General features: G+C 50.7%; 53 protein-coding genes (2 of these 53 running past the window's edge). 36 read left to right on the top strand and 17 right to left on the bottom strand.

Translation table 11 applies throughout. The features are described 5' to 3' along the window. Together ACJJIB_RS14165 and ACJJIB_RS14160 are read left to right on the top strand one after the other, a co-directional pair. Window positions 1-264 carry the 3' portion of a DUF4225 domain-containing protein gene (locus tag ACJJIB_RS14165; protein WP_444886553.1) on the top strand. Its footprint begins 6,498 nt before the window's first position, so the window shows 264 of its 6,762 coding nt (coding positions 6,499-6,762); its start codon lies beyond the left edge, outside the window; the stop codon is at window positions 262-264. 313 nt (window positions 265-577) lie between these two features. Then, on the top strand, window positions 578-952 hold the full coding sequence (locus ACJJIB_RS14160) for a DUF5992 family protein (protein WP_444886552.1): 375 nt from the start codon (window positions 578-580) through the stop codon (window positions 950-952). A gap of 82 nt (window positions 953-1,034) precedes the next feature. On the opposite strand, the gene ACJJIB_RS14155 is transcribed toward ACJJIB_RS14160, so the two are convergent. Beyond that, window positions 1,035-1,370, bottom strand: a complete 336-nt coding sequence (locus ACJJIB_RS14155) for a hypothetical protein (protein WP_444886551.1) — start codon at window positions 1,368-1,370, stop codon at window positions 1,035-1,037. Window positions 1,371-1,928: 558 nt separating this feature from the next. On the opposite strand from ACJJIB_RS14155, the gene ACJJIB_RS14150 reads away from it, so the two are divergent. The 3 genes from ACJJIB_RS14150 to ACJJIB_RS14140 all read left to right on the top strand — a co-directional run bounded on the left by ACJJIB_RS14150 (window position 1,929) and on the right by ACJJIB_RS14140 (window position 3,559). Continuing rightward, entirely contained in the window at window positions 1,929-2,324 is a 396-nt protein-coding gene (locus tag ACJJIB_RS14150; protein ID WP_444886550.1) for a hypothetical protein, read from the top strand. A gap of 212 nt (window positions 2,325-2,536) precedes the next feature. Then, on the top strand, window positions 2,537-2,869 hold the full coding sequence (locus ACJJIB_RS14145; protein ID WP_444886549.1) for a hypothetical protein: 333 nt from the start codon (window positions 2,537-2,539) through the stop codon (window positions 2,867-2,869). Window positions 2,870-3,361: 492 nt separating this feature from the next. Further along, a complete protein-coding gene (locus tag ACJJIB_RS14140; protein ID WP_444886548.1) occupies window positions 3,362-3,559 on the top strand; it encodes a hypothetical protein in 198 nt (65 codons plus the stop codon). A gap of 627 nt (window positions 3,560-4,186) precedes the next feature. Here the strand turns inward: ACJJIB_RS14140 and ACJJIB_RS14135 are convergent. Further along, window positions 4,187-6,253: a S9 family peptidase gene (locus tag ACJJIB_RS14135; RefSeq protein WP_444886547.1), complete on the bottom strand. Its 2,067-nt coding sequence runs from the start codon at window positions 6,251-6,253 to the stop codon at window positions 4,187-4,189. A 139-nt stretch (window positions 6,254-6,392) separates the two neighbouring features. On the opposite strand from ACJJIB_RS14135, the gene ACJJIB_RS14130 reads away from it, so the two are divergent. The 5 genes from ACJJIB_RS14130 (at window position 6,393) to ACJJIB_RS14110 (ending at window position 10,187) form a co-directional block, all read left to right on the top strand. Beyond that, window positions 6,393-6,902, top strand: a complete 510-nt coding sequence (locus ACJJIB_RS14130; RefSeq protein WP_444886546.1) for a hypothetical protein — start codon at window positions 6,393-6,395, stop codon at window positions 6,900-6,902. 1 nt (window position 6,903) lies between these two features. Further along, window positions 6,904-7,113 carry a helix-turn-helix domain-containing protein gene (locus ACJJIB_RS14125; protein ID WP_252082131.1) on the top strand — a complete coding sequence of 70 codons (210 nt, stop codon included), beginning with the start codon at window positions 6,904-6,906 and terminating at the stop codon, window positions 7,111-7,113. Between the two features lie 310 nt (window positions 7,114-7,423). Further along, window positions 7,424-8,509: a fibronectin type III domain-containing protein gene (locus tag ACJJIB_RS14120; protein WP_444886545.1), complete on the top strand. Its 1,086-nt coding sequence runs from the start codon at window positions 7,424-7,426 to the stop codon at window positions 8,507-8,509. Continuing rightward, window positions 8,506-8,769, top strand: coding sequence for a DUF7660 family protein (locus ACJJIB_RS14115; protein ID WP_444886544.1), 264 nt, complete (start codon window positions 8,506-8,508; stop codon window positions 8,767-8,769). Before ACJJIB_RS14120 ends, ACJJIB_RS14115 begins: the two co-directional genes overlap by 4 nt. A 293-nt stretch (window positions 8,770-9,062) precedes the next feature. Beyond that, window positions 9,063-10,187: a hypothetical protein gene (locus ACJJIB_RS14110; RefSeq protein ID WP_444886543.1), complete on the top strand. Its 1,125-nt coding sequence runs from the start codon at window positions 9,063-9,065 to the stop codon at window positions 10,185-10,187. Window positions 10,188-10,397: 210 nt separating this feature from the next. Here ACJJIB_RS14110 and ACJJIB_RS14105 read toward each other — a convergent pair whose 3' ends face one another. After that, on the bottom strand, window positions 10,398-11,144 hold the full coding sequence (locus ACJJIB_RS14105; protein ID WP_444886542.1) for a sulfite exporter TauE/SafE family protein: 747 nt from the start codon (window positions 11,142-11,144) through the stop codon (window positions 10,398-10,400). 211 nt (window positions 11,145-11,355) lie between these two features. On the opposite strand from ACJJIB_RS14105, the gene ACJJIB_RS14100 reads away from it, so the two are divergent. Together ACJJIB_RS14100 and ACJJIB_RS14095 are read left to right on the top strand one after the other, a co-directional pair. After that, on the top strand, window positions 11,356-12,738 hold the full coding sequence (locus ACJJIB_RS14100; RefSeq protein ID WP_444886541.1) for an MFS transporter: 1,383 nt from the start codon (window positions 11,356-11,358) through the stop codon (window positions 12,736-12,738). A gap of 516 nt (window positions 12,739-13,254) precedes the next feature. After that, window positions 13,255-14,592 carry an MFS transporter gene (locus ACJJIB_RS14095; protein ID WP_444886540.1) on the top strand — a complete coding sequence of 446 codons (1,338 nt, stop codon included), beginning with the start codon at window positions 13,255-13,257 and terminating at the stop codon, window positions 14,590-14,592. Window positions 14,593-14,779: 187 nt separating this feature from the next. Here the strand turns inward: ACJJIB_RS14095 and acnB are convergent, their stop codons facing one another. Next, entirely contained in the window at window positions 14,780-17,395 is a 2,616-nt protein-coding gene (gene acnB, locus ACJJIB_RS14090; protein WP_444886539.1) for a bifunctional aconitate hydratase 2/2-methylisocitrate dehydratase, read from the bottom strand. A gap of 306 nt (window positions 17,396-17,701) precedes the next feature. Between acnB and ACJJIB_RS14085 the strand changes: the two genes are divergently transcribed. The 3 genes from ACJJIB_RS14085 (at window position 17,702) to ACJJIB_RS14075 (ending at window position 19,628) form a co-directional block, all read left to right on the top strand. Beyond that, a complete protein-coding gene (locus tag ACJJIB_RS14085; RefSeq protein ID WP_444884455.1) occupies window positions 17,702-18,157 on the top strand; it encodes a DUF1289 domain-containing protein in 456 nt (151 codons plus the stop codon). A gap of 143 nt (window positions 18,158-18,300) precedes the next feature. Beyond that, window positions 18,301-19,191, top strand: coding sequence for a lipid kinase (locus ACJJIB_RS14080; RefSeq protein ID WP_444886538.1), 891 nt, complete (start codon window positions 18,301-18,303; stop codon window positions 19,189-19,191). Then, the gene (locus tag ACJJIB_RS14075) at window positions 19,188-19,628 is read left to right on the top strand and encodes a hypothetical protein (RefSeq protein WP_444886537.1); all 441 of its coding nucleotides are present in this window, start codon (window positions 19,188-19,190) and stop codon (window positions 19,626-19,628) included. The genes ACJJIB_RS14080 and ACJJIB_RS14075 overlap by 4 nt, the downstream gene beginning before the upstream one ends. Window positions 19,629-19,655: 27 nt before the next feature. On the opposite strand, the gene ACJJIB_RS14070 is transcribed toward ACJJIB_RS14075, so the two are convergent. After that, on the bottom strand, window positions 19,656-20,591 hold the full coding sequence (locus ACJJIB_RS14070; RefSeq protein ID WP_444886536.1) for a hypothetical protein: 936 nt from the start codon (window positions 20,589-20,591) through the stop codon (window positions 19,656-19,658). 289 nt (window positions 20,592-20,880) lie between these two features. Here ACJJIB_RS14070 and ACJJIB_RS14065 point away from each other — a divergent pair, with 289 nt between their 5' ends. Continuing rightward, window positions 20,881-21,507, top strand: coding sequence for a MiaE family protein (locus tag ACJJIB_RS14065; protein ID WP_444886535.1), 627 nt, complete (start codon window positions 20,881-20,883; stop codon window positions 21,505-21,507). A 198-nt stretch (window positions 21,508-21,705) separates the two neighbouring features. Here ACJJIB_RS14065 and ACJJIB_RS14060 read toward each other — a convergent pair whose 3' ends face one another. Further along, window positions 21,706-21,966 carry a DUF3081 family protein gene (locus ACJJIB_RS14060; RefSeq protein WP_444886534.1) on the bottom strand — a complete coding sequence of 87 codons (261 nt, stop codon included), beginning with the start codon at window positions 21,964-21,966 and terminating at the stop codon, window positions 21,706-21,708. 67 nt (window positions 21,967-22,033) lie between these two features. Here ACJJIB_RS14060 and ACJJIB_RS14055 point away from each other — a divergent pair, with 67 nt between their 5' ends. The 3 genes from ACJJIB_RS14055 (at window position 22,034) to ACJJIB_RS14045 (ending at window position 24,231) form a co-directional block, all read left to right on the top strand. After that, window positions 22,034-22,495, top strand: coding sequence for a DUF3429 domain-containing protein (locus ACJJIB_RS14055; RefSeq protein ID WP_252082116.1), 462 nt, complete (start codon window positions 22,034-22,036; stop codon window positions 22,493-22,495). 73 nt (window positions 22,496-22,568) lie between these two features. Then, entirely contained in the window at window positions 22,569-23,195 is a 627-nt protein-coding gene (locus ACJJIB_RS14050; RefSeq protein WP_444886533.1) for a malonic semialdehyde reductase, read from the top strand. Window positions 23,196-23,253: 58 nt separating this feature from the next. After that, window positions 23,254-24,231, top strand: a complete 978-nt coding sequence (locus ACJJIB_RS14045) for a hypothetical protein (protein WP_444886532.1) — start codon at window positions 23,254-23,256, stop codon at window positions 24,229-24,231. Window positions 24,232-24,277: 46 nt separating this feature from the next. On the opposite strand, the gene ACJJIB_RS14040 is transcribed toward ACJJIB_RS14045, so the two are convergent. Beyond that, window positions 24,278-24,733 (bottom strand): DUF2269 family protein, encoded by a 456-nt coding sequence (locus tag ACJJIB_RS14040; protein ID WP_444886531.1) that lies wholly within the window; start codon window positions 24,731-24,733, stop codon window positions 24,278-24,280. Between the two features lie 79 nt (window positions 24,734-24,812). Here ACJJIB_RS14040 and ACJJIB_RS14035 point away from each other — a divergent pair, with 79 nt between their 5' ends. After that, window positions 24,813-25,280 carry a YpsA SLOG family protein gene (locus tag ACJJIB_RS14035; RefSeq protein WP_444884463.1) on the top strand — a complete coding sequence of 156 codons (468 nt, stop codon included), beginning with the start codon at window positions 24,813-24,815 and terminating at the stop codon, window positions 25,278-25,280. Here the strand turns inward: ACJJIB_RS14035 and adiC are convergent. From adiC to ACJJIB_RS14015, 4 genes are read right to left on the bottom strand one after another with little or no spacing between them, the layout of a single operon-like run. Beyond that, complete coding sequence (gene adiC / locus ACJJIB_RS14030) at window positions 25,270-26,727, bottom strand: arginine/agmatine antiporter (RefSeq protein WP_444886530.1); 1,458 nt, start codon at window positions 26,725-26,727, stop codon at window positions 25,270-25,272. The genes ACJJIB_RS14035 and adiC overlap by 11 nt on opposite strands. 35 nt (window positions 26,728-26,762) lie before the next feature. Continuing rightward, on the bottom strand, window positions 26,763-29,069 hold the full coding sequence (locus ACJJIB_RS14025) for an Orn/Lys/Arg family decarboxylase (RefSeq protein WP_444886529.1): 2,307 nt from the start codon (window positions 29,067-29,069) through the stop codon (window positions 26,763-26,765). A 48-nt stretch (window positions 29,070-29,117) separates the two neighbouring features. Further along, on the bottom strand, window positions 29,118-30,830 hold the full coding sequence (locus ACJJIB_RS14020) for a thiamine pyrophosphate-dependent enzyme (RefSeq protein WP_444886528.1): 1,713 nt from the start codon (window positions 30,828-30,830) through the stop codon (window positions 29,118-29,120). A 27-nt stretch (window positions 30,831-30,857) separates the two neighbouring features. Beyond that, a complete protein-coding gene (locus ACJJIB_RS14015; protein WP_444886527.1) occupies window positions 30,858-32,555 on the bottom strand; it encodes an FMN-binding glutamate synthase family protein in 1,698 nt (565 codons plus the stop codon). Between the two features lie 363 nt (window positions 32,556-32,918). Between ACJJIB_RS14015 and ACJJIB_RS14010 the strand changes: the two genes are divergently transcribed. Then, entirely contained in the window at window positions 32,919-34,202 is a 1,284-nt protein-coding gene (locus tag ACJJIB_RS14010) for a condensation domain-containing protein (protein ID WP_444886526.1), read from the top strand. 101 nt (window positions 34,203-34,303) lie between these two features. On the opposite strand, the gene ACJJIB_RS14005 is transcribed toward ACJJIB_RS14010, so the two are convergent. Further along, window positions 34,304-35,455: a saccharopine dehydrogenase family protein gene (locus tag ACJJIB_RS14005; RefSeq protein WP_444886525.1), complete on the bottom strand. Its 1,152-nt coding sequence runs from the start codon at window positions 35,453-35,455 to the stop codon at window positions 34,304-34,306. Between the two features lie 402 nt (window positions 35,456-35,857). Between ACJJIB_RS14005 and ACJJIB_RS14000 the strand changes: the two genes are divergently transcribed. The 4 genes from ACJJIB_RS14000 to ACJJIB_RS13985 all read left to right on the top strand — a co-directional run bounded on the left by ACJJIB_RS14000 (window position 35,858) and on the right by ACJJIB_RS13985 (window position 40,283). Next, on the top strand, window positions 35,858-37,132 hold the full coding sequence (locus ACJJIB_RS14000; RefSeq protein ID WP_444886524.1) for an NAD-dependent epimerase/dehydratase family protein: 1,275 nt from the start codon (window positions 35,858-35,860) through the stop codon (window positions 37,130-37,132). A gap of 18 nt (window positions 37,133-37,150) precedes the next feature. After that, window positions 37,151-38,455: a condensation domain-containing protein gene (locus ACJJIB_RS13995; RefSeq protein ID WP_444886523.1), complete on the top strand. Its 1,305-nt coding sequence runs from the start codon at window positions 37,151-37,153 to the stop codon at window positions 38,453-38,455. Between the two features lie 74 nt (window positions 38,456-38,529). Continuing rightward, on the top strand, window positions 38,530-39,357 hold the full coding sequence (locus tag ACJJIB_RS13990; protein ID WP_444886522.1) for a glycosyltransferase: 828 nt from the start codon (window positions 38,530-38,532) through the stop codon (window positions 39,355-39,357). Then, entirely contained in the window at window positions 39,354-40,283 is a 930-nt protein-coding gene (locus tag ACJJIB_RS13985; protein ID WP_444886521.1) for an NAD-dependent epimerase/dehydratase family protein, read from the top strand. Before ACJJIB_RS13990 ends, ACJJIB_RS13985 begins: the two co-directional genes overlap by 4 nt. 32 nt (window positions 40,284-40,315) lie before the next feature. Here ACJJIB_RS13985 and ACJJIB_RS13980 read toward each other — a convergent pair whose 3' ends face one another. Together ACJJIB_RS13980 and ACJJIB_RS13975 are read right to left on the bottom strand one after the other, a co-directional pair. After that, window positions 40,316-41,041 (bottom strand): UDP-2,3-diacylglucosamine diphosphatase, encoded by a 726-nt coding sequence (locus tag ACJJIB_RS13980; RefSeq protein ID WP_444886520.1) that lies wholly within the window; start codon window positions 41,039-41,041, stop codon window positions 40,316-40,318. A 35-nt stretch (window positions 41,042-41,076) separates the two neighbouring features. Then, on the bottom strand, window positions 41,077-41,586 hold the full coding sequence (locus ACJJIB_RS13975) for a peptidylprolyl isomerase (RefSeq protein WP_444886519.1): 510 nt from the start codon (window positions 41,584-41,586) through the stop codon (window positions 41,077-41,079). Window positions 41,587-41,798: 212 nt separating this feature from the next. Here ACJJIB_RS13975 and ACJJIB_RS13970 point away from each other — a divergent pair, with 212 nt between their 5' ends. From ACJJIB_RS13970 to ACJJIB_RS13920, 11 genes are all read left to right on the top strand, one after another. After that, complete coding sequence (locus ACJJIB_RS13970; protein WP_444886518.1) at window positions 41,799-43,472, top strand: glutamine--tRNA ligase/YqeY domain fusion protein; 1,674 nt, start codon at window positions 41,799-41,801, stop codon at window positions 43,470-43,472. A gap of 87 nt (window positions 43,473-43,559) precedes the next feature. After that, a complete protein-coding gene (gene cysS, locus ACJJIB_RS13965) occupies window positions 43,560-44,936 on the top strand; it encodes a cysteine--tRNA ligase (RefSeq protein ID WP_444886517.1) in 1,377 nt (458 codons plus the stop codon). Between the two features lie 110 nt (window positions 44,937-45,046). Beyond that, on the top strand, window positions 45,047-45,235 hold the full coding sequence (locus tag ACJJIB_RS13960) for a DUF3012 domain-containing protein (protein WP_252082097.1): 189 nt from the start codon (window positions 45,047-45,049) through the stop codon (window positions 45,233-45,235). 15 nt (window positions 45,236-45,250) lie between these two features. Beyond that, window positions 45,251-46,678 carry a Wadjet anti-phage system protein JetA family protein gene (locus tag ACJJIB_RS13955; protein ID WP_444886516.1) on the top strand — a complete coding sequence of 476 codons (1,428 nt, stop codon included), beginning with the start codon at window positions 45,251-45,253 and terminating at the stop codon, window positions 46,676-46,678. After that, entirely contained in the window at window positions 46,671-47,435 is a 765-nt protein-coding gene (locus tag ACJJIB_RS13950) for a DUF4194 domain-containing protein (protein ID WP_444886515.1), read from the top strand. The genes ACJJIB_RS13955 and ACJJIB_RS13950 overlap by 8 nt, the downstream gene beginning before the upstream one ends. Before the next feature lie 155 nt (window positions 47,436-47,590). Then, on the top strand, window positions 47,591-51,238 hold the full coding sequence (locus tag ACJJIB_RS13945; protein ID WP_444886514.1) for an ATP-binding protein: 3,648 nt from the start codon (window positions 47,591-47,593) through the stop codon (window positions 51,236-51,238). Between the two features lie 42 nt (window positions 51,239-51,280). Then, the gene (locus ACJJIB_RS13940; RefSeq protein WP_444886513.1) at window positions 51,281-52,483 is read left to right on the top strand and encodes a Wadjet anti-phage system protein JetD domain-containing protein; all 1,203 of its coding nucleotides are present in this window, start codon (window positions 51,281-51,283) and stop codon (window positions 52,481-52,483) included. A 178-nt stretch (window positions 52,484-52,661) separates the two neighbouring features. Beyond that, window positions 52,662-53,117, top strand: a complete 456-nt coding sequence (locus ACJJIB_RS13935; protein WP_444886512.1) for a hypothetical protein — start codon at window positions 52,662-52,664, stop codon at window positions 53,115-53,117. Between the two features lie 140 nt (window positions 53,118-53,257). Next, window positions 53,258-53,731, top strand: a complete 474-nt coding sequence (gene msrC, locus ACJJIB_RS13930) for a free L-methionine (R)-S-oxide reductase MsrC (protein WP_444886511.1) — start codon at window positions 53,258-53,260, stop codon at window positions 53,729-53,731. After that, a complete protein-coding gene (locus tag ACJJIB_RS13925; protein WP_444886510.1) occupies window positions 53,731-54,477 on the top strand; it encodes a methyltransferase domain-containing protein in 747 nt (248 codons plus the stop codon). Before msrC ends, ACJJIB_RS13925 begins: the two co-directional genes overlap by 1 nt. Before the next feature lie 140 nt (window positions 54,478-54,617). Next, window positions 54,618-55,073 carry a hypothetical protein gene (locus ACJJIB_RS13920; protein WP_152453116.1) on the top strand — a complete coding sequence of 152 codons (456 nt, stop codon included), beginning with the start codon at window positions 54,618-54,620 and terminating at the stop codon, window positions 55,071-55,073. An 87-nt stretch (window positions 55,074-55,160) separates the two neighbouring features. On the opposite strand, the gene ACJJIB_RS13915 is transcribed toward ACJJIB_RS13920, so the two are convergent. The 3 genes in view from ACJJIB_RS13915 to folD are tightly spaced (at most 38 nt apart) and all read right to left on the bottom strand, a layout consistent with a single transcriptional unit that may run on beyond the window. Further along, a complete protein-coding gene (locus ACJJIB_RS13915) occupies window positions 55,161-56,141 on the bottom strand; it encodes a class I SAM-dependent methyltransferase (RefSeq protein WP_444886509.1) in 981 nt (326 codons plus the stop codon). A 38-nt stretch (window positions 56,142-56,179) separates the two neighbouring features. Then, window positions 56,180-56,845, bottom strand: a complete 666-nt coding sequence (gene rsuA / locus ACJJIB_RS13910; RefSeq protein ID WP_444886508.1) for a 16S rRNA pseudouridine(516) synthase RsuA — start codon at window positions 56,843-56,845, stop codon at window positions 56,180-56,182. 31 nt (window positions 56,846-56,876) lie between these two features. Beyond that, window positions 56,877-57,671, bottom strand: partial view of a bifunctional methylenetetrahydrofolate dehydrogenase/methenyltetrahydrofolate cyclohydrolase FolD gene (gene folD / locus ACJJIB_RS13905; protein WP_152453122.1) — the 3' portion only. 51 nt of this gene lie beyond the right edge of the window; 795 of the gene's 846 nt are visible here — the last part of the coding sequence; its start codon lies beyond the right edge, outside the window; the stop codon is at window positions 56,877-56,879.

Raw genomic sequence — 57,671 nt, 5'->3', positions numbered from 1 at the left:
AGAAAGGGGTATCAATGGGCATCGGAAAGCTTATCTGGTGACTCAGAGTATGGTGATCTTGCTTTTGGTTTTGTTGATGTCGGAATGTCTATTGGCGGGGCTACCCGACTGGTGCTAAAGCCTAATTCATGGAAATTATTCCGAAATATACGGTCAGACTATGTGCGTTCTTATAGTCAATCGTCTTCATCTGGTCTAGTTATGAACGCAGCTTATGATGCAAATACAACCTACGATACCTATAACAGGGTTTTAGGAGAATGATTTATTTTTTTTTGTACTTATTGGTTTCTTGCTCCGTTTTTGGAGGGTTACTTTTGTTAGGTAGATTGTTATCCTCTAGGAAAAGCAGCTCAGCTCTCGTTTTTTTATATGTCCTGCTTGTTGTTGGTGCTGCGGCGGTTCAGTATAGGATTTTTTCTACTGGCGGGCTGATGGGGGTTAAATTTGTTGAGGGTATGTGGCCCGAAATGTTGGTGTTCTTTATTTTTATTATATTTTGTTTTGTACCAATCAGAACTTTAAAAATAAACTAAAGAGCTATTGTATAAGCTGTGTTTTTGCTTTAAGGCAATCTATGAATGATCTGGGTCATTTGAAGGGCGGGGGCGTGAGAATAAAGTTGTTAATTGCTGGAGCTTTAGTTTCCATGAATGTAATGGCTTCGCCAGGTTATATTGCCAAGAATGTTAAAATTGTTTCTGTAGCAAATACCGGCGCAAACGCAATGACCTTTACCGTAAGGACAGCTAATGGCACTGGCATATGTAGTGGCGAATCCATTACATTTCCTTTATCGATTGCTGGTAATGCGGGAAATAATGAGGGTATTCATAACCGCGCCTATAGCGCGGCGTTAATGGCCTTGGCTTCAGAAAAGAAAGTCTCTATTTATAGCTATGAAGACTCCTCTATTTGTAGTAAGGCTGCCTATATTGAAGTTTTCAAATAAAGTATAAATGTGTTTTTTACTTAGTTTGAGCTCCTCCCTGATGGGAGGAGCCAGCATAGAAATTTAGACTAGTTGCGACCTATTACTCAGCAGAGTCTATGCTTACATATCGGATAAGGACATAATTGTGGTCGTCGCTGCAGCTAATATTGTTGTCTTCAAATTCAAGCTTCACTTTCTTTCCTGACATCTGGGCGGACAACAACATACTGAATTGCCTGTCATGCAGTTTAGAATAAGAATCACCACCAAAGCCAAGCTTGGCGCTTCCATTCATACCGCTGATATTCACTTGGGTTCCTTCTCCTGTAGCCCTGGTTACTAAACGAGTAACTTCACCGGTACAGGTATGGAAGCCTGCTGCAAGGCTAGACTGAGAGATAAGTGCCAAACCAATTATGGCGAAATGTTTTATCATATTTTGGACTCTGAAGGTTGGTAGTGGAGATTTTCTATCAGATATGAATCGTTGATTGTATAATAAGTGTTTGGTGTGATTTCAGGCAAATAGGTTCATTATTTACCTTAAAGTGCAGATCTACAAATCGCGCGTTGTTTCCTTGGTGGTCTGTCATTTAAGAGCCGAATAAATGGTCTTGAAGTCGAGTGTACTTAGGCGGTTAAAAATATAGAGTTTCAACTTTGCTGCTTAATACTGGGGCTATCTTTGCCACGCGTACCAACTAATTTAATCATTTCGCACTGGTTTTATACATTGGAGCGGCCACTCCTTAAAAAGTAAATATGTAACTCTTTCGTAGAGTTGGAGTGTTGGGCTTCTGCAGATGCCTGAAACAATTTTCTTACTAGGCTCTATCTAATCAGCCGACTCTTGCCGAACTGAAAACTCAAATATGATATTATTTCCCAAGGGTGCGCACCTTTTGATTTTTACCCTTTAGTGACGGGGAGTTAATAAAGTGTGCCGTATTTAAAAGTCCCTTAACTCAAAATTTAAATGTAGCGCGAAGTAGATATGAATAGTAAATTAAGACAACATATTTTAAAGGCCGGGAGAGTGATTCTGCCGGGGCTTCTTTTTGCCTCAGGTGCCGCCTACTCTGGCACCGAATGTACCGGTAAAGTAACTACGGTAGAAATTGCGTTAAACGGAAATGTTAACGCCAGTATAAAAGACAGTGGTAGCGGCACTAATTTTCATAGTGTCGCACTTTGCAGGATCACAGAGGATTTAGACGGCGGGTTCAAACAAGAATCCTGTAAGGCAGCTTTTTCTCTTTTAACTACTGCACATGCAACTGGTAAGAGTGTGACCTTGTGGTTTAATGAGGAAAAATTTTCTTCTTGCTCGCAGTCATGGGGGGAGATTTGGTCGCAAGGATTTTACCATCTTCGCCTTAAAGAAAGTTAAAGGCTGCGGCATATACCACTTAATCATAATCAGTAAAAACTTTAAATGCCTATCCAATTACTAGAAAATGAGGCGGTAATCAAAGTGGGCACTTATTAATGGCTAAGTTATCACAGTCATACCGACTAGCGATAGTATGTATATTTATATTGGTAGCCTGGGTGATGAAGCTGCTCAAATAAATGCTAAAAAAATGGTAAGCTGAGTAATAAATGAAGAAAATATTGGCAGCGATTGTTGGAATAGTGCTTAACTCCAAGGTGTTAGCATTATCTTTAACTAATATAGGGGAAATCAAGGAAATTAATTCATATACTGATTATGGTAATGGTGATGTGCTTATCTATTTTGATACTGGATTAAATGCGTGCCCCAGCGGCGGCTATATCAGTCCAAGTATGCCGGGATATAAAACTGCACTTTCTATAGCCCTCACTGGCTATACGGCACAAAGAAATGTGAGGATGGAGGTTTTTACGAGCAACTTATGGCCTGGAACTTCATCAAAACAATTCTGCGCCATTCGTAGAATTGATCTAAAGTAGGCTCTGTAAAAGAATTATTTTAAGGTTTTAGTAAGGTTTGATTTCTAGTGGTCAGGTCTTACTAGGGCCAATAACTTTATTTTTTATGTTCAATGTATGTGTATTGCAGGTCGATATAAAAGGAAAATTTTGCTCCGGCTAATAAATACATAGTCTTGTTACGGTATATCTCATAAGTTGCTGGTCAATCCAGGATTTTTTGCTTCAGATTGATACTTATCTGTAACCAACGAATGTTTTCGTTATTGACGTCTGATTTTCTGGGGTGTTTTAGATGTGTCAAACCATTTGAGTTTTTGTAGATGGTACGTTAAATACTCGGTTATAGTGCCTAGTGATTAACGGCTGTTTAAATGTGCTATTAATATACACCTATTTCTATAACGTGCCCAATAAAGATCATATAACGGTTGAAAATACCTCGGCTGAGCTTATCCAGGAATTCATATTTTCTCCGCAGATACTAGCTATGATCCTACTAGGCGCTGTACTTTGAGAGGTAAATATACCTACCGCCTACTCGATTTGCCCGACGTGCAGGATAGCAAGAGTGGTACGCTGATCGGCCTGTACCACTATATCGATGATCACTTGAAGTGGGGGCACAGCTTCACCGATTTTTCCGATGATCTCACCTTGCTGAATTACGAAAGCCAGGGGATGTTTTTGAATATTTTTGGCAAGTTGTGATTTTAGGAATTTGAGGGGTGGCCAGAAATCTGAATAAACTGGTAGTTAAGTTGATGTTGGATTTAGTAATTAAGTTGTTACATCAGGTTCTTTTAACTTGAGGATTTGTTTTTACTCACAGCACGAAAAATGAAGGCCCGGTGGAGTATTTGTACTTAGCTAGATCTTTTATTGTGGAATTATCCGATCAGTTTCATTAACTTATTATCACTAAGGCGTAGAGAAGTGAGACTTCTAATCGCTGCTAAGTAGTGTACTTATCTCTGTCTAGAAAATAGAGGCGTAGCTGTACTCAATTCGGTTTTTTAGGCTTTTTAGATTCAAGCTTTGAACGAATATTCCAAGTGAGTGGTGGCTTATTAGCTAACTCATGATTTCTATTAGCTGGTTGTGTATATGGATCATAATTCTATCTAAATAGAAAATGAAATGACCGTGGGGTATTTTCTACTATTGAGGTTGGAATACTAAGGGGCTAGGGGTGATGGAGTTTCTGCGATGTTCGTTAGAAGCTGAAATGACTTAATTTTAAAGTAGCCTGTCTTTGGCCGATATTGATTAATATCGGTCAAAGACAGACATGCTATGTTGGCAATCAAATTAAGATCGCAAGAAATCAACTTGAGATTATTGCTTGGCTAATTTTGATATATCAACTTCAAGCCCTGCCAAGTGAGTAGTAAGCTCCTCAGGGATTTCAGAATACACTTCACCACCAAGGTACTCAGCAAGAAACTCTTCCATCTTTATTAAATAAGCCATCAGGTTATTGCGCTTGCTAAATCCATGCCCCTCATCTTTAGCTAAAATATACTCGACAGCCAAATCTTTTTGATACATTTTTATAGCAATTTGATCAGACTCAAGCTGAGTAACACGAGGATCATTTGCACCTTGCACCAACAGTAAAGGAGCTTTAATTTGATCAGTAAAGTTTATAGGTGATCTGTTTTGCATATCTTCTCGATCAGCTTGTACCAATGGATCACCGATTGCTTTTAATCTGTGAGAAAGAAATTCTCGTTCATACTCCGGGAATGATTCTATCAATGTGATTAAACTTGATGGGCCTACAAAAGATATGGCGGCTGCATATACATCTGGGGTGAAAGTCAACCCAGAAAGTGCCGCATAGCCGCCATAAGAGCCACCCATGATGGCCACTCTATTTTTGTCTGCAATACCTTGTTCTACTAAATACTCAACACCATCCGTCAGATCGTGTTGCATCCCACCGGTTCCCCACTGGCGATTGCCCAAAGCAATAAAGGTTTCCCCGAAGCCTGCAGATGCGCGAAAGTTGGGTTGCAACACGGCATAGCCACGATTTGCTAACAGTTGAGACACACGGTTGAAAAAGTCAGCACCAAGTCTCCAGTAATCTCTATACCAAGGGCCACCATGCGGCAATACTACTAGCGGTAACTGACTACTCTTGCCTTTAGGTAGCGTTAAATAGGCCTGGATGGCGATGCCATCACGGGCTTCATAGGTAATAGAACGTCTTTCTGCCAGAGATTCAGGGTCTAACTTTGTATCTTTATCAATCAAGCGCGTTAGCGACTGGTCTGTTTGATTGTAGGTATAAAAAGCTCCCAGATCGACATCGCTAGCAATGTCCAACAACCAAATGCCAGACTCTTCATTTATAGAGATAACATCGATCTCTACTCTGCGAGTAAACTGAGTAGTGATAAATTGCCAGTGTTTTTGGAATTCCTTACTAATCGGATAATCTTCTCGGTATCCATAGTAGTAAGAAACCAGCTGAAGCTCACCATCTTTATTGAAAAGACTCTTGTAAACATCAGCACGTTTATTGGGGTCTGTATGCACATCAGTAATTTCTCTTGAGGCCAGGTTCAATTGCTTTAACCCCGATGTGTCTGCCTCACCGTAACTAGACTCGAAATAGACTCTCTCGAGATCTGAATTATAACTGGACAGGTGTAAGATTTCTCCCGGCTCAGTTTTCAGAGACTTTTGCCAGGATTTATTCTTGTGAATAAATAATTCCATGGATGAATCCGGGTTGGACCTTACACCGGCAACAGGAATTCCCTCTTTGTCTATCAGCACATCATGGAAGTGCTGATTATTCGACATTATTGATGTCAACTTACCAGTTTGGGTGTTCAACTGATAAAAACTTAACAGCTTTGGATCGTCGTGATTAGCGAAGAGGGTTAGACTGTTGGGCTTTTCTGAAGCTTGCCCTAAAATTATGTATCTCGCGCTGTCTTTTGAGGTTAATTTTTGGGTGTCGAGCAAACTTAGATCTTTATCTTTTACCTCCAGATCCAATCTGTAGATCTGGTGCAGTTCATTCCCTTTCGAGTCTTTAGAGACATACATACCGAGCTGATGCTTATCCCAATAAAAGCTATCTGCGCCGTCGGCAAAAGCGGTCAATGGGAAGGCATCTTCAACACTTCCGTTACTCGGCATTACATAGATATTCGGTGCTCCATTGTATTGCTGGAGCCAAGCTAGCCATTGCCCATCAGATGATAGTTTGACCCCACTAATTGCAGAGTCATTAAAGAAGCTCTCAACAGGGAGTAGCTTCTGCTGAATTTCTGCCGATGCTGAATCCTCCACGAGGAGGTTCACACTACAGCCACTAAATGCGGCTGCAAGACTCAGCCAACAGATGGCTTTGCGTACTGACCAGCGATGATTTTGTAATTCCATGAGTTTTACTCCTTATCAACAATGACTACACGGCATACTGTAGATAAGTAGTAAATTATTGTAAAGCAATAATTTATTACTTAATTGCGAAAATATTATATTGTTGTATAATGCCTGTCTATCCAGTGGGAGCAAAATTGTGAACTACAAGATCCAGGTTTTAAGTACACGTCTACGTTGGGCAATCGTGGTAATTAGCCTTATTGCTGTTACTAGCTTACCAATCATTTATTTTTTCTATGATATAAATGGCTTCAATAGTAGTAATCCAGTTTTTCAAGAGTTGTGGGGGTTAGGTGATCAGTTCAGACCGATGCTAATCTTCGGCCAATTGCCAACTTTTGTGCTTTCCGGTTTGTTTATCTACTGGCTTTGGCGACTTTTTGGGCAGTATGCCAAGGGTGATTATTTTGGTAAGGAGAGTGACCGATGCTATCTATGGCTAGTTTGGCTATATGGAGTTTCAATCCCATTAGGTATGTTGGAGTCGCTGTGGCTTAGTTATCTATCGTATGTGCATAATAATGAGTTTACTTTATTCTTTGCACTCGATATTGGCAGGCTATTTACATTGTTCGTGCTAGTGAGCGTCCTCTATATTTTGCGTGCAGCAAAACAAATCGACCAAGAAAACAAAGAGTTTGTTTAGCATGGCTATCATTGTCAATCTAGATGTAATGCTGGCCAAGCGAAAAGTCAGTTCAAAGTCGTTGGCAGCAGAGATAGGAATTACTGAGGCTAATCTTTCCCTACTGAAGCGTGGTAAAGTGAAGGGCGTTAGGTTTGACACCCTATCGGCAATATGTGAGGCACTAGAGTGTCAGCCAGGTGATATTTTAGAGTTCAGGCGGGATGAGTGACTTGTTCACTGGATTTTTTATAGGTAAAGCTTAAGGGGCTAGGTTATAGCCAATTAAAATTTCGCCAGAATCTAACATTAGTGTACGGAGTTACCTTTATGAATTAACTCATAGACTCCGTATATCTGCATACATTGTATTACTTTCCTAAACATTTTTTCCGTAGTGGTTCATTAACTTCCCACACTTAAAGCTGACCAGTAATTCAGCAGCTATCTTCTTTTATGGCTAAGCTATACCCTATAATTGTTAGCCGCAATATGGCAATTGGTAGTTTCCACTCATCAATATAAGTTTTCGGGTGATAGTAGTGGCCTTTAAACTGCATATCATTGCATATTTATATTTACTTTCTTTTTCCCTTATAGCTTTTGCTAATAACTTTTCTGGTCAGTCAACCCTTGTGGTGGCACCGCCCTCTGAAGTTGAAATGGCTGTCTCGGAAATGAAAAGTCGAACTGGGGATATAACGTTAACTTGGCATCCTCCCCCAGAGACGGTAGACAGCTATGAGCTTGTAAAGCAAAAAAATAATGGAGTTTGGTCTAAGCCCATAAAAATTGCTGGGCATTCTTATCGGGTTAAAAAGCTATCTACAGGATCTTGGGGGTTTAAGGTCCGGGCTTGTAATAGTAGTGGATGTGGCGCTTACTCCAATGAAAAGTGGGTAAATGTAGCTATCCCACCTTCTTCGCCAAGAAATGTTACCGCTTCTGGTGCCGAGGGAGAGGGAGTTCAGCAGGTACAGCCTCCTGTACAGTCAGCCCCCTTATCAGTGATTACAGCTTCAGACAATCCAGAATCTCATGGAACGGTCAAAGTTCAATGGGAAGCTCCAGATACTGGAGCAAAAGTATCAGGGTATGAAATTGAACAGTGTAAAGATGATTGCGCAACATGGTCCTCAGTCTATATAGGAGCAAAAGTTGTTTCAGTAACCCTCCCGATTGAAAAAAATAATCGATTAAAGAGTGGTTCTTACAAGTTTCGGGTACGGTCTTATGCTACCGGAGGTCGTTTTACGTCCTACAGTGAATGGGCAACATCCCCAAGGGTTGCTGTGATCCGAAAGGGGCTGATAAATCCCAAAGAAGTTAGATTTACCCAGGATAGTATTAAGCCGACGTTTTCAAATGGTCGTAAAATTGAAGATTTAATTCAAAACCTTAAAGAGGGTAAAGTAACTGCGTATGATGTCCCTCCTATTCGGGTCTTTGGTCGTGACGGAAAGATTTACTCGCTAGATAATAGAAGGCTCAAAGCTTTTCAAGAGGCGAATAAGCCGATAAGAATAATTCCCGCCACATCAGAGGAGTTATCTACCAGATCATTTAAGTTTACCAGTCGTAACGATGGTACATCTATTCGTATCCGTGAAGAAGGTGAAGATCGATGAAATCACTAGATCTGCCAAATAAGCTGGGTGAAATTAAAACAAGGGCTGATTTTTCCAGTTTCATCTTGGATGTACTTGAGGATTTCAAAAATAACGCATCAACCTGGGAAAATACTGATTTAGCCAATTTTCTCGAAGCAATGGCTGCATGGACAGAAGATATGGATGGATTTTATGCAAATCAAGGGAAGGGTATGCCTGAAAATATTCAGTGGAAAGTCTTTGCTGAAATTATTTATGCGGCAAGGATTTATGAATGATTTGCCAGGGATTCCTGTTTATCTCCTAGGATAATATGTATAGAAATTAATAAGCGGTTATCCTGGAGCTTGCCAAATGCTTTCCATTGGTAATCAGGTAGGCAAGATGACACTCCCTGATAATGGTCTAAATGATGTTGGGTGAAATCCATATTTACATCTTCAAAGTCATTTAAGTGATATAGTAATTCTGGGTCATCTTATTCTGACTCTTGTCGCGGGTTACCTTAAAGTATCCATTTTTTACTGTCCAGATATAAACTGTGAGTAAACGTTTCTATTGGGGTCGATACATGAGTAGCCGCTCAATTTTATGTTATTTGACTCTTTATAATGTCATTTATTTAGTATGTGGCTTATTGGTACCTTTAAAGGTTGATTCTGCGACACTGGCTCAGTCCTGCTTTTCAAGGCCTAATCCGTTCTGGCAGGAATCTAGTGCCATTAAAGGCAGTTGCGTTATTGATTCTAGATGTTATGTCATTAATTTATTTGTTGGGAGCTCAAAGAAAAATAAAAATTGGTTGCCTGTTGGGATTGAGTCTCATCAGTATGCACCAAATGAGGCTTCAAAAAGCGATCAGTCATCGTTCCACTCAGAGAAGATCGAAGGCTTTGATGAGTTATATGCAAAAGCTCCCGCAGCGAAGAAAGAAATTGACCTTCTGGCCGATAAAATAGCGGCTATGAATGAGGGGAGCGTTGCTAAAGTGCCGATAAAGTCATTAGAAAGATCTAAGGAAAAAGTTATTAATGATTACGGCGGTGACCCAACTCGAATCAAAGATCTTGCAAGGAATACCATTGTTGTACCGCAGGATAAAATCCCTATAGTGGTTGGAATGCTTAGGGAAAAAGGGGCAATGGTAAAAGTTATCGATGGATCTGTGGATCCGTTAGGTTATAGCGGAGTAAACTCTAAAATTAAAACGAGTAGTGGTTTGGTTGCAGAAATACAGGTGAACTCCCCTGAGATGATATATGCAAAAGAATCTCCTGAGTCTGCAATAGCTCTGCTGGGTAAGGACGCATATGCATCTATTGCAAATAGAGCCACAATTGAAGGTGGAAAAGGACATGAGTTATACGAGAAATGGCGCTCTTTGAAAGAAGATGATCCACGAAGAAAGAAGATTGAAGTTGAAAGTAAAAATTACTATACGTCTTTGAGGTCTGAGCTGATGCCGATTAAAACAGGTGAATATTTAAATCTAAGGCATATTTTTATTGACTATCCTTTTGAGTCAGTAATGTTTAGGAGGGATCATCAGACTAAAAATATATATAGAAAATTTTATGGTGAAGAGGAAGGTCAAGCTCCAATTCCCAATAATAATCGGCTGTTTAATGATGCTCTCCGGTATGGGCAAGAAATATCTCAGGAAGAATACCTTAAAGGGAAAGAAAATGAGGGTTAATGTCTAATTATGAGTATATCCAAAGAGTTAAAGATAATAGCCTCTTGGTCTTTATGGTGGTGTGGGGCTTATAAGATATTTTGAATTTTTTATGGCTGGTTTTGTTGAAGGGGGTGTTCTTTTGTGCCAGGTGAAATCATAAGATCTTAAGGTTTTCAAAGGCTTCAAAATTGAATTGTTGCTTGTCAGTTTTAATTGTAATTTTGTGGATCATGAAACTGCCTCCCAAAGCTGCACGCTAACTCGAAAAATTAAAATCAACCCAGATACAAACATGATCGAAAGTGCGTAGCTGTTGAATTTTTGTATGCTTATTATCTTTAGGAAATGTTTTGCTATAAACATGCCTGTCATAATTCCCAGTCCAATGGTCAGGCCGTAAGTGATCAATTCAGTGTTAAGCGCGCCAAAATGGAAGTAAGCGACAAGTTTCGTCGAGTGCATCATTAAAGAACTTACCCCCCTGGTTGCGACTAGCTCCTCTTTGTTAAGTCCGTAATTTAAGAAAAAAGGATTTTGTACAGGGCCTACAGCGCCAATAATTGAAGAGAAGAGTGTGGTGACAAAGCCGAGCATGGGAAAGTACGGCAGGTACATAACAAATGAACGTTTCTTATGCCCGAATCCAAACTGAAATATGGTCGAAACTAAGAATAAGCCGACAGTAAATTCTATTAATAGCGGGTGCATCTGGGTGTAAACGTAGGCGCCAATAATTGCTCCAGGTATGATGCCTGGGATTAGCCATAATGCCACCTTCCAATCTATGTGCTTCCAAAATAAATAAACGCCGAATGGAGATGCAATCGCATTTCCTGTTGTTAATACCGGGGCGACTAAATGGGGGCCAACTAGAAATCCTACTAGGGGGACCAGCAGCAGTGCGCCACCACCTGCAGCCATAATAGAAATGTAGCCAGTAACCAGGCCGAGAATTAGAAGGAGGGTAATGATCATGTGTCAGAGGATTTTCGTGCCTACAATAGGGATTTTTATTTCTTAAAGGTAAGCATAAAAATATTTTAAGGCTAGTGATTGTGGTAAAGGATATCTATTTTGGAGTAAGTCGAATTATATGAAAATGTCTACAGTTTCCTCACATTATTTCACGTCAAATCTGCCTTGTTAGGCTGGTAAATAATAGAATGTTATCACTCAATAGTTTTTTATGATGGCAGATAAAAGTACGCTCACATCACTTCACTATTGGGGCTTATCTGTTCTCTCTCTTGCCGTCTTCTTGGTTGCAGGGGACTTTACAGCTTTCTCTCCTGCATTGCCGGCGATTGCTGCCAATTTTTCCTCAAATTTTACTTCAGTCCACTGGGTAATAAATGCTTACTCTCTTACTTATGGAGTGATCATTGTGACTGGTGGTCGACTGGCAGATGTTTACGGCCGTAGGCGCTTATTTATATTTGGCGTTATTGTCTTTGCGTTGTCCTCGCTTGTGGGTGGTTTGGCACAAGATCTATGGGTACTTCTCTTATGTCGGGCATTAATGGGGTTTGCTGGAGCGTTGATCTGGTCCGCGATTCTTGGGATGGCTTATAACCTGTTACCTCCAGAGAGAGCCGGTTTGGCGGGAGGGTTAATACTGGCTGCCCTTGGTTTGTCGACATCCCTAGGGCCCATATTGGGTGGTTTTTTTAGTGAGTACCTAACCTGGAGGTGGGTCCTTTTTGTCAACATACCATTGGCATTTATAATAATTTTTTTGTGTTGTAGGAAGTACCCAGCTGATGAAGTAGTGAGAATTGAGGAGGATGTTGATTATCTGGGTGCATTATTGCTTTCAGTGTCACTATTTTGTTTCTTGCTGGCTATGGAAGTGCTGGCTCAAAAGCATGTTTTTGGATTATTTTCCACTTTGTTGTTGTGTTCTTCAATGGTATTTCTTGTGGGGTTTGGTTGTAGAGAGATCAGTAAGGGATCTGCTGCGCTAATACCCATTGAGTTGATAAAAGATGCCAGTTTTCTATCTATAGTGTTTAGTGTTTTGTTGGTTGCGACAGCCTTCTTTGCTGTCCTTGTTTATATACCTCTACTTTTTATTAAGGTTCATAAATATAGTGCCCTTATGGCAGGGGTTGCACTTTTGCCAATGATGATAAGCTCCAGTATTTTTTCTTTTATATCTGGATTGATACACGAAAAGTGTGGTGCAAGGCTGTTAATTTGCAGCGGAGCCCTTGGCATGAGTGTCGGGCTCTATTGGCTGTCAGTACTCAATGAAGCCACAAGTTATGTTTTTTTTATCCCTGGGTTGGCATTGGTCGGGGCAAGTTTAGGAGTCTATTCACCAGCCGCGGTTACTGCTGCCGTTGCTTTGGTTGATCCCAGTAAGTCAAGTCTCGTGGGGGGGATTGTTTATATGTTCCGTTTTTTGGGTGGTGCGCTTGCTCTTGGGTTCAACGCAATAATCCTAGCCTATTATGATGATATTGCTGAAGGTGTCTACAGGATTTTTGAGGTGGATGCTTTTATAACTTTTCTTGGTTTTTTATTGCCGCTTTATTTTTTGAGGGGTGTTGATGCACGTTTTTCTTGAGGTTCGTTTTGACGCTTTATATATCTTGTCTGCTGGGTAAAATTTTAAGATCAATTTTGATGATCTGTTTGAGGAGCAATTCAATTTAACAGTACTTTGCAGGGTGTTAGATCTTACTCTTTTTACCGAATGGAAGATTGAAGGCTTTGTGTATGGGTAAACATCAGCTTCTTTTTCAGTATTTTTCTATTGTGCTTGGCTAATGAATGATTCACTTCATGATTTACAGTTGTGGAAGGGGGCTAAGGATTATTTTTAAGCGATGGTCACTAATGAATGTTCTAATGAAATAGTGAGAGGGGGATGCTGTTTTAGTGTGATTTTTGACTTGGCAGGTAAAATTTAACGACTTATAGAAAGGGCTTTAATAATGCTTGGAGTGCAAAGTAGCGGAGTTTTAAAGTTGCTGTATTTGTTGGGGGGCAGAAAATGGAGTAGTCGATAAAACGTGTTTTATGGCTAGGTGAGCAAAAAATAATGAATTTAAAGGGGTTAACGGTTTCTGAAACCCGCAGTTTGGGGCTGGCGGCGTTAATTTTCTCTATTTTCCTTATTGGGTATGACTATACGGCCTTTTCTGTAGCCCTACCTGCGATCCAAAAAACCTTTAATATCGATCTTACTACAACGATGTGGCTGGTTAATGCTTATGCCCTGGCTTTTGGTGTTTCTGTAATATCGTGTGGGCGTTTAGCCGATATGCTGGGTAGGCGCCGAACTTTCTTCATAGGCGCCTCACTTTTTTCGATGTTCTCATTACTGGGGGGCTTTTCCATTAACATCTGGATGTTGATGGGGTGCCGCGTAATGTTAAGTATTGGTGGTGCTTTGATGTGGCCCGCCGTGATTGGAATGACATACCACCTTTTGGATAGTAAACGCGCAGGAGTGGCTGGTGGGTTATTAATGCTTGGCTGTGCTGTCGCTAATGCACTTGGTCCAATTATTGGCGGTATTGTGACGGATTCTTTAGGTTGGCGGTGGATTCTCTTTCTTAATCTCCCGATAACTTTGGTAGCAATGTTGGTTTGTTGGCGACTGATTGGTAGTGACTTGCCTGAGGCTCCCTCTGAGCGCGTGGACTTAATGGGGCTACTCTTCCTCTCAGTGGCATTACTTGCGCTATTGGTAGGATTGGACCTGTCGGTAGATATGGGATTTACCAACTATCGAACCATACTTTTATTTTTGGCGTTTGCGATTTTCTTTACAGTTTTTATCTGTTTGGATTATCACTCCTCAGAAGAGCCGCTAATTCCCATCGATGTGGTGAAGAATAAGAAGTTCTTAGCGGAGGGAGTAGCGACCCTGCTGGTCTCTGTGGCATTTATTGCTGCACTTATGTTTATCCCCCAATTTCTAAGCAAGATTTGGAGTTTTTCTGCGATCCAATGTGGTATTGCATTGCTTCCCATGATGCTTGCTTTTGGTGCTACTTCTTTTCTGGCTGGACATCTCTATGGGCGGTATGGGGCCAAGCGCCTTTCCAGTCTAGGGGCCTTATTTATGTGGGCCGGTATGTTGGTACTTTCGAGGCTCAGTGCTCAAATTGATCCAACTACTTTTGTCCCGGGCCTGATATTGATGGGGGTTGGTATGGGCTTGTTCTATCCAACTGTGACGACGGCAGCGATATTGATCCTTCGTTTCAACCGTGCAAGCCTCGCAGCAGCCATTATTTATATGTTTCAGATTATTGGCGGTGCTATTGGCCTGGGCTTGAATACGACAATCGTTGCACTGGCTCCAGATCTAGCAACAGGTATGAGTAGGGCCTTTTTGATGAATGCACACTTGGCTTTGTTAGGTATGGTGGTGAGTGTGTTTTTTATTAATGGAAGAGGTAAGGCTTGATTTGAATGGGTTTACTGCGTTAAGTGTCTCGTTCTGAACAAAGGCAAAGCTCACTTTAACTCAGTTTTACGCTTTATTTTTATAGTTTTACTTCTTAGATAGCACTAGATTAAGACTGCGCAAAGTATTCGGGCAATAAAAAAGCCCCGCCAAATGGCGGGGCTTTTTAGTGAGGTAGGGCGGTTAGTTATACACTAACTTCCTGGATCTCAGTCGCGGCGATGCGCTTGCCTTCTTCGGCAGACTTCTGGAAGTCTTCAATCTGATCGAAGTTCAGGTAGCGGTAGATCTCGCTGGACATGGAATCCAGGTTCTGTGCGTATTCCTGGTACTCAGCCGGAGTCGGCAGTTTACCCAGGATGGCGCCTACAGAAGCCAGCTCAGCGGAGGTCAGGTACACGTTGGCACCATCGCCCAGACGGTTGGGGAAGTTGCGGGTAGAGGTAGATAGTACGGTGCTGTTCGGAGCCACACGCGCCTGGTTACCCATACACAGGGAACATCCGGGCATTTCGGTGCGGGCACCGGCAGAACCGTAGATGTTGTAGTAACCCTCTTCCATCAACTGGTGCTCGTCCATCTTGGTGGGCGGGGAGATCCACATGCGCGTGGAGATGCCACCTTTGTGTTCTTGCAGCAGTTTACCGGCAGCGCGGAAGTGGCCGATGTTGGTCATACAGGAGCCGATAAACACCTCGTCTACCTTATCGCCAGCAACGTCGGACAGCAGGCGAGCGTCGTCTGGATCGTTAGGAGCACAGACGATCGGCTCTTTGATCTCGGCCAGATCGATTTCGATGACTTCCAGGTACTCGGCGTCGGCGTCCGCTTCCATCAGTTTCGGGTTGGCCAGCCACTCTTCCATGGCGCGCGCGCGGCGCTCCAGGGTGCGCTTGGAGCCGTAACCTTCAGCGATCATCCAGCGCAACAGGGTTACGTTGGAGCGCAGGTACTCGGCCATGGTGTCTTCGGATAGCTTGATGGTACAGCCAGCAGCGGAGCGCTCGGCGGAGGCGTCGGACAGCTCGAATGCCTGCTCTACAGTCAGGTCTTCCAGGCCTTCGATCTCGAGGATGCGGCCGGAGAAGATGTTCTTCTTGCCTTTCTTCTCAACGGTCAGCAGGCCCTGCTTGATGGCGTAGAGAGGAATGGCGTGAACCAGGTCGCGCAAGGTGATGCCAGGCTGCATTTTGCCTTTGAAGCGCACCAGTACGGACTCAGGCATATCTAGCGGCATAACGCCGGTAGCGGCGGCGAAAGCTACCAGACCGGAACCTGCCGGGAAGGAGATGCCCATGGGGAAACGGGTGTGGGAGTCACCACCGGTACCTACGGTGTCTGGCAGCAGCATGCGGTTCAGCCAGCTGTGGATGATGCCGTCAGCCGGGCGCAGGGAAACACCGCCGCGATTCATAATGAAGTCCGGCAGGGTGTGCTGGGTGTCGATATCGACGGGCTTGGGGTAGGCCGCAGTGTGACAGAAGGACTGCATTACCAGGTCGGCGGAAAAGCCGAGGCAAGCCAGGTCTTTCAGTTCGTCACGGGTCATGGGGCCAGTGGTGTCCTGGGAACCCACGGTAGTCATTTTTGGTTCGCAGTAGGTGCCTGGGCGGATACCTTCAACGCCACAAGCTTTACCAACCATCTTCTGCGCCAGAGTGTAACCCTTGCCGGTGTCGGCAGGTTGCTCAGGCTTGCGGAACAGCTCGGAAGGCGCCAGGCCCAGGGCTTCACGGGCTTTGCCGGTCAGGCCGCGGCCGATGATCAGGTTGATACGACCACCAGCCTGAACTTCGTCCAGCAGGACGTCGGACTTCAGTTGGAATTCAGACAGGACTTTGCCGTCTTCGGCGAGGATCTTGCCGTCGTAAGGGCGGATCTCGATCACGTCGCCCATGCCCAGTTCGTCAACGGGGGCTTCGAATACCAGCGCGCCGGCATCTTCCATGGTGTTGTAGAAGATCGGGGCAACCTTACCGCCGATACAAATACCGCCACCCTTCTTGTTGGGCACGCCAGGCATTTCTTCACCGAAGTACCACAACACGGAGTTGGTGGCGGACTTACGGGAAGAACCGGTACCGACTACGTCACCAACGAAAGCAACGGGCAGGCCCTTGGCTTTAACTTCTTCGATCTGCTTCAGCGGACCGGTAACACCGGCTTCTTCAGGCTCCAGGCCGTCGCGCTTCATTTTGTACATGGCCAGCGCGTGCAGGGGGATGTCCGGACGAGACCAGGCATCCGGTGCCGGAGACAGGTCGTCGGTGTTGGTTTCGCCAGTGACCTTGAATACGGCAACTTTGATGCTCTCGGGCACTTTGTTGCGCTTGGTGAACCACTCGGCGTCAGCCCAGGATTGCATTACCGCTTTGGCGAATTCGTTGCCGGCTTTGGCTTTCTCTTCCACATCGTGGAAGGCGTCAAACATCAGCAGGGTGCCTTTCAGCTGCTCGGCAGCCAGTTCGGCCAGATCTTTGTCGTCCAGCAGCTCGACCAGGGTGGAGATGTTGTAGCCGCCCAGCATTTGGCCAAGCAGCTCTACAGCGTGTTTGCGGTCGATCAGCGGGGACTCCGCGTCGCCCTTGATAATGGCGGACAGGAAGCCGGCTTTAACGTAAGCGGCTTCGTCAACACCGGGGGGTACACGGTGGGTTAGCAGGTCAACTAATTCCTGCTCTTCGCCTTTTGGCGGATTTTTCAGCAGCTCAACCAGGCCAGCGACTTGCTCTGCGTCGAGTGGCTTCGGTGGGATGCCTTGTTCGGCGCGTTCTGCGACGTGTTTACGATAGGCTTCAAGCACGGATAAGTCCCTCTTGGTGTGTGGGGTGGCACCAACAGCGGGTGGAATTCCCGATCTTTGTACTGTTGTCGGGATTTTTTTTTCGAGGCCGCTGAAGGCGGGGTGGCGAATACTACAGCAAAGCCCTACGGCTGTTAAGTTTATCGAAAAATCAATAATTTAAGTGAATTTCGACTATTCGCAGGGCAAATTTTACTGTGCCCACTGCAGCTGCCTCACCTCTTTTCTTAGTGGCCGAAACAAAATAGTCTACGCGCAATTTTAATCCAGGCCCGCGTTGCCTGATCGGCTAAATCTGGTTAATTGATGTACAAAAAAGTCCGTACACCTTGCATTGGTGTCTGTTCAACGGGAATAGGTGATGATGTCTGTCGTGGGTGCAAGCGTTTTGCCCACGAGGTGATCGACTGGAATGCTTATACCGAAGAGCAGCGCCGTATAATTGCCTCCAGGCGGGAGGGCTATCTAACCAATGCTGTACGCAGCCAGCTGGAAATCATTGATGAGTCGTTGCTGCTTTCCCAGTTGCGCCATCAACAAATTCGCTTTGATGAAAGCCAAAGTGCCTACTGCTGGGTTTTTGAGCTGCTGCGCGCCGGTGCCAGCCAGATTGGCGATCTGGGTGCTTACGGCCTGCGCCCGACCGCTCAGGCCAGGGGAGTGAGCCTGGTGGAAATTCGCCGGCGCATCGATGAAGATTTTTATGCTTTGTCTGTGGCCTACTATCAGCGCTTTATCGCCCCTGGCTTGATACAAGACTGACTTACAGCCTCAACTCATTCTTACGTGCCTGGGCTACTGTATTTCCCGAGGCGGCTTACCCCTTTAGAATTGATGTTCATCTTTCCGGTAATGGAGAACCGGCTATCAGCTCAGCTCACAAAAATCCGCGTAGAGTACTTCTCGTGGTTAATCCAAAAAGCCGGAATGGTGCCGAGGCGGACATCGACAGCGGCCTAGCGCGCTTACGCGCTGACGGAATAGAGGTTGAAGTCTTGCATTCCGAGGCCCCAGAGGAGAGCGAGGCTGCGATCCGGCAGAGTCATAAGAACCTCGACCTTGTGATAGTCGGTGGCGGAGATGGCACCATCAGCTCCACCGCTCGGGTATTGAAAGAGTGCCAATTGGCCCTGGCAATTCTACCGCTGGGTACCGCGAATGACTTGGCACGTTCCCTTGGCATTGTCGACTTGGAGCAGGCTTTTGATGTCATTATCGGCAACCATCGCCAGCTAATCGACCTCGGTGTTGTCAATGGTCACTATTTTTTCAATGTGGCCAATATGGGGCTTGGGGTAAAAGTGACTGAAGCACAGGACTCCGAGATTAAGAAGCGCTGGGGGGTTCTGAGTTATCTGAGAGCCTTCTTTATTGCCCTGAGGCGCACACAAAAATTCCAGGTAAATCTGGCACTGGACGAAGAGCGTTGCCAAATGCGGTCAATCCAATTGGCCGTGGGCAATGGTCGTTATTACGGTGGCGGCAACCTGGTTGCAGAGAAGGCACGCATCAATGATGCCAAGCTTAACCTCTATAGTCTGCGTCCGCGCGGCCTGTTGGAGTTGCTGGGCATGGCACTATTGCTCCGCGGTGGCAAGCACCATCTAACCGAGGGGGTTTTTAATGCCAGTGCCCAGCGAATAGAGGTAGAAACCAAGCCGCGTGTGCAGATTCATGCGGATGGGGAGCCGGTTGCTGAAACCCCTGCAACCTTTTCGGTGATTCCCAGAGCGCTTGAGGTTCTGGTGCCACGCAATTCAGAGGAACTCATCAGTAGAAAAGAGAGAGGGCAATGACACTCATTCGCACTGATATCCAGGCAGCATTGAATGATCTTTTTATGCTTATTAGCCGTAGCGAGGAGGATTACCGGGCAGCGGCGGGGCAACTTGAAGAAAAGTCGGCAGCTAATTTTTTAAACACAATTACCAAACGCCGGCAGGTGCTTGCGGACGAGTTAGAGCGGGCGATTCGTGCCGAAGATAGTTTGCCCTCTGAGCCGGATAGGGACCTCAAGGCTGGTGAACAGCTGCTACAGAGCTTTGCGCCCCTGCTGGCTGAGGACAAAACCAAAGAGATTTTCAAAAAGCGCCAAGACGCCGATCGTGAGCTACTTGCGCGTCTTAACGAAGATGAGTTGAGTGCTCTTGATAAATCCCACAAGGCGCTTAAAGAAGCCTGCCGGACTCAACTCGAAGAAACATTGGTGGAGCTGGCTCAAAGGCTCCGGTAGCCCTTTGGGCGTTCCGGTTAACCGGCGCTAGCGTTGCTGTCGCAAGAAGACACGCAAGGCAGGTAGGAATGGCTCTGTGGAAATAGCCAGGTCCCTTCTTTGTCGGCGCCGGCTGACACTGGGTTGATGATCGACCCGAGTAAAATCAGGCAATCGCCCGGCTTCATTCGCAGCCACTAGTATCGGCATGGAGGAGTAACCCACTTGTCGATACTGGTCTTCCCCTCCAGCTTCCTGTGCGAAGAAAATTTCGGCGACCTGTAGATTGGGGCGGCTCTGCACTTGTACCTGGCGCAGGTCCCCCTGTTGGCTTTTGTGCAGGCCGGCAAGCAGTTGCCGTTGGTATTGGATGCCGGGATCTGCACCGGTTGGGTCCATCTGGACCAGCTTTTTTTCACACCACTGCACTGTGACTTTGCGAATGGACTTGCGTGCCTTTATCCAGGAGAGTGTGATGGCATCCGGATGCTGTTCGCAGAGTAAAACCAGGCGGTAGCACTGGCGCAGGTGCGCGCGGGGGTAGCCCGCTTGCGCCAGTACCTCGCGCACGTTGCGGTCTCGCTCTGCCATGGGCCGCTCTGCTAAGGCTGATCGGTACTCGGCGATAGCGTTGGCAAAGGCCTCTTTGTCGCTGTTGAGTTGTTTTGCCAGTGCCAGAGTCTTGTCTGGAACCGCCAATAGACCCGGGATTTGCAGGGTTGCACGGGCATCGCCTCCGGTTCCGAGAGGTTCGGCATAATCCAGCTGGTTATACAGGGCGCCAGCAAGAGAAAAGGGCCGCTCAAAGCTTTCTTGCAAGGACTGGGCTGCTTCCAAGGCAAAAGGTGGCTGCAGCAGATAGTGTTGCCAGGGCTTACTGGCAGTTTGAAGTTGTTCAAGAGAGTCGCGTAATTCTGCTGCGCTGCTGTGGATCTGCTCCAGTAAGGGGGGGATGCTGAGTGCCAATTGCCGATGGTCTTTCATCGCCGAGTTCCACTATCTAAAAGATCAATATTTTAATGCACTTAATAAACCGTTAACAAATTTCTATTTGGATTGTTTAAAACTGGGGGGTGCCTGGCGTGTGAAGTTGGTTAGAGGTTGGCTAGAGGTTGTCTGAAGGGGGGGCGTCACAGAGAAAAGTATAGATAGCTGTTTACAGTAAAAGCTGCCCTGGAGAGCAACGCTTGATTTCTGTTGGGGCCTGCCTTTCTGCTGTTGTGCCGCTATAATCCCGCGCCAAATGATTGATACCAGATGAAATACTGATCCCATGAGTGCCCAAGTTCCCGATTTGTCCGCGATTCACGAATTCCTGCTGTGCGCCACCCCGGATGCCTGGATTGAGGCAGCACTGGCTGAGCCGGAAATGATGCTGGTGGACCACGCCAACTGTGAAAAGAAGGCGGCCGGTACAGCGCTCAACCTGATGTTTCGCTATCTGGGGGATTTTGAGCTGCTGCACAAGATGTCGCGTTTGGCTCGTGAGGAGTTGCGCCACTTCGAGCAAGTACTGGCCATTATGGAAAAGCGCGGCATTGTCTATCCCCACGTGAGCGCCTCCCGCTACGCGGCTGGGTTGCGTGCCGAGGTGCGCAGCGCAGAGCCAGGGCGCCTTGTGGATACTCTGATTTGTGGAGCCATTATTGAGGCACGTTCCTGTGAACGCTTTGCCCGTATAGCGCCACACTTGGATGAAGAGCTGCAAAAATTTTACCTGTCTCTGCTGAAATCTGAAGCTCGCCATTTCCGCGACTATCTACATCTCGCGCAAAAAGCCGCAGATGAAGATATTGAGCAGCGGGTGCAGGCGTTGTTAGCGCTGGAGAAAGAGCTTGTGCTGAGTGGCGATGGTGAGTTTCGTTTCCATAGCGGTGTGCCGGGAAAGTCGCAGGGCTAGGGTCCGTTAAAAATCATTGAACTGTCACTGATGGAGATCACTTTCTTGCTTGACTAGACAGGAGGGCTATGAAGCTGTTCTACATCAGTTGCAGGCAGTACATTGGACACCAAAATGCTGTGTGCCTATTTAGGTGCTAACGCGGTTTAGGTGATACCACGGTGCTAGTCCACTGGGGAGCAACGGCGCTTAAGGTATTCATTTCTGATCAAGACTAGCCAGTAGGCGTATAAAATCCTGCAGCTCTCTGTCGCTCGAATAATCGATAGAAAACTTATTGTGAAAAAAGACGGTGAGTTTCACTTTTGCTGAGTTGATAAATACGGTGTAGCCATCAAAATCGGTGCTCGCTGTCAGTCCTTTGTAGTGCCAGCCGTCTGTTTCCCTGTGTCCCTCCCGGGTGACACGATCAAATACCCGCAAGGCCTGTTTGACATCAATTTTGCTCTCCTCTTCCATACTGGCTTCCCCGTGCCACTAAACTTGTTGTTTCTGTTCTCCCTTACTGTATGGAAGATTAGACAGCATGGATAGTAGCGGCTATCAGCAGCCGGTGGTGGATACCCGTTTATTTGATGCCCTGGCTTACCTGGGGCTCTGTCCTTTTGTTGTCGGTCTATTGTTGCAGCTAACTGAAGTCTCCCTCCTGGGTATTGATGCCAGCCTATTCTTTACCGCTTATAGTGCAGTGATTCTCAGCTTTTTGTGTGGTATCTGGTGGGGGGGCGCGCTGAACCGGCCCGGCCATCCTCACCGGTTGGCGTTGATCGTGCTCAGTAATGTGGTTGCGCTTGCCGGGTGGGTTGGATTAATGCTTTATCAAAGTGCTTGGGGGTTGCCCATTCTCGCAATAGGTTTTGCCTTTGTGGCCTGGATGGAGGCCCGCTTAAACCCCAATCTGCCTGGTCGGGAGCAGTATTTTCGTACTCGCAGTATCGTGACCTATCTGGTGATTGCTTGCCATATCGGCATGATACTGCTGCGTTAACACTTGGAGTAACCGTTTCTCCGTCGTTCTGAAAGCTAGACTTTCACCAGAAAGCGACACGAGAATGCCAGGTATGAAATCGATTGCCCCTCCAGCATTAGATCAATTATTTTTTGAAGCTAGAACACACAGTTACTGGCAAGATAAACCGGTGCCGAAAGAGTTGCTGAAAAAGTTGCACAATCTTGTCAGGATGGCGCCCACCAGCGCTAACTGTTGCCCGATGCGGGTTGTTTTTATTGTGAGCAAGGAGGGAAAAGCCCGGCTTAAACCGGCTTTGAATGCGGGCAATATTGAGAAAACCATGTCGGCACCGGTGACAGCAATCATCGCATTTGATATGCGCTTTTACGAATATCTTCCCAAGTTGTTTCCCCACACACCGGCGCGTGAGTGGTTTGCCGATAATCCAGAGTTGGCAGAAACCACGGCATTTCGCAATGGTTCAATACAGGGTGGCTACTTTATTCTGGCGGCGAGGGCTTTGGGCCTGGACTGCGGCCCTATGTCTGGGTTTGATAATGCCCTAGTAGATCATGAATTTTTCAGTGATCAGTCCTCGACCCCAGCCTTTGTACAGGAACACTGTCCAGGCCATATTAAATCCAACTTTCTCTGTAATCTGGGATACGGTGTGGATGCCAAGTTACATCCGCGCAATCCGCGCTTTGAATTCGATGAGATATGCCAAGTTGTTTGAGGGCACTGTGTGAATGCCATCAGGATCTCAAGAAGAAGGTTAAAAGTGAGTTGGATGAATGGCTCATAGGCAATTGCAAAATCTATTTCGCCCGAATAATTACTTTTTACCCAGAGATGAAGAGGTTTTGTATGAGTTGTTTGGCAGGGATATCAGCCGGCCGGTAGTTGAGCGTTTTCTCGCGTTTCAGGATACTGAATATTTACGCTGTGTCTCATCTAAAAATAAAGGAATTTACCGGGCGGACCAGATGCTTCTGGATTGCTATGCCAGAAAAATTAATGAAGAAGCGGTTTTGGGTAAAAAACTGCTGTTCAGCAAGGAGGAGCTAGAGCCAATTATTTCGGCGTATCGAAATGAAACGCGATATATGAACCTGGGGGAAGAGAGGGTGTCTTTACCCCATGACGTAATTTCTACCGAAGAATTTATTCTGCACTTACAGGCCACCATTGTTAAAGCCTTAGAGAAAAAAAAAGAGGCCGATGACTTTGTCGTGGTAATTCCTACCACCAGTTATAAAGGGGAGCTTATTCCCAAGGCAATCTGCAGTAAGGCAAAACTGGATGATGAAACTTTCAAAAAGCAGTGTCAGTTGGGTTTGGTGAGAAACCAACACCTGCAATATGTGCTCAGTAAATCTTATCTTTGGACCCTAGCCCATGCCTGGCCCTTTATCACAGGTAGTGAGGTGGGCAGGGGGCGCTTTCGCGGGGTTGTATTCCGGCAGTTTGATCTTGGGTGGGACCTGATCTGCCCTGATCTCGATAGTGATACCAATGTTTTTGTCATTACCGATGCAAGTTGTTCCGGTGGCGAGGCTGAGCAAATTCGCAGTCGCTTGCTGAGGTGTGATAGGCGCGAGAAATCTGCGGTTATTATTCCACTATGTAAAAAGAAAGCCTTAGAGCGCTTGAGTAAAACCCCTGACGGTTTTGCCGATATTATCGCAGGGGTTGTGCTGGAGGACTTTAAGCGGCAGTGGAAAGATATGGGGGAGAGAGCGAGCTATAAAATACTGCGGGGAGGGAGTTAAGGCTGAAAACGTGTATTTGGTCATCATCAAATTTTCGTGATGCTGTTTAAAAGGAGGGCTTGGAAACCATCAGGTAAACGATAGCAATCGTTAAGGGAAAGGCCAGAGCACCTAGCAGGCACCAGGTGCGCATGATCCAGCGGATTTGACTGTGGCTATTTTCTTGGTTTGCATGTGCGCGCAATTGATATTGCAGGTAGACAACCGGTAGCCACAATAGGAAAACCGCTAGGGTTAGCCCGGCAGCCAATTGTAGCCAGGTTTGTTCTATCCATGCCGGGTTAATCACCAACATCCCCATGGCACTTCCCAGTAAACCGAGTACTGCGCTGCCGGTAAATATCCAGTCTGCTCGCACCGTTTCCTTACTTACCCACTGAATCACCTGGGAATCACCGGACAGCCAGCCGCGCAAAGTATACCAGGCAATCCCGGTGCCGGTTCCGAGTACGATAATGGCGCAGAGAATATGTAGTGTCTTGAGTGCGAGGTAGTAATTCATAAAGCGGCAGACCAAAATAAACCGGCAATAAGGTAGAGTTTTAGCGCATAACTTTCAATCCTATAGGTTTGATTTGGCTATGAGTTTCAAACCAGAAAAAATTATCAGCGGTGGGCAGACCGGTGCGGATACTGGTGGCTTGATCGCCGGGCAACGATTGGGTATTGCCACCGGTGGTACTGCCCCGCAGGGGTATTGGACCGAAGTTGGAGAGCGCGCCGATTTTCTCAAAAGCTTCGGGCTGATTGAACTGGCATCTGGGAATTTAGCAGAGCGCACTCGGGAGAATATCCGTAATTCTGATGCAACTTTGATCTTTACCGACAATCCCGGCAGTGATGGTACCTCTTATACCATTAAGTTTTGCCGGGAGCTGGGTAAACCCTTTTTAGTGATTGATCCCTGGGATGACTGCTGCAAACAAATCCGCGATTTTATCGGTAAAAACAAACCTTATATTTTAAATGTAGCTGGCAATAGGGAATCAAATTCCCAGGGGATTACCTGGCGCACGGCCGAGACCATACAGCGGGTATTTAGTGGTTAATTGGTTGCGACTGTTGGTTCGAAACTTGTGGTTGTGGGGCGCGCAGGCGAAGCTCTAGGTCTGCATGCTGGCCCACGGAAAACCAGAAAAAAACGCACAGCGCAGTGACTGTTGCGCCGAGGGTAAAGTATTGCACCCACTTTGGCTCCGGTCCGCCGGGTAGCCAGTGTTTCTCTTCGACGCTGCGGCGGCGATTTAATATCAGCGCATAGAAAATAACGGTGGCAATAACAAATATCAGCGACCAGCGCGTCTGTTGGCCATCGGAGCCCACCAGTGCCACCAGGCAATAGATTGCGGCAATTAGCAGTATTACAGTAAACAGTGTGTATTGTTGCTGCGGTATTTTGCCGTAAGCGAGTACCCGCAGTGCAATTGCCGAGTAGATATAGGGCAGTAATGTCATGATGACCGCCACCGAGGCGATCTTGCCAAATTGCTGGCTGGCGCTGGGAGAAATGGTGGCGAGTACCAGTAAGGACATCAGAATGGCTACCAAAGTCAGGCCGACAGAGGGCACCCCTTTAGGATTGGTTTTGGCAAAGGCTTTGGAGAAGAGACCGTCATCAGCTGCAGCCTTGGCAGATTGCCCCACCAAAAGAATCCAGCCGCCGAGAGAGCCGATACAACCTACTGCTGCACAGACTGCAACAATATTCGCGGCGGTATTGCCTAACGCCAAACGTGCGGCGTCGGCAAAAGGTGCCGAAGAGGCGATGAGTTCTTTGTTAGGCAGCATGCCCATAATGACCGAAGAACTCAGGACATAGGCTACCGATGCCAGCAACACCCCGCCAACAGTGGCGATCGGCACATTGCGGCTGGGGTTTCTCACCACTGCTGCGGATACAGATGCGGTTTCCACGCCGATAAATGCCCACAGGGTAAAGGTGAGCGTGGCCATAATGGCACTGGCATTGCTCTTGCCGGAGACATTCCAGCTAGTGTTGAATGTCTGGCTATCAAACCAGAACCAACCGAAGAGTGCTGTACCGAGAATGGGAATAAACACCAAACTGGTGGTGAGCGATTGGATACGACCAACCATACGCGGCCCGAGGATATTCGCGTAGGTGAGTAGCCAGATCATGGCCACCTGGGCCAGGGCAAAGGTCATAGGGTCCTGGAGCGGGGGGAAGAAATGGGTGATATAGCCCAGCCCGGCGGTGATCAGTGCGACATTGCCGATGACATTGGCCAGCCAATACACGAGGTTGGTCTGGTAGCCGATATAGTCGCCAAACGCCCTGCGTGCGTAGGCATAAGGGCCTCCGGCGGCCGGGTCCAGGGCGGCAAGGCGGGCAAAAACCAGTGCTAGTGATACGGCGCCCACGATGGTGATTAACCAGCCAATCAGGGAGATGCTGCCTATAACTGCCAAATTGGCCGGTAGCATAAATACGCCGGAACCCATCATATTGCCGGCCACCATCAGCGTGGCTGGCACCAGACCGATTTTATTACTCTCCGCCGTCTGGGGGGTTATGGCGCGGTCCCCCGGTTCAGGGTGTAGACATGGTAGTGCCCCTTGTGTACTTCGACACCGTGGTTGTCATGGCCGAAGCCGGGAAACTCCCGGTCGAAGGACTCCAGCACGCGTAAATATTCCAGGGCAGGACTGCCCTCGCTGCCAAAATTTTCCCCCGGCATCAATAGCGGAATACCCGGTGGGTAGGGAATAACCCCGGTTGCTGCGCTGCGCCCAGCCAACTGGCTCAAGGGAAGCAATTCCACTTCGCCGCGCACCAGGGCTTCATAGGCCTGCACAGGGCTGAAGTCGGCCTGTGGCAGAGCAGAAAAACCAGCGGACATTTTTGCTGTGCTGCGCAATTCCTTCATACGGGTAAACATTTTTTGCGCCAGGTCGCGTAGGCCCATATCGGCATAACCAGAGTGCTTGGCCAGCAGATTGGGCAGACACTGGCTGAGAGGCTGATTGGCATCGTAGTCCCGTTTGAAGGCGAGTAGTGCGTTGATCAGCGTGCCCCATTTGCCCTTGGTTATGCCGATGGAAAATAGGAACAAGATGGTAAAATCAGTGGTCTTCTCGACAATAATGCCGAGGTTATCCAGGTACTTGCTGATAATGCCGGCTGGAATACCCCATTCCGCCAGCTGACTGTTGCGCTGCATGCCCGGGGTAGTGATGGAGACCTTAATGGGGTCGAGCATGCAATAGCCTTTCTCTAGCTCGCCGAATCCGTGCCAGGAGTCTCCGGGATTCAACAACCAGCAGCTGGCTTCGCTGCACAGTAGCTCTGTAGGTGCGCTGTGAAAGGCGTATTTCTGGCCGCTTGAAGGTTCTGTTACCTGATCCGGCTGCCAGCCATCAAAAAACCACTCCCCCTTTTCCCCATACTCTCGTTTCAGTCGTGCCAACACTTGGCGAAAAGCCACCGCCTCAGCGATAGATTCGCCCGTGAGCGCAGTGCCGCCAGGGCCGTCCATCATCGCTGCACTGACATCATTCGAGGCCATGATGGAGTAGAGGGGTGAAGTGGAGGCGTGCAGCATAAAGGCCTCGTTAAAGCGGCCGTGTTCGATGGGGCTGCGCCCATCGCGGATATGAATCATGGAGGCCTGCGATAGGGCCGCCAGCAGTTTATGTGTGGACTGGGTGGCAAATTTTGTCGGGCCTGTGTGAGGCTCATCGTCCTCGCTGTCGTACATCGCGAAGCGATCCCGGTAGATCGGGTTGAAGCGCGCATAGGCGTACCAGGCCTCATCAAAATGCAGCCGGTCTACGGACTCACCCAGCAATTCCTCCACCCGGCGCACGTTATAGCAGAGGCCGTCATAGGTGGAGTTGGTGATCACCGCATGTACCGGCCGCTGGCTATCGGCGCTGCCCGCCAGGGGATTGTTAACAATGGCCTCTGAAATGGCTGCTCTCGTCAACTGATCCGGGGGAATCGGGCCAATCAAACCGTAGTGATTGCGCAGTGGTATCAGGTAAGTAGGAACAGCGCCGGACATGGTGATGGCATGTTCTACAGACTTGTGACAATTGCGGTCGCACAGGGCCAGCTGGCCGCGGGTCACAGAGGCCATCACAATCACGCGATTGGAGGTGGAGGAGCCGTTGGTGACATAGTAAGTGCGATCTGCGCCGAATACCTTGGCTGCGTAGCGTTCCCCTGCGGCGATGGGGCCTGTGTGATCGAGTAGGGAGCCCAGCTCTGTCACAGAGATGGACAAATCTGAACGCAGCATATTTTCGCCGAAAAAATCATAGAAGGCGCGCCCTGCAGGGGACTTTAAAAATGCGGTGCCACCAGTGTGGCCGGGCGTGTGCCAGGAGTATTCATGCACATGGGAAAAATGGGTTAGGGCGGCAAACATTGGCGGCAGCACCGCCTGGCTGTAGCGCCTTATTGCACCCTGGATACGCCCGCCGATAAAAGTGGGGGTGTCCTCCAGAATCCAAATGAAGTCATTGGCCAGCTCCAGGGCGCGGCGCGGCATATTGCTGACGGTTTCGCGGTCTGCCAGCAGAAATACCGGCAGATGCAGATTACGTGCTCGCAACTGCTCCAGCACATTCAGCGCTGGGGGGTGACCGCTGCCGGGCAGTTCCCAGTTCAGTAGCAGACATTGTATTGCCGGGTTGGCGCGTAACATGGCACTGGCATCGTCACTGGAAACCGTGGTGATCAGGTCGATGCGACGCTGCGCCAGCTCCTCCTGCAGGCGTGTGGCGGCGCGGCCAGGAGCGCTGTTGCTGGCGATCTCCCCACTGGCGAGCAGGGCCAGCATATTGGTGGGCACTTGTTTTCCGAGCTGGTGCATGTACCTCCCGCCTGGGTTGCGTCTCGGGTCGAGTTGGCCGGCTCCCCGTCAGCGTAGAAAGTTGTCTTTTAGCAGGTCGACCACTTCATCTGCGCGTCCGTTGAGTATGGCCTTGAGGCCAAATAGCGCGGTGGAAGACACCTGCTGCGCTGTCACCTCTGGGGGCATCACCAGTTCCAGCCGGTTTACAGTGACGTCCAGTAAGGCAGGTCCTTTGACTGCTAGCCAGCGTTTCATCGCGTCCTCGAGATCACTCGCTCTCTCGACTTTTTCTCCAGGAATACCAATCACTTCCGCCATGCGGCTGAAATCGGGGTTCTGCAGGTCGGTGTAGCTATCAAGCAGTCCCTCAATACGCTGTTCCATTTCCACAAAGCCGAGGGAATGATTGTTAAAGACCAATAGTTTGAGAGGGATTTTTTCCTGCACCAGGGTCAATAGATCGCCCATTAGCATGGTCATTCCGCCATCGCCACACATCGCAATTACCTGGCGGTTGGGGTCTGCCTTAGCCATACCCAGACCCTGGGGGTAGGCATTGGCCATGGTGCCGTGGGAGAGACTGGTGAGGAAGGAGCGCTTGCCATTGGCGCGCAGGTGGCGCAGCAGCCAAACCATGGGAGAGCCGCCATCGGCGGTAAATGCAGCTTCGTCGCTGGCGAGTTTATCCAGGGCTTGGGCAACGTACTGTGGGTGAATCAGTTTGGGGTCTGGCTCGTGGCCGCGCTCTTCCAACTGCTCCAGGTCTTTTTGATAACGACTGAGCAGGTCCTGGAGAAATGCATTGTCACTGCGGTCTTTTAATCTTGGCAATAGGGCTTCAATGGTCGCGCCGACATCGCCGACCAGGCCCATATGAATGGGCGTACGTCGCCCGAGGTGGGAAGCCGCAATGTCCACTTGAATAATGGTGGCTTTTTCCGGGTAAAACTGGGTGTAGGCGAAATCGTTACCCAGGCACAACAGCAGGTCACAGGTTTGAACTGCGCGATAACCGGCAGGGTTGCCGAGGATACCATTCATGCCCACGTTGCAAGGATTGTCGTATTCCAGATATTCCTTGGAGCGGGTGGTATGCACTATGGGTGCAGCCAGCTGCTGTCCCAGCTTAACTACTGCATCGTGCGCGAAGCGGCAGCCGATACCGCCATAGATAACAATTTTCCCTGCTTGGTTGAGCTTTTCTGCCAGCGCATCCAACTCCTCATCAGTGGGGCGTGCTATCCACTGGGGGCGATGAACAGCCCAGGGAATTGAGTCTTTGATCTTGGTCTTGAAGATATCGCCACTGACCTCAACCACCGCAACGCCTCTGTGGTTGAGAGCTGCCTGAGCAGCTTGGCTCACAATGCGGCGAGCCTGTTCAGGGTCGGAAAGGGTTTCACAGAATACTGCGCACTGTTCGTAGAGTTTGATCTGATCGACATCCTGCGGGAATCCCAATCCCTGCTCGGCTCGGTCAATGCGGGTGGCGATCAGCAATACCGGTGCGCCATTGCGGTGGCTCTCAAAGATGCCGTTGAGAAAATGCAGGCTGCCGGGGCCAGCGGTACCGGCACAGACACTGAGCTCCCCGCTCAAGTAAGACTCACCGCCTGCAGCCAGGGCACCCACCTCTTCGTGACGAACGTGGACCCACTCCAGCTTGGACTGGCGCACGGCGGAGGTGAAATGATTGATGGTATCGCCGACGATGCCATAGCAGCGCTTTGCTCCGGCTTTTACCAGGGCATCGACAATAATTTCCGAAACGGTCTCCATGGAAATCTCCAGAGTAAGGGGCAGGGCTTACAAGCGCCGCAGTGCGGAGTGATCATCGTGGTGAGCCAGGTTGACTGCGGGCCGGAATGAATCAGCCCTGGCGGCCTGCCACCAATGCCGGTAAGGCGTCTCCTCAGGGGCGTCTATCAAGGCGTTCTCATTGAGAAAGTGCCAGATGCGATCAATAGGATATGACTCAGTACCATTGATGCGGTGATAGAGGTGGTAGGGTTGAAGGTCGCGCGGTTCGGTTAAACCGGCGGCGGCGACAATCTCCCCCAGAGCCTCCAGGGTCTTGGCCTGGAAAGCCGCCGCGCGCTTGCTCTGCACATCCACCACCAGGCCCCGCTGGCGCTTGGGGTCCTGGGTCGTGACACCAGTAGGACAGGTATCGGTGTGGCAGCGTCGCGACTGAATACAGCCGATGGAAAACATAAAAGGCCGCGCGGCATTGCACCAATCGGCGCCTATCGCCAGACAGGCTGCGAGTTCTGAAGCAGAGTAGATTTTACCGCTCGCCGCCAAGCGCACTTTATCGCGCAAGCCGGTAGCAACTAAGGCATTGCGGACTACGATCAGCCCCGACAGCAGTGGCATGCCCACATGGTTGGATAATTCCAATGGCGCGGCACCGGTCCCGCCTTCGGCGCCATCGACCACGATAAAGTCGAGATATTTCTCTGTTTCCAGCATGGCTTTCATAATGGCCAGTACTTCAAAGACCTGCCCCACGCACAGTTTGACGCCCACCGGTTTGCCACCGGAGAGGTTGCGCATCTGATCGGCAAATTCGAGCATTTCAATAGGGGTGGAAAACATCGAGTGGGCGCGTGGAGATACGCAGTCGACGCCCTGCTGGACTTTGCGGGTTGAGGCAATTTCCTGGGTAACTTTTGCTCCGGGTAATACACCGCCATGGCCAGGTTTAGCGCCCTGGCTCAGCTTAATTTCCGTCATTTTTACCTGATCATTGCAGGCTTCGCGAAAAAGGTCGGGATCGAAGCTGCCGTCATCCTTACGGGCACCGAAATAGCCGCTTCCTAGCTCCCACACCAGGTCCCCACCATGTTTGCGGTGATAGGGGCTGATGCCACCTTCTCCGGTGTCGTGATAGAAGCCACCGATAGCTGCGCCCTGATTCAGTGCCTCAATCGCAGCGGCGGATAAGGCGCCAAAGCTCATTGCGGAAATATTTAATAGCGTTGCCGAATAGGGTTTTGCACAGCGGCCAGAACCCACTTCGATGCGGGACTTAATATCAGCCTCTTTGGCCGGGTTAATGGAGTGCGTGAGCCACATGTATTCATCACTGCGTACATCCAGCTCAGTACCAAAGGGGTGCATATCCGAGAAACCGTCGGCGCGGGCGTAGACCAGTCGGCGCGCCTCATAGCTAAATGGTCTGCCCTCCTCATCACCCTCCACGATGTAAGCGCGGAAGTAGGGGCGCAGATTCATAAATAACCAGCGTATGCGCCCGGCAACAGGGAAGTTACGTGTCAAACTCCAGTTGGGCTGAAGCATGTCATAAATGCCCAGTAGCACTAAGAACAGGCTGAGTAGCAATGCGATCACCCACCAGGCATCGACAGCAATGGTGAGTATTAAAAATATCGGTGTCAGAACCAGGGCGGTCACTGGAATGATGGCGCGCTTGATTCCATTCCGACTGGCATAGGCGCGCCAGGCTGTGGAGATGATCATAGTGTGTGGGTTCAATCTCATTACTGGGAGTTCCGATAATGAACCTAGATCATCACAGGGGGCTTTGCCGCTATCGGTCCACGATCTGCCGCAAAACTGACCACCCCCAGTATGAATCTTGCCAATCTACTGTTTGTAGGCGCGTAAATACTGGCTTTAGGCATTGAGTGTATGCAGCTGTTTATTTCCATGCGGGGAGGCCTGCAATACTTAATAAGGGAACGGGCCTCTGAATAATTCAGTAATTTCAATTGAGGCTTGAAGGTCGAGTGGTATGGGGGTGGGCCTTTGCGAATGGATGGGTCCTTTGCCTGAGCATTCCAGTAGTCGCCTGACAAGATTCTGGCAGAAATAAGATTGATTGAGCGTTCACGGGAGATAAGCATGTCGGGATGGAAGCATGCTGCGGATGTACCCTTATCGATTACCGAGAGGAGTATCTACAACTTACATTACCGAAAAGCCTTGGCAGATATGATCGCCCGTGCAATCAGTATCAGGGGCGCGCTCCAGATCGACCTGTTCAGAGAGGCGGTTCAACGAACTGTCAATACTTACCCTATTGTTCGTTGTCGCTATACCCGCGAGCCTGTTCGACGGATTTTTGCTGATGTCGAATTGGATATATTGGATGTTCGGGGCATGAGTGACTCTCATGTAAAGAGCTTCTTAACCCAATACAGTAATGCGCCAATAGCACTGGATACTGATCAGCTGTTGAGCTTAAGCCTTATCCGTACCGGAGAGGATGAATACATCTTCTTAACGAAGTGTCATCACATTATTACTGATGGGATTAGTTTGTCACTGCTTTGGGGGTTGATACTGAGTACTTATCTGGACCTTGAGAGCGGGGCTGGTTTCCGTCCTCAGCCCGAAATCATTGATTACGCCGATTACGTGGATTTTGAAAATAACTACATCCGTAGCCAGCGGGGACAAAAAGCTCTACAACATTGGCAAAATAAGCTGGCCCGACAGAGAAGCGCGGTTGAGGTGGCCTCATCGGGGAAAACGGTCTCTCTGTATTGTGAAGACTTGGTTTGCACCCTGTATAAGAAAGAGTTCTCCCATATTAAAGAACGGGCAAGGGTTGCCGGGGTCAGTCACTTTGTCTATCTGTGTGCAGGATTTCAGCAGGCTTTGTTCGAACTCTTACAAAAAGATTTTTGGATGAATACGAGCTTGTCACTGCGGGTAAAAAGAGAACATCGGAAGGTTTTGGGGCCAATGTTTCGCCAGGTAAATCTGGCAGTGGTAGCTGAGGAAACCTGGTTGAAAAAACTACGGCGGATGTGCAAAGAAATACACTATGCCGTGCGAACGGTTTACGTGGCTGATTCGATTGGTCCCCATGGCATTATTGGCAATAACCTGCCTGCTCCCTGCACCTATTTGATTAACTTTCTGCAAACAGAGGTACAGCAGGAGGGACTACAAGCGATTTATAACGATGCTTCCTCGAACTGGATCAACTTAAATGAGAGAGTAAAAATGCGCTCAATGAGTTTGCCCACCCGAATTACACCCTATGGAATCTATCTTTCTCTGGCGGCCTACGGTGGGCACCTTCATAGTAACTTTGTCTATAACGCCAACTGTTTCAGCCGCGACACCGTGCAAAAACTCAGCGATCGGTGGCGTTTTATCTTGGAGAATGGCTGTTAGGCCGAGTTTGCTTGAATTACTGCGCCAAAAATATCAGTAAACTCTCACTGGGGACGGGGGCAAATCATTCACTTTGCACAAGCGTTGGCCTGATTACCGCCCTAGCCAGCAAGTGCTGGCATTCGCTCGCGGGAGTGGGTTTCTATAGCTGTAACGATAGAGTGATCATTCAGTTCAAGCAGAATCTCATCCAGACTCAGTAACTGCCAGCAGGCTCTTGCTCCTGCCTCTTCCATTTCTCCGCGTAGAAACTTACGCGCTAGTGCTGCCGCTGGGGCTGCAGGAATCCAGGGGCCATCGCCATTTAGGCCTAATACCTGCCAGCTGCGCGAGGCGCTTTCTCCATGGGCATTCTCTCCTGTAGCACGCACGATCATGCCGCCGTGTGGCGTGCCTCCCGGCCAGCGGTCACTGATCTTATGGCCAAGTTGGGCTAGGCGCGCAGTGGTTGCCGGTAGTTGTAGGCGTGCCAATTGAGCGCAGGCGGACAGGCCGATTTGCAGGGTCAGAGGCTCAAGGCCAGTGGCGAAGCGAGCACTGTGCATCTTGGGAAAATACTTCGGGCAGAGCTCTAGGTCGGGCACATCAAAGTCGCACAGCCAGCGTTTGCCCACTGGGTGGGCCAGGTTGATGGGGCGTAGATTTTTCCCTGCGTGGGATTCGCGCCAGTAGCCGCTCTGCAGCTGTGGAAAGCTGTGGCCAAGGGATTCAAAGCCAGCGCGTACCGTCGCCAGGCCGCGATCTATTCGGTGTGCAGGTGCTATGGCAATGTCTATGGAGTGAATCACTGGCAGTTCAAGCTGGATTTCGGCGATTGCGGCGGAGCTCAGCCCGGGCAGGCTGCTGGCGCCCGATACCATACTAATACCTGCGGCCTCTGCGGCGGGGGACAAACGGTGAAAATCGCACACGAAACGACGACCATCGGAAATATCAATGTAAGGTGTGCGTGACTCGATGCAGGCTTTTGCAACCCGATAATCACTCTCTTTTTGGAAGGGGCCTGCGCAGTGAATCAAAAGATCCAGGTGGAGGGCTTTGAGTTGCGCAGCCAAGTTGACGGCATCTCTCTCCAGGCGTAAACCTTCGGCAAGCCCGCCGAGTCCCTCGGCACACTGGTCTGCCAGAGCCTTGTTGCGGCCGGCAATAATCAGCTGAATATTGGGCTCGGAGCTCAGCATTTGCGCAATGCGTGCGCCAAAGTTGCCGTAGCCGCCGAGTATTAATACGCGTTTGTTCAGGTTATTAATCACCTGGATCGCACTCCTCTCCCCTGAGGTTAGTTAGAGTGGATCATGCAATGGGGCAGTGACGTAAATCAAGAGAATCTTAGTGACTATTGATTAAATGACTGGCTGGCGGTTTATCGCGATTTGCCCTTGCTGGGTGAGTACCGACGAATAAATAGTAATCTTAGGGGGACAACTATGACGTAAAAAGGGTCAACGGATTACCCCGGCAGCGTTCGTTATTCACACCTTATCGGCTGTTAAAGAAAACCAGGCGCTATCCCTTAGCCTTATCTAGTTTGTGTGTTACAGGGGCTAATCAATGACACTATTCACTTGCTTGGCGGTAACCTGATCGGCGGTCTTGTATATTATTTATTCATATCTTTTGGTGTTTGGCGCGGACTTTTCTCTGGGGAGGTTAATATGCGGCAAAACGGTAATGCCCATATTCTGGTGTTGGGGGGAGATGGCTTTTGCGGTTGGCCTACGGCCTTGTTTTTATCGCGGCAGGGATACACGGTCACTATCGTGGATAACTTCTCAAGGCGTCGTATCGATGAGGAGTTGGGGGTGGAATCCCTGACCCCGATTGAGAGTATTGGGCAGCGCCTGCAGTGTTGGTGGGAGACGACCGGGCTAAATATCGGGCTGCACAGATTGGATTTGGCTTGTGACTACGAGCCGCTAATGGAGTTGATTGCCGAGACCCGGCCCGCTGCTATTGTGCACTTTGCTGAGCAACGCGCAGCGCCATATTCCATGAAATCCTCGCGTCATAAACGCTACACCGTTTCCAACAATATCAATGCCACCAATAATCTTCTCGCCGCGGTGGTGGATGTCGGCGTCGATAGCCATATCGTTCATCTCGGTACTATGGGAGTTTACGGTTATGGCTCTGCGGGCATGAAGATTCCAGAAGGTTATCTGGATGTGGAAATACCGATGGCAAACGGCCAGAGGGTGTCCCAGCAGATACTCTATCCCACTAACCCTGGCAGTATTTACCATCTGACGAAATCCCAGGATCAGCTGCTCTTCGCCTACTACAACAAAAATGATGGTGTGCGAATTACAGATTTACACCAGGGGATAGTGTGGGGGACACAAACCGTGGAAACCTCCCTGGATGAGCGCCTAATCAACCGCTTCGACTATGACGGTGATTACGGCACTGTACTGAACCGCTTTCTGATGCAAGCCGCTACCGGACATGAATTGACTGTACACGGTACCGGCGGGCAAACCCGTGCATTTATTCATATCTCCGATACCGTGCGCTGTATCCAGCTGGCGATTAACTCTCCTCCCGTCGCAGGAGAGCGGGTGCGTATCATGAACCAAATGACCGAAACCCATCGGGTGCGTGATCTCGCCAAAATGATTGCCGATGTGAGCGGAGCCAAGGTGGCATTTGTCGACAATCCGCGCAATGAGGCTGCAGAAAATGATTTATTTGTGGAGAATGCCAGCCTCTGCAACCTGGGTTTAAAACCGACATTTTTGGCCCAGGGATTACTGGAGGAAATCTCTGAAGTAGCGGGGAAATATGCCTATCGCTGCAATGCAGAGCTGATCCCGTGTCGCTCTTACTGGCGCAACCACAAAGTCCAGGAAAGTACTCCAGATGTTGAGACACCACACCTGCACAAAGTACTTGAGGGGGCCCAGAATTTGATTCGGCCCACTAACTCTTAGACGACGATTGGAACTCCTATGCCAGGCTGGGATTGCTCTGCGCATGTGCCTCTGTCGATCACAGAGCAGAGTATTTACAACCTGAATCACCGCAAGGTACTGGCGGACCTGATTACCCGCGCGATGCGTATTAAGGGGGACGTAGATGTCGAGCTGTTTGAGCGGGCTGTGCCTACGGTTATAAATACTTATCCTATTTTTCGCTGTCGCTACCGGGATGAGCCGGCTATCCGAAGTTTTGATGATATCGAACTGGACTACATGGATATTCGCCATATGAGCGAGGCGCATATTACCAGCTTCCTGCGCCAGTTCAGCAGTTCCCCAATGGATTTAAATTCGGACCAGCTGCTAGGCCTCAGCCTTTTTCGTACCGGTGAGGATGAATATATTTTCTTGACCAAGTGCCACCACATTATTACCGATGGTATTAGCCTGTCTCTGTTGTGGGCCGAATCCCTAGCTGCTTACCTGGCAATGGGAGCTGGGAAACCCTATAAGCCCCGCAAAGAATCCACCGATTTTGCCGATTATATCAATTTTGAGGAGACATACCTTGGGACGGAGCGCGGGCAAAAGGCCAGTTACTATTGGCGCAATAAGTTAGAGTTGCAGAGAGACGTTGTATGGCAGGCTTCGCACCAAGAGATTGTCTCAATTAATTGTAGCGAGGTGACTCTCAATATTGATGGGGCCAATTTTGCGCAGATTCGAGCCAATGTCAGTGATGCAGAAATTAGCTTGTTTGCCTTCTTATGCGCTGCCTACCAGCAAACTTTATGTGAATTTCTTCATCATGACTTTTGGCTAAATACCAGCCTGTCTCTGCGCTTAAAGCGAGAGCACCGCTATATTCTGGGCCCCATGTTTCGCTATGGCAATTTGTCAGTTTGCAGAAATGAATCCTGGTCAGAAAAGCTCGTGCGCCTGTCACGAGAGATCCGGCATGCGATGCGCACGGCCTACGCCGCTGATTCAATTGGCCCTCACGGCAGTATCGGCCACAACCTCAATGCCTCAAGCTGCTTTCTTATAACCTTTCTTCAGGCGGAGGAGCATCATGAAGGATTTACTGCTGTGTATACCGGCGAAACTTCAGAGTGGGTAGAAATTAGTGAGAACTTGAAAATACATACGACCCCGCTGCCAACGCGTCTCACCCCTTACGGAATTTACCTCTCACTGGCAGTCTATGGCGGCCAGTTACGGGCGAGCTTTATCTATAATGTGAACTGTTTCAGCCTTAAGCAGGTGGAGAGCATTGCAGATCGCTGGTGCCTTCGCTCAATCCATGGAGCGGATGAGAAAATGCCTCCCCTGTGAGTCTCCCATAGGCATTTCTGAGTGCTAGGCAGTGCGTATACCTAACTAGTGTTAAACATATTGCAGTAGCCATCATGTCTCGTTGTGCCTTTATTACCCTCGTAAACAGCCCGGATTATGTGATTGGTGCGGTTGCGCTAAAACGTTCGCTGGAAAGGGTGAGGGCTACACACCCTTTGATAGCAATGGTGGTTGCCGATTCTGTGGATACGGAACCGCTGGAATTATCTGGATGCCTGGTGCGGGAGATCAGCCCACCAGATTTTTCTGAGGCATTTATCCAGCGTCACGAGCGCGCAGGACTTCACATGCGCGCGCCTTTCGATAAGGGGGAAAAACCTCGGTTCCATATTCCTCTGAATAATTTTTGCAAGCTGTCCCTCTGGCAGCTGGAGGAATATGACAAGCTAATTTTTCTCGATGCAGATATGTTGGTACTGCGCAATATCGACCACCTGATGGGATACCCTGAATTTTGTGCCGCGCCCAATCTCTATGAAAACTTGGACGGCTTTGGCCGAATGAATTCTGGCCTATTTACCGCCGTACCTAGTGTAGAAACTTACCGGAAAATGCTGGCATTATTGGATAGGCCGGGCGCATTTTGGCGGCGCACCGACCAGACTTTTCTGCAGGCATTCTTCCCCCGCTGGCACGGAATGCCTTATATCTACAATGCCCTGCAGTATCTGTTTTTTAATCTACCGCAATTATGGTTGTGGAGTAGCATTCATGTGATTCACTATCAATACGAAAAACCCTGGCAAAAGGACCATACGAAAATGGAGCAGCTCAGACCCTTGATCGAATTGTGGTGGGCAGTCAATCAGGGTCGTGATATCGGTGCGAGAATCGAGCAGTTGACCCAGGAGCAGAGTCAGTCAGTGAGTAGTGCCCAGTGAATATCGGCATCACTGGCGCCAGTGGCTATGTGGGGCAGTTTATTGTCCGTTACTTTCTCGATCATGGTTATAAAGTGCGAGCACTATCCCGCACAGGTCATAAATCTGGGTTATTTCCTTTTCCTACAGGTAGCAACTTTGAGTGGGTTGCTGGCGATATGGCGGATCGTGCAGTTCTATCCAGGTTTGTTAGTGGTTTGAATGCGATAGTGCACTGCGCCTATGATCACTTGCCTGGGCGTTATCGTGGTGGGGAAGGGGAGAATCTTTCCGGTTATCTCCAATCCAACCTGAACAGTACGCTGCTACTGATGCAAGTGGCTCATACTGCCTCCGTGGATAAATTCGTATTTATTTCCAGCAGGGCGGTGTATGCCACGGGGTGTTTGCGAGGCAACTTGTACGAGCATCAGGCGGCCTTGCCAGATACATTTTATGGGGCTTACAAATCGGCGGTGGAAGCGATGGTTTCCGCTTGGGCGCAGCAGCGTCAATGGCACGCGGTCTCCCTGCGTCTCACCGGAGTCTATGGTGTGGTGAATCCCCTCGAGCGCAGTAAGTGGTATGACATTGCTCGCGCAATGGTGAGCGGTGAGCCCTTCACTCAAACCAGAGTTGCCACAGAAGTACATGGGGAAGATGTGGCCAGGGCAGTGGAGTTGGTTCTATCGGAGGCGGATGCCAAGGGGAGGGCGGTGAATTGTAGTGATCGCCTGGTGAGTTACCGAGAGGTGGCGGAGATTTTGCAGTCCATGTTGGGAAAGCGTAGCCCTCTGCCCCCAGAAGCTCAGGGAGAGCGGCCAGCAATAATGGATTGCGCTTATTTACAGGCCAAAGGGTTCCGCTTTGGTGGGGCGAAGCGTCTGCGCCACAGCCTGCGCCTCTTGGCGGAGGCTGTGAAGCTCGAACAAAAGCTCTGTCACTAACTATTGGGAAGCTGGATGTGGGTAGCCCTGCTTCAGCCGATTGGCCAGTGCATCAGTTCCAATGTTTCCCCACTCGCTTTTAGGCACCAGGCATTGCGATCCCAGTCTCCCAGTACAATGCGCTCTGCTGCAGCGTCATCAAGTGAGAAGGGGTGGCGACCGGGCCTGTGGGTGTGGCCGTGGATCAGGGTATTTACGTTGTATTCACGCATCACTCTTTCCACTTCCTCAGGGGTAACATCCATGATGTCTTCCGCTTTGCGACTATTCATGGCTTTGGAGGCGGCGCGAATCTGTGCGGCGATAGCGCGGCGTTCTTCCAAAGGCTTGGCCAGCAACCCCTGTTGCCAATTGGGGTCCCGCGCCTGACGCCGAAAAGTCATATATTCCTCGTCGCGAGTGCAGAGGCTGTCGCCATGCATTAAGAGAACCTGCCGGCCTGCCAGAGTGAGGGTAGTTGGGTCTTGCAGTAGCACCGCACCTGTGCGCTGGGCAAAATCGGTACCGAGCAGGAAATCGCGGTTCCCATGCATTAGGTACAGTTCCACCCCGGTGCCACTGTAGTGGCTTAACTCCCATACCACCTCTTCAATCAGGGGGGCATCGTCGTCATCGCCAATCCAGGCCTCGAAGAAGTCGCCGAGAATATACAGTGCTTCGGCACCGGCGGCGGGGCCGCGCAGAAAATCAAAAAAAGCCTGGGTAATCTCCGGTCGGCTCTCATCGAGGTGCAGATCGGAAATAAAATAAATAGACAATGTCCCCGCCTTAGAGCCTAAATGGGCTCGAAAAATTACTTGTCTGCGTAGTCGTCAGAAATGCTGATACCGGTGATTTCGATGGTTTCCATGGGTACGTCCTGGTGGAAGCCCTTGCTGCCGGTTTTTACGCTTTTGATCTTGTTGACCACGTCCATACCGTTGGCCACTTTGCCGAATACGCAGTAACCCCAGCCCTGGGTGTCTTTGCTGCGGAAGTTCAGGAAGTCGTTGTCCTTTACATTGATAAAGAACTGGGAGCTGGCGGAGTGGGGGTCCATGGTGCGGGCCATGGCCAGGGTGCCGGTGTCATTCTTCAGGCCGTTGTCCGCTTCGTTTTCAATGGACTCGCGGGTTTCTTTCTGCTCCATGTCGGGGGTCATGCCGCCACCCTGAATCATGAAGTTGTCGATCACCCGGTGGAAAATGGTCCCAGTGTAAAAATCGTCACGGCAGTACTGCAGGAAGTTGGCTGCGGTCTTTGGGGCCTTGTCGAAATCCAGTTCGATAGCAATATCTCCGTGGGTAGTGTGCAAGGTGATCATAAAATGTCCTATGAGGGTTGATTTCGGCCGGCATGATACCTTTTAGTCAGGAGCTGTAAAACGCCGAGTCGCGATATCATAATGGATTGCCTAAAAAGTGTGCGCCAACAGCAAAAATCATCGTCTGGCGCTCAGCTAAATAGGATATTCTGTGGCTCAACTAGGGTATAATTCGCCGTTTATGTTCGCACAGCTGTAAATAAGAGAATCCTATGACATCCGAGAGCAAGCCCGCTCACTTTTTACAGAACCTTATTCGCGAAGACCTGGCAGAGGGCCGGGTATCCCAGGTGGCAACCCGCTTTCCACCGGAGCCGAATGGATATCTACATATTGGACACGCCAAATCCATCTGCCTGAACTTTGGTTTGGCACAGGAGTTTGGCGGCACCTGCAATTTACGTTTTGATGACACCAACCCCGCTAAGGAAGAGGAAGAGTTTGTCGATGCGATTAAGCGCGACGTTTCTTGGCTCGGTTTTGAGTGGAATGGCGAGGCCAAATATTCCTCGGATAATTTTGATCAATTGTACGAGTGGGCACTGAACCTGATTAAAGCCGGCAAGGCCTACGTGTGCGACCTGTCCGCAGAAGAAGCCCGTCACTACCGCGGCACGTTGAAAGAGCCGGGTAAGAACAGCCCCTACCGCGAAAGAACCGTGGAAGAAAACCTGGCGCTGTTTGAAAAGATGCGCAATGGCGAAATGGAAGAGGGCCAGTGCAGCCTGCGTGCCAAGATCGATATGGCCGCACCCAATATCAATCTGCGCGACCCGATTATTTACCGCATCAAAAAAATGGCCCATCACCAGACCGGTGATAAGTGGTGCATTTACCCCAGCTACGATTTTGCCCACGGCCAGTGTGATGCGATTGAGGGTATCAGCCACTCTATCTGTACCCTGGAATTCGAAGATCACAAGCCGCTGTACGACTGGCTGATCGAGAACCTGCCGGTGCCCTCGCGTCCGCGTCAGTACGAATTTGCACGTCTGCACCTCAACTACACCGTGGTATCCAAGCGCAAGCTCAAGCAGCTGGTAGACGAAGGCCATGTAGATGGCTGGGATGATCCCCGCATGCCGACCCTGTCCGGTATGCGCCGTCGCGGCTTTACCCCGGCTTCCATTCGCAACTTCTGCGAGATGATTGGTGTAACCCGCTCCGATTCCGTCGTCGATGTGAGCATGCTGGAGTACAGCATTCGCGACGACCTGGATAAAAATGCACCGCGCGCTATGTGCGTGATGGAGCCTTTGAAGATCACCCTGAAAAATTACCCGGAAGGTCAGGAAGAACTGTTGTCAGCACCGGGCCACCCAGTGCGGGACGATCTGCCGGCCCGTGAACTTCCGTTTGGCCGCACTCTCTATATTGAGAAAGAGGACTTCCGCGAAGAGGCCAACAAGAAGTACAAGCGCCTGGTGTTGGGCAAAAAGGTACGTTTGCGTAACGCCTATGTGATCTTTGCCGAAGAAGTCGTGAAGAATGATGCCGGTGAAATTGTTGAGGTGATCTGCTCGGTTGATCTGGACACCCTGGGTAAGGACCCGGCCGACGGCGTTAAGCCGAAAGGCGTGATTCATTGGGTATCTGCCGATAACAATGTCGATTGCGAAGTGCGTCTCTACGATCGCCTGTTTAACGATGCGGCGCCGGATGTCGGCGGTAAGAACTTCCTCGACTGCGTAAACCCGGACAACCTGCAAATCCTAAAAGGCTGTAAGGCGGAAATCGGCCTGGCCAAAGCGGAACCAGAGCAGGGCTACCAGTTCGAGCGCAACGGCTACTTCTGTCGCGACAGCAAGTACGGCAGCGCAGAAGCGCCGGTGTTTAACCGCACCATTGGTCTGCGCGACAGCTGGGCCAAAGAGCAAAACAAATAGCAAAGCGGAGAGCTGCCCGAGCGGCAGTTTTCGCGGTTGGGCCAGGGGCTGGCCCAACCACACAGCAAAAAGAATTCGAGAGAAAAGATGTCTCTACAGGTCTACAACACGTTTTCCGGGAAGAAAGAACCCTTCGTACCACAGGTGGAAGATCAGGTGCGCATGTATGTGTGTGGCCCCACCGTGTACAACCGCGTGCATATTGGCAATGCCCGCCCTGTGGTGGTGTTTGACACTCTGTACCGGGTACTGAAAAGAAATTTCAGCGATGTGATTTACGCGCGCAATATCACCGATATTGACGACAAAATCATGAAGACCGCGCGGGATAACGGCGAGGAAATCGCTGTACTGTCTGCCCGCTATGCCCAGGCTTACTACGAGGATATGGCCGCGCTCAATAACCTGGAGCCGGATATTGTCCCCTACGCCACCCAGCACTTGCCGGAAATGATCGCGATGATCGAAAGCCTGCTGGAGAAGGGACACGCCTACGCCGCCGAGGGCCATGTGCTGTTCGCCGTGGAGTCCATGCAGGAATACGGCCAGCTGTCCAAGCGCTCCCTCGACGATATGCTCGCCGGTGCGCGGGTGGAAGTAGCGCCTTACAAAAAGTACGCTGGCGACTTCGTACTGTGGAAGCCGTCCGCCGATGACGAGCCCGGCTGGGACAGCCCCTGGGGCCGTGGACGCCCAGGTTGGCACTTGGAGTGCTCGGCCATGATCAAGAAGCACCTGGGTGACACTATCGATATCCATGGCGGCGGTCGCGACCTGACCTTCCCCCACCACGAGAATGAGCGGGCCCAAAGCTGCTGCGCCAATGGCGTGGATTTTGTGCGCTACTGGATGCACAACGGCTACGTGAATATCGATGGCGAGAAGATGTCCAAGTCCCTGGGTAACTTCCGCATGGTCAAAGACCTGTTGGCACTTTACCCTGGCGAAGTACTGCGCTTCGCACTGCTATCTGCCCACTACCGCTCAGAACTGAATTTCAGTGCTGACCTGCTTGACCAGGCTTGGCGCACCTTGGATACCCTCTACGGTGCACTGCGTGAAACCGAAGTGGTTGAGGCGCAAGCGGCAGATTTGGCCGGCACCGCTTTTCTTAAAGCGCTGGAAGATGATCTAAATACTCCCATCGCCATTAGCGAACTGCACCAGATCGCCCGCGATTTGAACAAGGCCGAAGTCGCCGATAAAGCGCGCCTGAAAGGTTTGTTGCTGGCGGCCGGTGAAATGCTCGGCATTTTGCAGCAAGACCCGGAAGCTTGGTTCAAGCAGGCCCGCGGTGGCGAAGAAACTATTTCCGCAGAGGAAATTGAAGCGCTGATTGAAGAGCGTGTGCAGAGCAAGAAAAACCGTGACTTTGCCCGCGCCGATGAGATTCGCGAAGAGTTAAAATCCAAGGGTGTGGTGCTTGAGGATAGCCGCGAGGGCACCAAGTGGCGCCGCGAGTAGGGCGCCTCTATCCCCTAAACAACATCCTTAAACTAAGCTCACTGATTTCTCCCTCGCTGGTCGCAGCTGGGGAGAAAAAGCCATTCGAATTTCATTTGTAGAAGCGAACCATGAAAAAAGTACTCGTTCTGATCTGCTCCGCTGTTGCCCTTGTCGCACTGACCGCCTGTGAGCCCAAGCGCGGCTCCGATGCCTGGTGTGAAAAAATGGATAAAGTGCCCAAGGGCCAATGGACCCTGGATGATGGACGCGACTACACCAAGTACTGCGTCTTCAACCAAAAGCCGGAAGAGGAATAAGCGGGCTTATAGTCGTTGTTCTTCGTCGATTCCTACCAACACTTCTTCCGCCCGCTGACCGGTAAATACCGCGAGCAGGTGGTTGAGTGCTTGCGTCTTTTGTATGAGCGTCTGTACACCGCCAAGGCTGACTACGGTGAGTCTTTGCTGCGCGAGCAGATCCTGGAAATTTTTGCCGAGGCCCTGACCCGCGCGCCCCAACTCGATAGTGAAGATGGAGTGCAGGACCCCGAGGGCCGCTTCCGCAACCTGCGCGATCAGGCCGTCTGGGTACTGAACAGTTTGGTGGAATTCGGTTGGCTGGAGAAGCAGGTGGACAGCGCCACGCTCACCGCCACCTATCCGTTTAGCCGCCGGGGCCGCCTTTTCACTCAGCCGTTAGTGGAAGTGAACGGCACTCGCGTGCGCACTCGCCACCGCAATACTCGTAACACCTTAAATGCCCTGGAAGCCTTTGCCAGTCGAGGTGAAATCCACGACTTGATCGATGCCTGGGAATACTCCGAGCGTATCGTGGCGGATTTCACCGATATGATCGCCGAGCTGGAAGAGCGCAAGCGGGAAATGGTGCGGGAGGTGGAAGCCCAATTGCTGGTGCAGCAGGCCACCGATGAGTTTTTCTCCTTTATGGAGAGCCGCTTCCAGCCGGACCTGGCTATCCGCCTGTCTGCGGACAGCGTGGAGAAGCACCGCGATTCCATCAACCGGGTGATTGATTGTATTCGCCGCAAGGAGGATATGCAGAAAGCGGAGTGGGAGAAGCGCCTGCGCCAGCTGCTGCCGGAGTTGGTACAACCGGGCCAATCCCTGTTGTGGCTGATGCTCGATACCATCGAGGACCGTATGCGCCGCGCCTGCGAGGTGAAGTTGCCCGCTTTACGCCGTGCACTACAGGGCTTTACTAAGCGTGCGGATATTATTATTCGCCAGCTCAGCTACCTGCACAGCCAGGCCGAAGGTGAATTTGCGGACCTGTGCCAGCGCCTCGGCGAGAGCCAGCAAAAAACACAAATTCTCGAGCAGCTGGGCGAACAGTTAGGCGGCTTCCAGTTGCGCCTGTTTGACCCCAAACAAACCCAGCTGTGGCAACGCAATCGCCGCCAGCCGGTGAATACCCGGGTCGAGGATGAAACCCCCATCGGTGAAGAGAACCGCCGCGAGATCGAGCTGCAACAACTGCTCGACCAGGCGTTTAATTTCAACAACAGTAACCTGCGCGATTATCTGAGCGATGCTCTCGGCACCGGCCGCCAGATCAACAGCCGCAACCTGCCATTGCGCGATGCGCGTGATCTGCTCGCTATGAGCCATGTGATCGAAGCGGCGGCAGTGAACCAGAGCGGCGCCGCCGACTTGCAGGTGAAATTTACCGGTGAAATCGCCAGCAATGATTATTTCACCGAATTTGACGAATATATCCTGGAGCTGAAAAACAGTGATTGAACAGGCTTTGGAAGAGGCCCTGGCGCAGTGTCGCCTGAACCGCAGCGAATTTTCCGAGCTGCTGGTGCGCCTGTTGGATTACGGCGTTATCTGCCGGGATGAAAGCGTAATTGAGACCACGCTTTACGATCGCTTCCAGCGCTGCGAGCAGCTGGTGCGCGAGTGGTTGGCCCCGCTGGGGTTGCGTTTGCAGCACGACAGTCGTTTCCAGTTTATCCGCGTGTATCCGCCCGGCGCCGAAGTGCCGGGTTTGCCGGATCAGGAAGAGCCGCACCATGGCGGCTTCCGCGCCCGTCTCAGCCAACAGGAAGTGGCCGCGATTCTCGCCCTGCGGGTGGAGTACGATAAAGCGCTGCGGGAAGGGCAGGTGGATGAGAGTGGTTGTGCCGCGCTGTCGATGGAAGCCCTGGAACTGGGCATGCGCAACCTGCTGAAAATGTCCCTGCCAGATAAGCACGCCGAGCGTAAAAACCTGCTGAAGAAATTGCGCCAGCTGCGTTTGGTGCAGTTCAGCAGTGAAGAAGTGGAGACCAGTGCGGAAGTCTGGTTGCGCGTGCGCCCGACTATCGCCCACTTTGTCAGCGAGTCGGTATTGCACCAGCTGATCGACAGCGGAGCCCCGCACGCAGTGGAGAGCGAGGCTACTCAAACTGATGAAATTGATGAGGTTGAAGAGGCGGAACAAGAGCAAGCGCTCGAACGCATCACTCCAGAAGTCGAAGATAGCAGCCTGTTTGAGAGTGAAGCCGCTTCCTAGTTGAAAATAGAGGCCGCAGTAGCGGCTATAAAAAATCGAAAACATTCGACCGCCCGGGTTTGCGTAAATCGCACCCGGGAGCCTCGGAGAGGGGTGTCGGCTTCCCGCCTGCAAAAAGACCCTGCTTTTGAAAAGACCGTTTTTTTGAAAAGACTATGTTCCTAAAAAAACTGATCCTGATTAACTGGGGCAATATCCCGCAGTTGGAATATGATTTCGGCCCGATCAACCTGTTTTCCGGTGGCAACGGTTCCGGTAAAACCACGGCGGCCGATGCTATCCAGACATTGATGACCGCCGCCCACGATACCCTGTTTACCTTTAACCCGGGACAGGATGAAACCACCCAGCGCGGGCGCGGTGGCAAGCAGGTGCGGACGCTAGCTTCCTATGTACTGGGTTGTGACGACGGTAGTTATGCCCGTGTAGAGCCCACCGACTGTTACATTGCCGGTATTTTCCATCCCACCAGCGGTGAAGACGATGCTGAGCCTTTTACCGCAGTGATGGGGATTCGTGCGCACCTGGATAACAGCAGCAAGCCCGCCCAGGCTCGCCAAAGTGATTTGCGCTTTTTCGTATTCCCCGGTGAACAGTTGGTGATGGGGGATTTTGTCCGGGATTACACCGATGGCAAACATTTGCTGCCACTGGATAAGTTCAACCAGGTCCTGAGTAAGCAGTTCGAAAAAGTAGAGCAGTACGACAAGAAAAAGGCCTACCTGCGCCGCCTTTACGGCGCTCTGCGCGGACGCCGCGATGCGGTCTCCGATCGCGAGGCCATGCACGCCGCGCGCACCTTTGCCAATTTTATGGCCTACAAGCCAGTAAAAAGCATCAACGATTTTGTCGCACAGGAAGTGTTGGAAAAGCGCGATCTGGGTGATGCCATCCGCTCCGTTTCCGAACTGATGAAAACCATCCATAGCATGGAACAGGAAGCCCGTCAGATTGTGGAGCGGGTCAGTTCCCTGGAGGCCATCGCCCAGTCGGTAGAGCTCTACCGGGAGCAGTGGTTGCAGTTGCGGGTGCAGGAATATTTGTGCGCACGCCATCGCCAGCAGCGGGTGCAAAAGAGTTATCTGAGCGGCAAGAACGACCAGAAAAAACTGCGCAGCGATCTGGACAACAATGAAAGGGAGGTGCGCGTCGCCTCCGAACGCGTCGAGCAGCTCAATGGTCAGCTGGTAGAGCTTCAAGCCCAGCGCCTGGGTATTGATGCGCTGCGCAATAAGGACGAACTGGAACAGCGTATTAACAATGCCCTGAGCCTTCTGTCCCAGCAGCATACCCCCATGTCTGCCGAAGAGGCCCGCTGGCGCGAGAACCGCGAGGCCGCCGAAGAATTATTAAACCTGCTTAACTCCACCTCCGCCGAGTTGGAAATTCCCGCCTTCTCCGATAAAGCACTGGTGCAGGCGATCAAGCAGGTAGCCCGCGAGGAAGACCTGCCGGATCTGCACAAGCTGTTGGGCAAGGACTGGATTGACCTGGCCGCACTGGAGCCACTGCGCGAGCGCGCTGCCAGCAGTGAGGCCCTACAGAACCGCCTCTTCGATCTGCTGGATAGCAGTGGCAAAGCTGGCGCCAGTGATGAGGTTTCTCCCAAAGAGCAGATTGCCCAGCAGGCCTCCCGCTGGGAGCAAAAAGTCCAGCAACTGCAAAAGCAGCTGCGCACCCAGGAGAGCCGCATTCAGCATCTCCAGGCCAACCGCGTGCGCTACCCCCAATCGGTGGAAGCGGCCCTGGCCGCAATTCGCGAGCAGTGCCCTGAAGCGGAGCCCCGCGTCCTGTGTGATTATGTGGAAGTGCTGGATGAGCGCTGGCAGATGGCGATTGAAGGCTATCTGGGCGGTGCGCGCTTCTCGATTATTGTGGAGCCGGAACATGAAGCCCGCGCGATTCGTATCGTGCGCAGCCTGCCCGGGCGCAACAACCGCGCCCGCGTGATCCAGGGGGACAAAGCCCGCCGCGATGCGGAGCGCCTGGATACGCCGTCGGGCTCCATTATCGAACTGATGGAGTTCACCCATAAAACTGCCGAGCACTATTTGCGCGCTTCCTACGGTGCCGTGGTGCAGGTGGAGGATGAGCACGAGCTGCGCGGCACCCGCCGGGGCCTGACTGCCGACGGTATGGCCAGTGGCAACTACAGCATGTGGCGCTGCGATATGGACGATGCAGAGTTGGTGTTCGGCCAGGGCGCCCGCGCCCGCGCACTAGCGGCGCAGCAGCGCGCTATGGAGCAGTTGCTGGAAGAGGCCGCCCACGTCAACGAGCGCCACCAGCTCTACCGCCGTGTCACCAATGCGGTGCGCGGACTGGCGAATATCAAGCTGTTGTCCATTGTGGATTCCGCCCTGGCGGCCCAGCGCGAATGGCGCAGCGCCGAGCGGGCCCTGGAAAACCTGGACCTGAAGGACTTTGAGCAGTTCGAGCAGCAGGTCGATGAACTCAAGGCCCAGCTTAAAGACCAGCAGAAGCAGTTGTCTGACCTCCAGCGCAAGCATGGCTCTCTGGAGACCAAACTAAGGAGCAATGAAAAGCTCTTATACGCCCTGTCTGGCGAGCTTGAGTCCTTGGACGATGCCGCCAGTGACAGTGAGGAAATGGTAAGGCGTATTACCGCCATCGATCCCACTTTCGATGCCGAGCAAGTACTGGTTACTGCCGACGAGCAGGTGGAGCGCGCCGCCGACAACTTCGACTTCTCAGCGGATATCGAAAGTTGGCAGGGGCAGCTGGAGAAATACAGTCGCCAGCTCGATCGCGCGGTGATGGAGTACAACGCCACCTGTGCCAGCGTCGATACCCTGGTATTTGAGCCAGACTTGAGTGGCGGCCATAAAGATGGCCTGTTCAAGTTGATCAGCGGTCTCGGCGATCAGGTAGAGACCCTGCGCAACCGCCTGAAGAACAACCTGCTGGTGGAGCGCCACGATCAATTGCTGGGATTGAAAAAATCCTTTAACACCACTTTTGTAACCCACTTGTGCCACGCTATTTACCAGTCCATTAACGATGGTAAGCGCGTGTTGGATGATCTGAATAAAGAGCTGGAACACCACCGCTTTGGCGCCGACCGCGAGCGCTTCCGTTTTGACTACCAGTGGGTGGCGGAATTCAAGGAATATTGGAGCTTCTTTAAGGCGGTAATCGAACTGCCGAACTTGGGCGAAGAGCAGAGCCTGTTCGACACGGACCTGGCGCCCAAGCACCGCAAGGTGCGGGATCGCCTGTTGAGTATGCTGCTGAGTGAAGACGAGCAGGTGGCGCGGCGCGAGCTGGATCGAATCAGCGACTATCGCAACTACCGCAGCTATGAGATCTATAAGGAACCGGAAGGCAAGGAGCCGATTGCGCTCAGCCAGTACGGCACCGGTTCCGGTGGTCAGTTGGAAACGCCGGCTTATATTATCCGCTCCGCAGCGGTCACTTCGGCCTTCCGCTTTGGTGAAAGCGGCAGCCATTTGCAGATGGTGCTGGTGGATGAGGCCTTCTCCAAAATGGATGAGTCCCGCTCCAAGGAAGTGATCCGCTACCTGACCGAAACCCTGGGCTTACAGCTGCTGTTTATTATGCCCAGCAGTAAATCCGGGCCTTTTATGGACCTGATCTCGAATCAGTTTGTATTCAGTAAGTGCCCCAGTGCCAAGCCCATCGGCCAGCTGAATACGCGGGTGTATGTCGATCGCAAGGTGTGCAACCAGGAGCGTATCGCCGAACTCTGGGCCAATCACCGCCGCACGATTCGCCAGCAGGCGTCGCTGGATTTTATGGACCTGGTAGAAGTAGAGGGATAGGTATTTTCGGGGGAAACCCCTCCATTGGCAGGGAGGCAACCGATGGAAAAGACATTGCCCTATTGGGTAGAGGAAAACCCGCTGTTAATCGGCATCCTGAATTTTATTCTGGATCGGCGGGACAGCCAGCTGGAACGCGGCAAGGAAGCCCGCATTAGTTTCAGGTTGGATTTGCGCGCTGGCAGCAAGCGCTGGTTGGAAGTGTTGGAGCCCCTCAGAGACCCGACTCAGGATGAGCAGGAACTGTGGAGTGAGCTCCAGCACTTTGCCAGTGAGTATCAATGTTTTGCAGTAAAACCGAACCCTAAAAGGCGACCGGGTGTTGCAGAGTGGCAGGGCGCTCAGCTGATCTTTCGGGACGCCAGTGAAGAGCAGCTGCGCCTGTGGCTCAATCGTCCATCCCCCAACTTGCGCAAGTCTGCCTGGATCAGTCTGCTGGAGCCCTATGCCGATCGCTTTGAGAATCCCGCGGCTTTTCCCGTAGAGGGTTTGGAGCTTCAAGCGGGCTTCGACTCTGCCGAGGAGATGGTCTCCTGCTGGGCCGCGATAAGTCGGGAATTGATTTTTGCCGAGCAAATCACCTGGCGGCAATTGGCCGCGCGCTGCTTTAAAGGGGATTCCAAATATCTTGATTTACCTAGTCGCCAGTCCCTGGTGCGTAACCTGTTTCCGGAGCTGAGCCGAAAAATTCGCGAGCGCCAGTTATTACTTCACGCCTACCTGCCGGAACAGTTTACGCAGGTGATTTTTATAGAGAACCAGGATACTTTTATCAGCCTGGCGGAATTGCAGCCCAGCTCCACGGCGTTGGTGTACAGCGAGGGCTATCAGGGTGGTGCGGAGCGGATTCGCAATTATGGCATTACTCGCTTTAGCACGATTAATTCGGCCACTACAGTTTCTCGGCAGCAATTTTCACAGTGGTGGTATGGCGATAATTTGGGTTTGCTTCCCGTTTTCTTTTGGGGGGATCTGGATTATGAAGGGCTGCGTATAGCCGCCGCGCTGAGGAAAAGTTTTCCTGAGTTGCAGTGTTGGCGGCCCGGCTATGATTTGTTACTCAACTCTCTGCACGCCGGCAAAGCCCATTCTCCCGACTTGGCGGAAAAGCTCGGGCAAAAACCTATCGAAATGATCGGCTGCCAATATGCGGATAATTATTTGATCCCAGCTATCTCGGCTAATAATTGTTTTGTGGATCAGGAGGCCGTCAAAACAGAGGCTTTGCTGGAGACTCTCTCTTAACGCTGGGCTTTTTGTCGCTATCGGATAAATTTCCCTTCCTCTTTATTGTGCGCTGGCTGTTGCAGTCGTTTCAGTCAGCCTTAAAGCTTGTTTTTTATGCGCGAGATCTCGGAAGATACAGAAAATATACGGTAAAAATGCCCTTTAAAAATAACAAGGGAAGTTTCTGGAGATCTCTATGCGTCAGTTTTCCATTTTGGTCATTTTTGCTTTGGCCTTCGGCGGCGCCGCTGTTTTATATGAGAAGGAAAGCCGTAAAGTTAAAGGCGTACTGACTCAGATTACCGAACTGCAGGCGCAGATGGGAGATTTGCAGGCAGAGGTCAATCGGCTCAACAGCGAGTTGGAAGCGGTTAAGCTGGCCGAGCGCCGACGACCAACGCTAAGCACTATGGCCAGCCGTATCCGCCGGGAGTCCAGCACCTCCATGCCGCCCAAGCCCGTCGTGGAAAAGCGATTCGAGCAAAAACGCTCCGCTTTAATTGCCTCCGATGTCACCAAGGCACCCCCTGCTATCCAATCGGGGGAGGAGCAGGGTGGCCGCGAGAGTAATGAGTGGTCACGTCCCACGATGGATGCAGACCAATATCAACGGGAGTCCTCAAAAGAGGAGGTACTGGACCCCTACCAGTAATTTTCAATCACCGGTTGATTCCTGCTGTAAAGCCCGCAAAATACCTGCCTCTTGGCACACAATGCGCCAGGTATTTCGCGGGTTTGCTGTGTCTGGCAAACCCGTTTTATAGCCACTGATTGTGAGGGGGCGATCCGGCCATGTCGTTAAATAAATTCTACTCATCGCTCAATAGTCAACTCGAAGGTCTGCTATCCGCCGAGAGGGATTGGCTGGCCAATACTGCCAATGCCAGCGCTCTGTTGTTTATGGAGTTGGAGGATATCAACTGGGCGGGCTTCTACTTTTTGCATGATGATGAGCTACGTCTGGGACCCTTTCAGGGCAAGCCCGCCTGTACTCGTATTCCCGTAGGTGCCGGAGTTTGCGGTACGGCGGTATCCAGCGGAGAGTCTCAACTGGTAGAGGATGTGCATCAGTTTCCAGGCCATATCGCCTGCGATGCGGTTTCTGCTTCTGAAGTGGTCGTTCCACTTTACGATAATAACGGCCACTGCCTTGGGGTGCTCGATATCGATAGCCCGACCGTTGCCCGTTTCACCGCAGAAGATTTGGCTGGCTTACAGGGCTTTGCCCAAGTACTGCTGAAATCTTCAGACCTGCCACAAAGCTAATGGCACTACTGTGGCAGAAGCAGGTGGGAGACACCTGTTATGAGGTGCGCAACCACGGCGCCAGCGTACGTTTGTACAGCAATGGGGTTTTCCATTCCCAGTGGAATCCCCGCGATCCCCTTAAGGGCTCCCTGTGGGAGCTGCTTCTGCTGCCGGCCTTCTTTCTACCCGAGAAGCGTCTGAACTCTGTATTGTTATTAGGTGTTGGGGGCGGTGCCTTGATCCGCTTGTTACAGGCTTACACCTCGGCGAAACGTATTGTTGGGGTGGACCTGGACCCGGTTCACCTACAGGTGGCCCGCCGCTTCTTCGGAGTTAAGGATGTAGAGCTGGTACATGCCGATGCCAAAGAGTATGTGGCAGATTACCTGCAAAACCCCTCTGCTGAGCCGTTTGATCTGGTCATCGATGACATATTTGGTCATTTTCAGGGGGTGGCACAGCGCGCCGTGCCCGCAAGTCAAGAATGGTGCGCCAACTTGATGCGCCTATTGCACCGGGATGGGGTTTTAGTGAGTAACTTTGGCGATCTTCAGGAGCTCCGAGACAGTGCCTGGCGTCAAAAGGCTTTGCGCAGCCGTCTGCGTGGCGCCTGGATGGCCTACATGCCCCAATACGAAAATCATATTCTGGCGGTGAGTAGGAAAACGCTTTCACTGGGGGAGCTGAAGAAGCGCGCTCCAGCTAAAATCAATCCCGGTAGCCCCAGTTGTCGCCTGTATGCTCATCATCGACTTCTGCGTTGAGTTATCTGTCTGGAGCGCCCTGGCGGCTCGATAGGCAAAGAGAAAACTGCCACTGTCGTTTTTTTGTTGGGTGTTGTTGGCGCCCTTTCTCACTGCCTGTCTATACTGACATTAGCGACTTATTACTCCAGGGCTCGTTAATGCGGTACAAAACAGTTGAGGAAGTTATTCAGGAAGGAAGGGATTTTCATGCCAAATTGGCGCTGCAATACGAAGAGTATGAGCAGCTTGCCACCAACAAGCGGGTTGAGCTGCTCCTAGATCAGCTTCGACGACGGGAAGACTCCATGAAGCATTCACTGGAGAACTTCCACGCCGATTTGCCTCCAGGTGCCTTGCACACCTGGGTGCAATTTGCCCCAGAGGGACGCGAGAAGGAGTTTCTGCAGCGCCTGCGCAGTATTGATATCGATAATCTAGATGACATTGCCAAACTGGCTATGGACATTGAGATTTATCTGGCCGATCAATACCGGGATCTGGCCCAGGGGGCGGAAACTCCCTCGGCGCGTGAAGCCTTCGAGCGCTTGCGACAACTGGAAGAGCTGGAGGAGCATACCCTCTCGATGAACCTGTTTAATTTGCGCGACTACTAATTCTACCGACTCAGCCGGTCCGCAAATTTGATTTTTGTCTCCTGGCGACTGCTCGCCTAATTTAGATAGACGCCGGCAAACTGCGCCCTAAGGGCGCAGCCGGTATACACAGAAGCCTTTTTCTTTGGTGATCAACTGCACCTCAGAAAAGTAACGCGGCCCCTTCTTGAGCAGCGGAATAAACTCGTTCACCACAAACAGCGCCGTTCCGGTTATTTTCAATAACCGTGCGCTCTGTTGCAAAAAGCGATCGGTGAGATCGCCTTCCACCTGGAATCCCTGGTGGAAGGGCGGGTTGCACAGCACCAGGTCCGCAGCACCGCTTTCCAGCTCTGCCCCGGCATCTGAGGGCAGAACTACGCCCTTGATACCCTGAGTTTGAAAATTTTTCTTACAGGCGAGTAGGGCAGCGGCATTATTGTCGATAGCGGTAAAGTGGAAGCTCCCCAGTGACGCTAGTCGGGCACTGAGATAACCGTAGCCAGAGCCGAGGTCGATGACTTGGGCGCCCTCCTTGGGAAGCTCGGTGGTGAGCTGTTGGGCTAGCAGGGCGCTGCCCTTATCAATCTTATTCCAGCCAAACAGGCCGGGCTTGCTGTAGAGGCCGCCTAACTCTGGCAGGCTGCGTAGCTGCGGGTAATCCTCCTCACCGATAGGTGTTCCACCCTGGGGATGCTCCACCCGGTTAACACTGCAATAATCGTTGCCGTATTTTTGCAGATGCTTACTGCCATCCAGGCGCTCAGCAACTTTAGCCGCATAGCTTTTAATGCCGCTCTGCTTTTCCCCTAACAACACCAGTTCACCGCCCTCACCGAGAAACCGTGGGGCCTGGTTGATAATATGGTGAACGACGGCTTTTTCCTTGGAGACCGAATAAACAATGCGGCGGTAGCGGCGATCCAGCTCTTCAAGGTGAAAGTCGTTATAGAAGCTGCGCCCAACCTTACCCTGGGCCAGCTCGGCAATATCCCAGCGGTTGGTAAGGAGGTCACCTTCGAAGTGAAAGCCCGGCTGTAGTAAAGGCTTGCTGTTTTCATCGGCGATCCACAGGGTTTCACTCGGCACCTGTGAGATTTCCTGGAGGAGAAGCGAGGACATAGTCTTTATTGTACCGAAGCGATTTCTTCAGAAGTTAACAGCCGGTATTCGCCTTCCTGGAGCTCTTCATCCAGGAAGATATCGCCGATTCTCTCCCGGTGCAGTTCGATTACCCGGTTGCCCAGGGCGGCAAACATACGCTTGACCTGGTGGTAGCGGCCCTCACCGATAGTGATGCGCACCTCGTTAGCGTAGAGAATCTCAAGCTTGGCCGGCTTGGTTCTTTTCTTTTCATTGTTGAGCCAGATACCTTTGACAAACTTTGCCACCGCATCTTCCTCAATTTTCTCTGCCAGCAGAGCGTAATAGGTTTTCTCACAGTGGTGGTTCGGTGAGGTCACTTTGTGTGACCACTGGCCATCATCGGTGAGTAGCACCAGCCCGGTGGTATCGATATCCAGGCGCCCGGCGATATGTAGCTTGGCTTTGTTGGGCTCGTCAATCAGGTCCAGCACCGTAGGGTGTTCGCCATCTTTGGTCGCGCTTACATAGCCCAGGGGTTTGTTCAACATAATGTAGCGTGGCCCCGGCTCGTGCAGGGGCTCGCCGTCCAGGTACAGTGCATCGCTGGCCTGTACCTTGGCGGCCGGATCGGTGACTATCTCGCCGTTTACGCTGATACGCTCCGCCTTGGCGGCGCGCTTCACATCGGAACGGGAGAGGTCAGTCACCTGGCTGACCGCCTTATCTAGTCGTATAAAACTAGCCAATCTTGCGTTCACCGGAATCGACAGATTGGTAGATCAGGGTATTGATGGTCATGGGGCCAACACCGCCGGGCACCGGGGTGTAGGCGGCAACGCGCTCAGTTAGCGGACCCAGTTCGATATCGCCCACACCGCCTGGATGGTAGCCGGCATCGACAACCACTGCGCCATCTTTAATCCACTCGGCCTTAATAAACTCAGGTTTGCCCACGGCGCCCACTACGATATCGGCGCGGCGGATATGTTCGGCCAGGTCTTGAGTGCGGGAGTGGCAGATGGTTACGGTGGCATTGGCATTCAACAACATGGCAGCCATCGGCTTGCCCAGAATGGGGCTGCGGCCCACGACCACGGCGTGCTTGCCTTCCATTTCGATATTGTAGGCTTCCAGCAGGCGCATAATGCCTTTAGGGGTTGCACAGCCATAGGCCTCTTCACCCATGGCCATACGGCCAAAGCCAAGGCAGGTCACGCCATCTACATCTTTCTCCAGGCTAATCGCGTCGAAACAGGCACGCTCATCGATCTGTGCCGGCACCGGGTGCTGAAGTAGGATACCGTGGACGTTGGGGTTGGCGTTGAGCGCCTCAATCTTGGCGAGTAACTCCTCAGTGGTGGTGGAGGAGGGCAGTTCCACCTGCATGGAATCCATGCCGATACGGCGGCAAGCATTGCCCTTCATTTTTACATAGGTAGCTGAAGCGGGGTCATCACCCACCAGGATGGTCGCCAGGATTGGCGTTTGCCCACCGCTCTTCTCTTTTAGTACGGCTACCCGAGCCGAGAGTTC

The organism is Microbulbifer mixtoriginis (SeqCode) (assembly GCF_052467705.1).
Note: the sequence above shows the minus strand (reverse complement) of the source record. Positions and strands in the feature narration are given on the sequence as shown.

What these genes read in the sequence shown, in the direction of transcription:
- cysS (WP_444886517.1), top strand. Translation starts at nt 43,560, where the DNA reads ATGTCTCTACAGGTCTACAACACGTTTTCCGGGAAGAAAGAACCCTTC.
- ACJJIB_RS14045 (WP_444886532.1), top strand. Translation starts at nt 23,254, where the DNA reads ATGGCTCATAGGCAATTGCAAAATCTATTTCGCCCGAATAATTACTTT.
- ACJJIB_RS13935 (WP_444886512.1), top strand. Translation starts at nt 52,662, where the DNA reads ATGCGTCAGTTTTCCATTTTGGTCATTTTTGCTTTGGCCTTCGGCGGC.
- ACJJIB_RS14155 (WP_444886551.1), bottom strand. Translation starts at nt 1,370, where the DNA reads ATGATAAAACATTTCGCCATAATTGGTTTGGCACTTATCTCTCAGTCT.
- ACJJIB_RS14040 (WP_444886531.1), bottom strand. Translation starts at nt 24,733, where the DNA reads ATGAATTACTACCTCGCACTCAAGACACTACATATTCTCTGCGCCATT.
- ACJJIB_RS14135 (WP_444886547.1), bottom strand. Translation starts at nt 6,253, where the DNA reads ATGGAATTACAAAATCATCGCTGGTCAGTACGCAAAGCCATCTGTTGG.
- ACJJIB_RS14160 (WP_444886552.1), top strand. Translation starts at nt 578, where the DNA reads ATGAATGATCTGGGTCATTTGAAGGGCGGGGGCGTGAGAATAAAGTTG.
- ACJJIB_RS14115 (WP_444886544.1), top strand. Translation starts at nt 8,506, where the DNA reads ATGAAATCACTAGATCTGCCAAATAAGCTGGGTGAAATTAAAACAAGG.
- ACJJIB_RS13990 (WP_444886522.1), top strand. Translation starts at nt 38,530, where the DNA reads ATGTCTCGTTGTGCCTTTATTACCCTCGTAAACAGCCCGGATTATGTG.
- ACJJIB_RS14065 (WP_444886535.1), top strand. Translation starts at nt 20,881, where the DNA reads ATGAGTGCCCAAGTTCCCGATTTGTCCGCGATTCACGAATTCCTGCTG.
- ACJJIB_RS14105 (WP_444886542.1), bottom strand. Translation starts at nt 11,144, where the DNA reads ATGATCATTACCCTCCTTCTAATTCTCGGCCTGGTTACTGGCTACATT.
- ACJJIB_RS14085 (WP_444884455.1), top strand. Translation starts at nt 17,702, where the DNA reads ATGTACAAAAAAGTCCGTACACCTTGCATTGGTGTCTGTTCAACGGGA.
- ACJJIB_RS14015 (WP_444886527.1), bottom strand. Translation starts at nt 32,555, where the DNA reads ATGAGATTGAACCCACACACTATGATCATCTCCACAGCCTGGCGCGCC.
- ACJJIB_RS14150 (WP_444886550.1), top strand. Translation starts at nt 1,929, where the DNA reads ATGAATAGTAAATTAAGACAACATATTTTAAAGGCCGGGAGAGTGATT.
- ACJJIB_RS13925 (WP_444886510.1), top strand. Translation starts at nt 53,731, where the DNA reads ATGGCACTACTGTGGCAGAAGCAGGTGGGAGACACCTGTTATGAGGTG.
- ACJJIB_RS13945 (WP_444886514.1), top strand. Translation starts at nt 47,591, where the DNA reads ATGTTCCTAAAAAAACTGATCCTGATTAACTGGGGCAATATCCCGCAG.
- ACJJIB_RS14035 (WP_444884463.1), top strand. Translation starts at nt 24,813, where the DNA reads ATGAGTTTCAAACCAGAAAAAATTATCAGCGGTGGGCAGACCGGTGCG.
- ACJJIB_RS13920 (WP_152453116.1), top strand. Translation starts at nt 54,618, where the DNA reads ATGCGGTACAAAACAGTTGAGGAAGTTATTCAGGAAGGAAGGGATTTT.
- ACJJIB_RS14000 (WP_444886524.1), top strand. Translation starts at nt 35,858, where the DNA reads ATGCGGCAAAACGGTAATGCCCATATTCTGGTGTTGGGGGGAGATGGC.
- ACJJIB_RS13960 (WP_252082097.1), top strand. Translation starts at nt 45,047, where the DNA reads ATGAAAAAAGTACTCGTTCTGATCTGCTCCGCTGTTGCCCTTGTCGCA.
- ACJJIB_RS13970 (WP_444886518.1), top strand. Translation starts at nt 41,799, where the DNA reads ATGACATCCGAGAGCAAGCCCGCTCACTTTTTACAGAACCTTATTCGC.
- ACJJIB_RS14075 (WP_444886537.1), top strand. Translation starts at nt 19,188, where the DNA reads ATGACACTCATTCGCACTGATATCCAGGCAGCATTGAATGATCTTTTT.
- ACJJIB_RS14110 (WP_444886543.1), top strand. Translation starts at nt 9,063, where the DNA reads ATGAGTAGCCGCTCAATTTTATGTTATTTGACTCTTTATAATGTCATT.
- ACJJIB_RS14050 (WP_444886533.1), top strand. Translation starts at nt 22,569, where the DNA reads ATGAAATCGATTGCCCCTCCAGCATTAGATCAATTATTTTTTGAAGCT.
- ACJJIB_RS14125 (WP_252082131.1), top strand. Translation starts at nt 6,904, where the DNA reads ATGGCTATCATTGTCAATCTAGATGTAATGCTGGCCAAGCGAAAAGTC.
- ACJJIB_RS14010 (WP_444886526.1), top strand. Translation starts at nt 32,919, where the DNA reads ATGTCGGGATGGAAGCATGCTGCGGATGTACCCTTATCGATTACCGAG.
- ACJJIB_RS14145 (WP_444886549.1), top strand. Translation starts at nt 2,537, where the DNA reads ATGAAGAAAATATTGGCAGCGATTGTTGGAATAGTGCTTAACTCCAAG.
- ACJJIB_RS13975 (WP_444886519.1), bottom strand. Translation starts at nt 41,586, where the DNA reads ATGATCACCTTGCACACTACCCACGGAGATATTGCTATCGAACTGGAT.
- msrC (WP_444886511.1), top strand. Translation starts at nt 53,258, where the DNA reads ATGTCGTTAAATAAATTCTACTCATCGCTCAATAGTCAACTCGAAGGT.
- ACJJIB_RS14070 (WP_444886536.1), bottom strand. Translation starts at nt 20,591, where the DNA reads ATGAAAGACCATCGGCAATTGGCACTCAGCATCCCCCCCTTACTGGAG.
- ACJJIB_RS13940 (WP_444886513.1), top strand. Translation starts at nt 51,281, where the DNA reads ATGGAAAAGACATTGCCCTATTGGGTAGAGGAAAACCCGCTGTTAATC.
- ACJJIB_RS14055 (WP_252082116.1), top strand. Translation starts at nt 22,034, where the DNA reads ATGGATAGTAGCGGCTATCAGCAGCCGGTGGTGGATACCCGTTTATTT.
- ACJJIB_RS13995 (WP_444886523.1), top strand. Translation starts at nt 37,151, where the DNA reads ATGCCAGGCTGGGATTGCTCTGCGCATGTGCCTCTGTCGATCACAGAG.
- ACJJIB_RS14100 (WP_444886541.1), top strand. Translation starts at nt 11,356, where the DNA reads ATGATGGCAGATAAAAGTACGCTCACATCACTTCACTATTGGGGCTTA.
- ACJJIB_RS14025 (WP_444886529.1), bottom strand. Translation starts at nt 29,069, where the DNA reads ATGCACCAGCTCGGAAAACAAGTGCCCACCAATATGCTGGCCCTGCTC.
- ACJJIB_RS14020 (WP_444886528.1), bottom strand. Translation starts at nt 30,830, where the DNA reads ATGGAGACCGTTTCGGAAATTATTGTCGATGCCCTGGTAAAAGCCGGA.
- ACJJIB_RS14060 (WP_444886534.1), bottom strand. Translation starts at nt 21,966, where the DNA reads ATGGAAGAGGAGAGCAAAATTGATGTCAAACAGGCCTTGCGGGTATTT.